Source organism: Streptomyces sp. NPDC033136 (assembly GCF_055578235.1).
The window spans coordinates 53,486-109,941 of record NZ_JBVIPD010000022.1 but is presented as its reverse complement, the minus strand read 5'-3'; the positions used below and the strand labels follow the sequence as shown (position 1 = coordinate 109,941).

Here is a 56,456-nt window from a genome sequence, read left to right as displayed (position 1 = left end):
GGCGGCGGCGACAACCTCGACCTGATCCGCCGGTTCGGCGAGCGCGTCGGTTACGTCCACATCAAGCAGATGGACCCCGAGATCCTCGCCCAGGTCGCCGCCGAGGACCTCTCCTTCGGCGAGGCGGTCAAGCGCGGGGTGTGTGTCTCGCCTCCGGCGGGGGTGCCCAAGCCGTCCGATGTGGTGGGCGAACTGGCCAAGCTCGACGCCGAGTTGTTCGTGATCGTCGAGCAGGACCTGTACCCGTGCGCGCCCGAGGTGCCGCTGCCCATCGCGGTCAGCACGCGTGAGCACCTGGCCGGCTGCGGCCTGGCCGGAACCCGACGCCCGACCGGCGACAAGTAGGAGGTGGCCATGGACGTCACGAACGAAACGCCCCAGGCCCCCACTCCGGCCACCGCCGTCGCGGACGACGCTCCCCCGGCGGTCCGCCGGCGGCTGCGGCTGATCACCCTGATCGCCACGTTCGGTGGTCTGCTCTTCGGTTACGACACCGGCGTCATCAACGGTGCCCTGCCCTACATGACCGAGGACCTGGGCCTGACCCCGGTCACCGAGGGCATGGTCACCAGCTCGCTCCTGCTGGGCGCCGCGCTCGGCGCGGTTGTCGGCGGTCGGCTGTCGGACGCCCGCGGGCGGCGGCGCACGATCCTGGTGCTGGCCGTGCTGTTCTTCGTCGGCGCGCTCGGCTGCACCCTCGCCCCCACCACCGCGGTCATGGTCGTCGCCCGCTTCGTCCTCGGCCTCGCGGTCGGTGGCGCCTCGGTGACGGTACCGGTCTACCTCGCGGAGGTCTCGCCCGCCGAGCGGCGCGGTGCGCTGGTCACCCGTAACGAACTGATGATCGTCAGCGGTCAGCTGCTGGCGTTCACCTTCAACGCGATCATCGCCCGGGTCGGCGGCGAGTCCGGCGGCGTCTGGCGCTGGATGCTGGTCATCGCGACCCTCCCCGCCGTCGTGCTGTGGTTCGGCATGCTGGTGATGCCGGAAAGCCCACGCTGGCTGGCCTCCAAGACCCGCTTCGGCGAGGCTCTGGACGTCCTCAAGCAGGTTCGCTCCCAGCAGCGGGCCGAGGCCGAGCTCGCCGAGGTGTCCGCGCTCGCGGTCAAGGAGCAGCATGAGAACCTGGGCGGCTGGCAGGACCTCAAGGCCACCCCGTGGCTGCGCAGGCTGATGCTGGTCGGCTTCGGCATCGCGATCGTGCAGCAGATCACCGGCGTCAACACGATCATGTACTACGGAACCCAGATCCTCACCGACGCGGGATTCGCCGCGGACAGCGCGCTCACGGCGAACATCGCCAACGGTGTGATCTCGGTGCTCGCCACCTTCGTCGGCATCTGGCTGCTGGGCCGTGTCCCGCGCCGTCCGATGCTGATGACCGGCCAGGTCGGCACCACCGCCGCCCTGCTGCTCATCGGCATCTTCTCCCTGGTGCTGCCCGCCGGCGACCCCCGCGCGTTCGCCGTGCTGGCGATGACGGTCACCTTCCTCGCCTTCCAGCAGGGCGCGATCTCCCCGGTGACCTGGCTGATGCTCTCGGAGATCTTCCCGATGCGGATGCGTGGCTTCGGCATGGGGATCGCGGCCGTGGTGCTGTGGCTGACCAACTTCGTGATCGGGCTGGTCTTCCCGTCCCTGGTCTCCGGGATCGGGATCTCCAACACGTTCTTCCTGTTCGTGGTGGCGGGGATCTTCTCCCTCACCTTCGTGAAGCTCTACGTCCCCGAGACCAAGGGCCGCACGCTCGAAACCCTGGAAGCCGAGCTCAAGGCGCGCTTCTCCTGACCCCCTTCCGTCCCGGGCCCACCGGCGGCCCGGGACCGCAGAAAGGAACTCCCATGACTGTGCGCGTAGGCGTCATCGGCGCCGGCTGGATCGGCCACGAGCACATCCGGCGTCTCACCGACGCCGTCACCGGTGCCCAGGTCACCGCGGTCACCGACATCGACGCCGCCCGTGCCGAGGAGGCGGCGGCGCCGGTCGGTGCCCGGGTGCTGCCCGACGGCGCCGCCGTGGTCGCGGCGGACGACGTCGACGCCGTCCTCGTGACGTCCTGGGGCCCCACCCACGCCGAGCACGTGCTGAATGCGATCGCCGCTGGAAAGCCGGTGTTCTGCGAGAAGCCCCTCGCCACCACCGCCGAGGACTGCCTGAAGATCGTCGAGGCCGAAATGACCCACGGCCGCCGCCTAGTCCAGGTCGGCTTCATGCGCCGCTACGACACCGGGTACCGGCAGATGAAGCAGGTCATCGACGCCCAGCGCATCGGTGAGCCGCTGATCGTGCACTGCGCCCACCGCAACCCCACCGTCCCGGAGTCGTACACCTCCACCATGGCCGCCCTCGACACGGCGGTGCACGAGGTGGACGTCCTGCGCTGGCTGCTCGACGACGAGATCGTCTCCGCCCAGGTGGTGACACCGCGCGCCACGAGCAAGCGGTTCGCCCACCTCAAGGACCCGCAGATCATGCTCTTCGAGACCACCAAGGGCGTCCGCATCGACCTGGAGGTCTTCGTCAACTGCCAGTACGGCTACGACATCCAGTGCGAGGTGGTCGGCGAGGAGGGGCTCGTGCGGCTGCCCGACCCGGCCACGGTCGCCGTACGCAGCGCCGCACAGCACACCACCGATGTCCTGACGGACTGGGTGGGCCGCTTCGCGGACGCCTTCGACACCGAGTTCCGCGAGTGGATCGCGGGGATCGCCGCCGGCAGCGATCCCACCGGCCCCTCGGCCTGGGACGGCTACGCCGCCACCGTCATCACCGCTGCGACCGTCGAGGCCCTGGAGTCGGGCCGCGTGGTCGCCACGGACCTCAAGCCCCGACCCGCGCTCTACGGAGGAACCGCGTGAAGATCGCCCTCGACCCCTACATGTTCCGTGCGCTGCCCATCGACGACATGGTGCGCACGGTAGCCGAACTCGGCTACGAGTACATCGAGTTGTCGCCCCGCGACGACTTCATGCCGTTCTTCCTCCACCCGCGCGCCGACGACGGGCGGATCGCTGAGCTGAAGAACTCCCTGCGCACGCACGGCGTGAAGCTGTCCTCCGTGCTGCCGCTGTACAAGTGGTCCTCGCCCGACGAGACCGAGCGGCAGGCCGCCATGCGCTACTGGAAGCGGATGATCCAGATCACCGCTGACCTCGAGTGCACGCTCATGAACTCGGAGTTCAACGGCCGCCCCGAACGCGCCGCGGAGAGCGAGGCCGCCTTCTGGCGGTCCCTGGAGGAGCTCCTGCCGGTGTTCGAGCGTGAAGGCATCGCTCTGAACCTGGAGGCGCACCCGGACGACTTCTGCGAGGAGAACACCCCCGCCGTCGACCTCGTCCGTGCCATCAACAAACCGTGGATCAACTACCTCTACTGCGCCCCGCACTCGTTCCACCTCTCGGGCGCCGACCCGACGGCGGACATCGCGGCGATGATGCGCTACGCCGGCGACAAACTCCAGCACGTGCACATCGCGGACTCCTTCAACCACAAGGGCTCCAGCGGCCTGCGCTACATCCTCAACCCACCCGGCACGACCGCCCGCATTCACCAGCACCTGGACATCGGCCAGGGCGAGGTCGACTGGGACGCCTTCTTCGGCACCCTGCGCGAGCTGAACTTCGACGGCGTCGCCACCGCCTGCGTCTTCGCCTGGGAAGAGCGCGCCCGCGAATCCTCCGCCTACATGCTCGACCGCATCACCAAGGAACTCGCTGCCTGAACAATTTCATTACGTTCCGGAAAACCCTTCCGACTCCATCGGAATGGAGCGCTCCATAAACTGCGCTGAACCGTGGTGAACTGCGGCACATAGAGCGCTCCCACAGGCCGCCATCCAGCACCCCCAAGAAACGTAGAAGCGCCACAGAGAAAGCCTTGCCGAGTGCGAGCAGCACCCGGCAGGGCCCTTTGGCCTGCCCAAATACCTCTATAAACACGAGGAAGACACGCCGATATATCCGTTGGAATTCAGCCTGCAATATGTATTGACACCTTCAGCCAAACAGGCGCTAAATTTCGCCAAAGAGGTACCCAGTAGGTCTCCACGAGACCAGGACCACTTCCCTTTCCGCGCCGTTTCATGACCCTTCAGTCAGTCCGCCTCTCAGCGGACCTGCGGCGCCCTCACAATTTCTCGAAGCAGAGGTAGGACCATGCCGCACTCCGCTCACTCGCCCCGAAGAGCCCGCCGGGTCTCCGGCTGGCGCGCACTCGCCGTCGTCCCCGCCCTGGCCCTGCTCGCCGTGGGCTGCTCGCAAGGCTCCGACGACACCGCCTCGGCGTCGGGCAAGGGCACCTCGCTGAAGTCGGGCCTCGGCAGCACGGCCAAGGACCGCAAGGTCACCTTCCTGCTCCCCCAGGACCCCGGAGACCCGTTCTGGACCACGATCGCGCAGGGCGCCAAGGATGCCGCGCAGCTGCTCAACCTCGACCTCAACATGCAGACGAGCTCGGGCGACCAGACCAAGTACAACGACCTGATCGGCAGCGCAGTCGCCGACAAGCCCGCGGCGCTGGCCGTCGTGCTCGACGACCCCAACAAGTACACCGAGAACGTCTGCGCGGCCCAGAAGGCCGGCATCCCCGTGATGAGCTACAACATCACCCAGGAGGGCAAGGTCGGCGGCTGCACGCTCGGCTTCGTCGGTCAGGACTTCGAGGAGGTCGGGTACCTGCTCGGCAAGCGCCTCCTCGCCGACAACCCCGACATCGGCAAGGGTGACACCGTCCTCACGCCGGTCGAGTTCCCGGACCAGGTGTACGCGGTCCAGCGCCACGCCGGCGTCAAGCGCGCGCTCGACGAGGTGGGTGCCAAGACGGAGATCCTCGGCACCGGCATCGAGGACTCCGCCGCCCTGGACAAGATCACGCAGTACCTGCTCGGCCACAAGAAGACCGCCGCCATCGTCCCGCTGGGCGGAACCCCGCACCGCAACGTCCCCAAGGCCCTGGAGGACTCCGGGCTGAAGGTGCCCGTCGTCGGCTTCGACCTGGCGCCGCAGATCATCACCGGCATCGAGTCCGGCGCCATCGGCGCTGCGGCCGACCAGCAGGGCTACGTCCAGGGCTTCCAGACCGTCATGCAGCTCGGCCTGAAGCTCGACTTCGGCCTCAGCCCCGCCAGCATCAACTCCGGCGGCAGCGGCCTGGTCGACAAGTCCAACGTCGGCATCGCCAAGGAACTGGCCGGCAAGGTCCGCTGACCCCACGCGGTCCGGACCGGACGGCACCACCTCATCCGCCGACGATTCGGCTCGGGGCGGCCAGGCATGACTGGCCGGCCGCCCCGCCCATCTCAACCAGGAAGGCAGTACGACCATGAGCGAGCGGAGCGGTCAGGTGACCGCAGGGAGTATCACGGCGGCAGGGGGCGCCGTCGTGGAGGGCGACGCCGCGCCGGCGAGCGCGCCCACTCAGAAGCGGACTCTCGCGGATTCCGCCCCCACCACCACCGGTGCCCGGCTTGCCGAGCGCCTGCGCCAGATCCGCGGGCGCGGGGCGCTGGAGATCGGACTGGTCTTCGTCCTGGTGCAGCTCGGCTGCATCATCTACTACCTCGTGGACCCCGTGGCCTTCCCCTACCTGGAGAAGTCCAACTTCAACGTCCTCAGCCAGAGCATCCCGGTGATGGCGATCCTGGCCATCGGTGCCGGCATCCTGATCATCGCCGGTGAGTTCGACCTGTCGCTCGGCGCCAACTTCACCTTCTGCGCCCTGGTGTTCACCCGGTGGTACGCCGACGGTGCGGGCGCCTGGGCCGCCGCCGGCATGGCCGTGCTCACCGGTGTCGCGATCGCGCTCGTCAACGGCATCCTCACCACCAAGGCCAAGATCCCGTCCTTCATCGTGACGCTCGGCATGATGCTCTTCTGGGAAGGCGCGGCCCTGTTCTACAACGGCACCACGGCCGCCCTGATCACGCCGAGCGAGACCCTGAAGCAGGTTTTCACCGCCGACCTCGGCTTCTTCCGCGGTCAGGTGCTGTGGCTGATCGCCGTCGGTGTCGTGTTCTGGCTGCTGGTGCACCGGCACCGGCTCGGCAACCACATCACCGCCGTCGGCGGCAATCCCGCCGCCGCTCGCGCCATCTCCATCAACCCCGACCGCGTCAAGATCATCGCGTTCGGCATCCTCGGACTGTGCGTGGCCCTCGCCGCCATCCTCACCGTCGTCCGCACCGGCTCCGTCCAGCCCGGCACCGGCCGCGGCATGGAACTCAAGGCGATCGCGGCCGCCGTCGTCGGCGGTGTCGCCCTGTCCGGCGGCCGCGGCAGCGTCCTCGGCATGGTCCTGGGCGCGGCCCTCATCCTCACCGTGCAGGACATCCTGCTGCTCGGTGGTGCGCCCGGCTTCTACCTGGACCTCTTCGTCGGTCTCATCATCGTCGCCGCGGCCTTCTTCAACCGCATGATCGAGGGGAAGGCGAAGTGAGCGCCGCCGAGCCCACCGCCGGAAACGGAGCAGCAACCATGTCCCCCACCGCCACCGAGGAGCGCACCGGCGAGGTGCTGCTGGAACTGTCCGGCATCACCAAGCGGTACGGCGCCAACACCGTCCTGAGCGACGTCGGTTTCCAGATCCACCAGGGCGAGGTCGTCGGCCTGCTCGGTGACAACGGCGCCGGCAAGTCGACCCTGGTGAAGACGATGTCCGGTGTCGTCACCGCCGAAGAGGGCGACTATATGTGGCGCGGCAAGAAGCTGACCACGCTCAACCGCCAGGAGACTGAGAAACGCGGCGTCGAGACGATCTTCCAGGACTCCGCCCTGGTGCCGTCGATGACGATCACCCGCAACATCTTCATGGGCCGTGAACTCACCAACTCCCTGGGGATGCTGAGGCTCAGGAAGATGGACGAGATCGCCGCGCAGATCCTGGACAGCGTGGTGACCATCGAGGGCATCAAGAGCCCCCGCCAGCTGGTGGGTTCGCTCTCCGGCGGCCAGCAGCAGGCCGTGGCGATCGCCCGTGCGGTGCACTTCAAGCGCAGCCTGCTGATCCTGGACGAGCCGACCAGCGCCCTGGCCGTTCGTGCGACCGAGGCGCTGCTCAACTACCTGCTGCAGCTGAAACAGGAGGGCATCAGCTCGGTGCTGGTCACGCACAACCTGCATCACGCCTTCCAGGTCTGCGACCGGCACATCGTGATGAACCACGGGCGCAAGATCCTCGACGTACGGCGTGAGGACACCAGCGTCGAGGAGCTCACCGCGGCCGTCGTCGAGGGTCCGGAAGGCCTGCGCCGGTACCGCGAGGGCAAGCCGCTCGCCTGAGCGAAGACCGGACACGGTCCCCACGCGCAAAGGCGTGCCCGGGCAGCCCCCCGTGCAAGTCGGGAGCGGCCCGGGCACGGCCGTACGCAGTGGCCGTGTCGCGTGATACGCGTCAGCCGTCGTGTGATCGCCGTGTTCGCGGGGAGGGCATGAACTCGTCGGTGCCCACGCAGTTGTTGCAGTCGGCGTGGACCCCGATGTCCTCGCGGGTGATCACCATGTCGGCGTTCTCGCACCACCACCGCAACCGGACCGTTCGGGTGAGGGACCCGCATGGCCCTCGCGTCACCCGCCGGGCTGCGCGTGCCCGTTCTGCCAGGCCCAGGCCACGATCCCGACGCGGTTGCGCGCGGCCGGTTTGAGCTGGACGCTGGGCAGGTGCGTCTTGACCGTGGAGAGGGAGAAGTAGTGTTCGGCGGCGATCTCGGCGTTGGCCGAGGGCGCCCAAGCGCACGACGCCGGGCCTCAACGGGGCCGCCGCTGTGGCCTACGAGTCGGTGACGTGCTTGAGCAGGCGAACCCTGATCGACGGCGAGACCAGCGAGTCGCCGGCCGCGGCGGCGCGGACAGCCTCCGCCAGGAGGGTGGGTCCGGAGTCCTTCAACAGGAACCCGCACACGCGCCCCGCAGTGCCCGTACACGTACTCGTCGAGGTCGAAGGCGGTCACCAAGACGCCCCGCACCGGGTCGGCCACGGCGGCCCCCGCGAGCAGCCGGGTCGCCTCCAGCCCGCCCAGGCTTGGGCATCCGGATGTCCAGCAGCCACACGTGGGGACGCTCCCGCCGGGCCGGCGCCACCGCTTCCGCGCCGTCTGCGGCCTCGGCGACCACGGTGATGTCGGGCCGGGCGTTGAGGAAGAAGCGGAAGCCGGTGCGGACCATTTCCTGGTCGTCGGCGATGACGACGCGGATGGGCGCCCCAGACGGAGGTGGGCCGGTCATGGCTCGATCATCAACTTCCCGGACCCCGACGGGCCCAGTCAGACCGGTGATCAGCGGGACGAAGTCGGCCCGGCCGTCGACGCGGTACCGTACCACCCGGGCCGAAGCCGACGGGACCTGGACCGCCCCGGCCGTTGTACTGTGCTTGTTGGCCTCGATCGGGGCCAGGTGACTGCCGTCGGCAGCACATCCTGGACCCGTCGGGCTTTGCGACGCTCGATCCGCGCCACAGCAGGTGGGCTCCCCGGCCCCGCAGCCTGTGCCAACGGGCCAAGCCCGGCGCCGCCGTCGAAGAGGGTCTGTCCGGTGAGGAACACCTCCGCGCCGACCATCCTGGTGATCAGCACAATCATGAACCGTTCACCGCCGAGGGACCATGCTGACCACAACGACTGACGTCACTTGGCGCAACCGGCCGGCAGCGCCTCCCGGTGCAGGCCCCACTCTGCGGACTCAGCCCGCAGGCGGCCCACTCGTCCCCCGCACCACCAGTTTCGGGTCCAACACGGCCTCCCGCGGCGCCAGTTCGGAGCCCTCCAGCCGCTCCACGGCGAACCGTACCGCGTGCTCGGCCATGAGCACCGCGTCCTGGCGCACGGTGGTCAGGCCGATCGGCATCAGATGGGAGAGATGGCTGTCGTCGTATCCGACGACAGACAGGTCGCGCGGCACCTCGACGCCGGCTTGGGTCAGGGACATCAACAGACCCATCGCGCTACGGTCGTTGCCCGCGAGGACCGCCGTCGGCAGCGGCCGCCCCTGGTCCCGTTCCGCCACCAGGAGAACGCCGGTCTCGATGCCCGACTCCTCGGTGTGCTCACCGGGGATGACCCGGATCTCGGACTCCAGTCCGTGGCGCCGCATCCCTGCCCGGTAGGCGCGCCGCCGCTCGGCCGAGCCGGGGCCGCGGCCGCCGTCGATGTGCACGATCCGGCGGTGTCCCAGCTCGACGAGGTGGTCCATCGCCTGACGTATGCCCTTGCCCTCGGCGGAGTGCACGAAGTCCACGTGGGCGTGCGCGACCCGGCGGCTGACGGAGACGGCAACCGTGCGGTGGCCCAGCCGGTCGAGGAAGGAGAGCTCCGCGAAGGAGCCGAGCAGGATCACCGCCTCGCAGCGGTGGCTGAGCAGCGCCTCGACGGCCTTCTCCTCGCTGCGACCGGGGGTGGCGCCGGACAGCAGGACCTCGTAACCGAGGCGTTCGGCCTCGGGGTAGATGCCCTCGATGAGGTTGGTGTGGAAGGTCTGCTGCACGGTGAACATCACGCCGAGCGTGCGGCTGCGGCCGCGCGCCAGCAGCCTGGCCGCACTATCGGGCCGGTAGCCGATCTCGTCGGCGACCCTCAACACCCGCTCCCGGGTCTCCTCGCTCGCTCCCGGCTGGTTGCGGAACACAATCGAGACGAGCGCCCGTGAAACGCCCGCCTTCGCGGCGACGTCCGCCATCGTGGGCCGCTGCATGCCCGATCCGTCCACCTGTGAACCCACCCCTCCGACGCCGCCCACCTTAGAGCCTGTCAGGCGGCGATCTGGAACTCCCAGCACCAGGCCGTTGACATGATGTTTGGACAGAGGTCATCGTACTACCCTAGAGCGCTCTAGTAGAGCGCGCCAGCGACTCTCCCGCTCCTCCGGTCTGCGCCGCATCCCCAACCCATGCGCTGCCACCGCCCGCATCCGCCAGCACCTGAACATCAGCCGGTGCGAGGTCGGCCGGGACGCGTTCCCAGGCACCCCGCACGAGCTGAACTTCGACGGGCATCGCCACCGCCTGTGCCTTTGCCTGGGAGGAGCAGGCCCGGGAGTCCTCCGAGACGAGTGCACGGCGTTGGGTGCCGCGTGGTGGAGCGTACGCGCTCCGTGAAGGCGTGCGCATCGCCCAGGAACGGCGTCACCACGCCATGGCCGCCACCGGCAGGGCGGCGTTGCGACACGTCGGCACGGTTCCATGCAACAAAGCGCGGATCATATCGGTGCACCCTGACAAGGACGTTGGCATCACCGATAGCAACACGAAACAATACAAATTGCAGTATGACCTTCTAGAGCGTGCTAATAATGCGCTCTAGCGAGGCACTGGGGGGCCGCACCAGGACCGCCAAGCATCGTTGCTCGTAACTGGACACGGCTCGCGCTTCCGGTCTCCGGCCCCGGAGACCGAGGACACGCCCCTTCGTCACGGTCTCCACCCACCAGCCCAGGTTTCTTCGGTCGGGACCTTCCCGCATCAGCCCGCGTCCGCTACACATTCGACCGCAGGGACTGGCCCACCCGCACTCGAAGCCGTTCCACCCCATCCAGCACAAACCATCCTGACCTGCACAGTGAGGTGCGAAGGACATGCACAGACACCACAGAGCCGCCACTCTGGCCGCTGTCGTTCTCACCGGCGCACTGCTCGCCACCGGATGCTCCAGCAGCTCCGGCGGGAAGAAGTCCGAGGAAGGCTCAGCCGCCGCCTCCGCGGGCATGGCCACCACTCCCCGCATGACCGTGGCCATGATCACCCACGCCTCCCCGGGCGACACCTTCTGGGACCTCATCCGCAAGGGCGCCCAGGCCGCTGCCGCCAAGGACAACATCAAGCTCGTCTACTCCAGCGACCCCAGCGCCGGAAACCAGGCCACCCTCGCGCAAAACGCCATCGACCAGAAGGTCGACGGCATCGCGCTCACCGCCGCCAAGCCGGACGCCATGAAGGACGTGGTGGCCAAGGCGAAGGCGGCCGGTATCCCGGTCACCGGCTTCAACTCCGGGCTGGACGACTGGAAGGAGCTCGGCATGCTCCAGTACTTCGGCCAGGACGAGAACCTCGCAGGCCAGGCCTTCGGTGAACGCCTCAACCAGCTCGGCGCCAAGCACGCCCTGTGCGTCATCCAGGAGCAGGGGCAGGTCGCCTTGGAGGCACGCTGCGCCGGACTGAAGAAAGGTTTCAGCGGCCAGACCGACGTCCTCTACGTCAACGGCACCGACATGCCGTCTGTGAAGTCGACGATCACCGCCAAGCTCAAGCAGGACTCCTCCATCGACCAGGTGGTCACCCTCGGCGCCCCCATCGCACTGACGGCGGTGCAGTCACTTTCCGACGCGGGCGCCAAGGCCAAGATCGCGACCTTCGACCTGAACGAGGAGCTGGTCGAGGCCGTCCAGGACGGCACGATCGAGTTCGCCGTCGACCAGCAGCCCTACCTCCAGGGCTACCTCGCCGTCGACTCGCTCTGGCTGTACAAGACCAACGGCAACTTCAGCGGCGGCGGCACCGCGCCCGTCCTGACCGGCCCGGCCTTCATCACCAAGGACAACGCCGACAGCGTCGCCGAGTTCGCCGCGAAGGGCACCCGGTGACGAGCATGACCCAACTGCGCCGACGTGACCCCACCGTCGGCCTCCGGCCCGAAGCAGGCCGACGGCGGACGGGCGGCGCAGCGTTCTATGGCGCTGCGGTTGCCCGCCCGCCCCAAGGTGGGGGTCTCCCTCGGCACCCTGGCGGGGTTCGCCTTCCTCCTCGTCGCGGCGCCGCCGTGCCGTCGCCCGCGCCACAGGAAGGGCAGGATTTGTGGAGAGTGGATGATCCGCTGCGTCTCGTCGTCCGCGTCCTGCATGAACGCCTGCTGAAACACCTCGAACGGGAACGTCACCGCGTTGTTGCCGGAGGCGGCTGCCACGGCGTGGAACATCTCGCCGTATGCCCGGCCGGCCGCACCAGCGCCGGGTGGTATCCGGTCACCCAGCACGGCAGGCCCGCCATCGTCGCCCAGTTCGCCTCCACCGACTGCCGGGCCTGCCCGTCAAGGACGCAGTGCACATCCTCCCGGCGGGTCAGTCGGATGCTCACCCTGCGGCCGAAAGAGCTGCACGAGATCCAGGCCGCCGCCCGCACCGAGCAGAAGACCCAGACCTGGCGGGACAAGTACAAGCTGCGCGCGGGGGTCGAGGGCACGATCAACCAGGCCCTGGACATGACCGGAATCCGCCGGGCCCGCTACCGAGGACTGGCCAAGGTCCGCCTCCAGCACGTCTTCTCCGCCACCGCCTTGAACGTCATCCGCCTCGACGCCTACTGGAGCACCACCCCGCTCGGCAGACCCCGGACCAGCAGACTCGAACGCCTTGCCTACATGCTCACAGCCTGACCGGCGACCGCTCGGAATTGGGCAACGGAGTCACCCCTCGGGCAAAGGCAAGCGTCGCAGCATGGGCGAGCGCGACTTCATCGCGCTGATCGACGGTGTCCATCAACTCGTCAAGGCACCGATCGTGCTGGTCTGGGACCGGCTGAACACCCACGTGTCCCACGCCATGCGTGAGCTGATCGCCGAGCGTGAATGGCTGTCGGTGTTCCTGCTGCCCGCCTACTCGCCTGACCTCAACCCCGTCGAGGGGGTATGGGCGCACGTCAAGCGCAGTCTGGCCAACCTCGCAGTGGTCGCCCTCGACCGGCTCGAGGCCCTCGTCCGCAACCGGCTCAAACGGCTCAAACGGCTTCAGTAGGTCGGCGCCCCCGCCGCGCTGGCGAAGCCGCAGGCACCACCGCCGAGTTGGGGCGCCGTGCGGGGACGCGGGCGGCGGGGCGCTCGGGGTGGTTGCTCGTGAGCCGATCCGTTCATTGAGGATCACGCTCGATCGAGTCGTCGGCGGTGAAGCGTTGTTCCAGGCGGCTGAGCAGGCCGGTGCACTGTTGGACCGTGTCGATGTCGTTGCCCAGGATGCCGGCGAGTTCCCGCGCCCAGGCGGCACGCAGCACACGCAGGTTGTCGGTGGCGCGGTCGGTCGGGCGTACGGCGATCCCCCGGCCGGTGGTCGCGGTGCGGGAGATCATGCCCTTGTCCTCAAGGCTGCGCAGCGCCGTGCTGACGTTCGTCCGTTGCAGCCGGGTGCGGCGGGCGATCTCGCTGGGCGCGGCCCCCGGATACAGGTCCACGACACGCATGATCTGGCGTTCGGTCTCGGTGAGCGGAACCAGTTCGCTGCCCTCTGGAGTACGCGCGCGCACCAGCCGGCCCACGTTGAGGATGAGGTCGGCCAGATCGGCGAGCGGGCCGTCGGCGGCCTCGGCGGCGTTGTCCTTGTGGTAGGGCATGGACCCATCCTAATGAATTATGGCATCATAATTATATGGACATAACTATTAGAGGTGTGGAAGATCGGCACGTGGCCGCGGCGGCTTGCGACGCAGGTGCCCCAGAACCGATGAGTCCGGGACGCCGAGCCCGGCTGGCGCTGGCGCTCGGCTCCCTGAGCGCGTTCGGGGCGCTCACGATCGACATGTACCTCCCGGCGATGCCGGGCATGGCCCACGAGCTGCAGACCAGCATGCCGCTGGTCCAGCTGACCCTGACGGTGTTCGTCATCGGACTCGCCATCGGCCAGGTGATCGTCGGTCCGTTGTCGGACATGTGGGGCCGACGTCGGCCTCTGCTGATCGGGATGGCGCTGTACGTGGCCGGGTCGTTGTGGTGCGCGATGGCGCCGGACGTCGGATGGCTGGTCGGCGGGCGCATCCTGCAATCGCTCGGCGCGGCGGCGGCCACGGTGCTGGCCCGGGCCATCGTGCGGGACCTGTTCGACGGCACCGCCATGACCCGGTTCTTCTCCACCCTCATGCTGGTCAACGGCGTGGCGCCGATCGTGGCCCCCGTCATCGGCGGCCAACTCCTGACCGTCGCGACGTGGCGGGCCATGTTCGTCGTCCTCGCCGCGCTCGGCGCCGCCCTGTTGCTGGCGGTTGTCTTCACGCTGCCCGAGTCGCTGCCCGCCGGGCGCCGGCAGCCCGCTCATCTGACCGGTACTCTGCGAACCTTCCGCGCATTGGCCACCGACTGGCACTACCTGCGCTACGTGCTCGCCGCAGCGTTGATGTTCGCCGCCGTGTTCGCCTACATCTCCGGCTCGTCGTTCGTCCTGCAGGACGGCTATCGGCTGACCCCCCAGCAGTTCAGCCTCGTTTTCGGCGCCAACGGCCTGGGCATCGTGCTGTTCGGGCAGGCCAACAGCCTGCTCGTCGGCCGTGCCGCCGACGAGCACACTCTCCTGCGCATCAGCCTGACGGTCGCCACCCTTGGCGGACTGGGCGTGCTGGCCTGCGCCGCGCTCCGCCTTCCCCTTCCCATACTGCTGGCATGCCTGTTCACAGTGGTGTCCATGCTCGGCATCGTTTTCGCCAACGCGACGTCCCTCGCGCTGACCCGCCACGGTTCCGCCGCCGGCGTGGCCTCCTCCCTGCAGGGACTGCTGCAGTTCCTCGTCGGCGGCGCCGCCGCCTCCGCCATGAGCCTGACCGGCCACGTGAACGCGGTCGTCATGGGCGCCACCATGTTCCTGTGCGCCGCGGCCGCGCTGGCCGTGCTCAGTGCCCGCCGCCGGTGAACAGCCGACGCCGGTGATCAGCTCAGGCCCGTAGTCAAGGGGCAGCGTCCGCGAGGAGGATGAGACGGCCGTTGCACGACGCCTGCGAGAAGACCGTCCAGTAGATCGCCGACCTCGTCGGGGCCTGCCCAGTTCGACGGTGTACGGGCACCTCGACAAGACCAGGACCGTCCCCCGCCAGCCCAAGAAGACCACGGTCACGAAGCCCTGACCACTCCTCTGCATGCTGGGCCGACGACGGGAGTCCGGGGGCCTTGCCCGATTCTGCGCGTATCGATCAGCTTGCGGATCTCCGTCAAGAGGTGGTTCGGGCACACCGCCGTTGAGGGCGGCCGTCTGTCAAACTGACCACGTGCGGTTCCGGCTTGTGTCCGATCTGGGCGTCGACCTCTGCGACGCGGTTTTTGAGGACGACGATCACGTCTTCGCCATCGATCGCCACGCTGATGTGTGGCGGCCGCTGCTCACCGGATCGAGTGTCTCGTCGTGTCCCTCCCTGACTGGTCGCCCGACGGCACGCACATCGCGGTCGACACTGACGGCGTCGCGATGGTCGACCTCGCCCAAGCGCGGCAGTGGCGGATCCCTTCCGCCGAGGCATGGGGATGGACGCCGGGTGCACACTTGTTGATCTACGACTGTGACGCCACCCACGGTTGGGTTCTTGCCCTTGCCGATCCCGTTGCCGGACAGCGACCACAGGTCCTCGGGCAGCCTGAGGCCGACTTCGAGGCTTGGGGGTGACCGGAGGCAATCGCCGTCGACGGCAACGGCGACACCTGCGTGATCGCGTACCGGCGCCGCCTCGTCTGGTACTGTCTGCGCTCGCTCAAGACCTTGCGCATGCGGGCCAGGACGATGACCTCGTCAAAGGCATCGCTGTGGGCGCGGACCACGCCACGGCCGTGGTCGAGTACGACCACGGCGTGCGCCTGTGGAACCTGCGCACCGCCGAGCCGCTGACTCCCTTGCTGACTTGGATCGCCCCCGCCCAGCCATCACCCTCTGGGCGCTACTACGTCTGCCGGTCTTCAAAGGCCGACGCGGACCGGGATACGGCCCGCTGGTCGATCTGGGAACCCGTCCAGCACCAAGAACATCACCCTGAACCGGAGATTGAATGGTTGCCGCTGCCCCCAGCGCTCGCCTCATACCGGTAGTTCGTTAAATCCGGAGGTAGAGATCAAGACCGTGTCCCGTGGTGACCGCGTCGATCAGGGCCTGGAGTTCGGAGGGTGGGTCTTTGTCCGTCCAGGATCGCCACCATCGGTTCAGGGTGGTGGCGGGGGTGAGCCAGGCGCGAACCGAACGTAATGCCCTGGGCCAGCAGGGCAGTTGGGGTGGGTGGGGTTCGGTTGGTCCCCCTCTCTGGCCCCTCGTCGGGGCACGGGTCCGGTGCGGTGGCGTCCAGGGGTCCGGGTGGGGCGAACCATTGAGTGGTGTGCATCGTGAAGTCGCAGGTCATGGGGCTGGTGTGCGCGGCTTCGGGGTACTCGGGCTGGTCATGAGCGCATGACTCCCGTCCAGATCGTCGGTCAGCGGGCGACTTCGCGGTTCGTGAGGACCAGTAGGGCCCTGACCAGGGCGGTCGCCCGTTTCGGGTCGGTGCGGACCTTGCCGAGCACACGCCAGTTCTTCAGGTGCGCGAAGCCGTGCTCGACCGGTGCCCGGACGGCGGCCAGTGCCTTGTTGGACAGTTTCTGGCCGCCGGTCGTTGACCCGCTCGCCCTCCCACGGCGACTCGGACAGGAAGAACTGCAGCCGCTGCACCCCCGGCATCCCCGCGCCGGTCACCGGCTCCGCGCCTGCCAGGCAGGTGATGGTCTTGTTCCGCTCCCGCGGCGCCAGCAGCCCGGTCAGGTACTCGCGGAAACCTCGCCGCTGGGCCAGGCTGAAGAAGAGGTCGTCGAACCGGGCCGCGTACTCCTCCAACGGCCCCGGCGCGGGCGGACACGGACGGCGAGCGGTCATCTTCAGCCCCCAGCAGAGCAGTTGACTTCTGCCACCGGCCTACGACCAACCCGACCTACCGTCAACCCACACCACCACCGGATTTAACGAACTACCGGTAACGTGCACCTGGCCGACGGTGCGTCATGACGAATCTCCTGGAAGTAGCGCAATGGGGGCCAGCTCGGTGGGGTAGGGGGGTGGAATCGGTGAGCGGGCATGCGGCCCGTCAGTCGTGCGGGGTGGCGATGGCGGCGAGTTCCGTGCCGGGGCGGACGGAGAGTCCGTTCATGCCGTAGATGATCGTTCCGGTGGCGGTGGCGGTGACCTTGTGTTCGGTGCCGTCGACCGGGTCGATGATGCGGCCGATGGTCTGTCCCTCGGTCACCTCGTCACCGGTGACCGCGTCCGGGTACCACAGACCGGTGACCTGGGAGGCGACCTCGCCCGTCCAGATCCAGTCGCGTGGCTGCACGGTCGTCGGCTTGACGTGCTTCGACGCCTCGATGACACCGAGGTGGTGCAGGATCCGGTACAGGGCGTCGAGCAGCCTGCGCACGGTGGCGGGGTCGCGGTCGCCGAGCTTTCCGGTCTCGACGAGGATCGCGGGGACACCCTGCCGGTTCGCCGCGGCGTGGCTGTTGCCGCCGTCCGGGCTGGTGCCGAAGATGACCCGCTCGTATCCGACCGCGTGGGCCATCGCCTTGTTCTTCGCGTCCAGTTCGTCGTCGCCGGTCAGGCGGTAACCGACGAAGTCGAGCAGATGCTGGTCGATGCCGCCGCTGTGCAGGTCCACGTAGGCATCGGCGCCGTCGATCAGGTGCTCGAACAGCCAGGCCGCCATCCGCTCGGTGGGGCAGCCGTCCTTGTCGCCGGGGAAGACGCGGTTGATGTTCACGCCGTCCAGCGGGGAGATGTTGAGCCTGCCCCCGTAAACGGCCGGGGGGTTGGCCACGGGGCAGATCACCACCTGGCCGGCGACATCGTCCGGTTCCAGCAGCCCGGCCAGGCGGGTGGCGGCGTCTACGCCGATGAACTCGCCGCCGTGGACGCCACCGGTGATCACGACCCGGGGGCCGGGCCGGGAGCCGTTGACGAGGAGCAGGGGAACTTCCGCCGTCGTGGGGCCGAGGTCGGCGGGCAGAACCCCGCGGGTCTTCTGGCCGGGCTCGGCCCGCAGCGGGCCGATGGTCAGGGTCATGTCTTTCCTCTTTCTGGCTCAGGCCGCGGTGCGGCCGTTTGTGGTGATGAAGTCGGTCGGCTGGGAGGTGCGGCCCTGAAGGGCGAGGTCCGCGGCAATGCCGCCCATGGCGGGCGAGAGCTTGAAGCCCTGGCCGGAGTGGCCGGCCAGCAGGGCACTTCTCGCGTTTCGCGGGTCACTCTCGTTCATTGCCTCAGTGGACGGTTGCCCGTCTCAGGACTGAACGGCCGAGCGCAGCTCGGGCAGGGACAGGACCTCGTCCAGCGCGTCGACGTAGAGATCCACGTGCTCGCGGCGGAAGGTCATGGGCGGTTTGATCTTCAGTACGTTGTCGTGCACGCCATTGGGGAAGACGATGACGCCTCGCTCCTTCATGAGCTCGGTGACCATGAAGGCCTGCTCCGTGGCCGGCATTCTGGTGGTGCGGTTACGGACCAGTTCGACGCCGAGGTAGAGCCCTTCTGCCCGCACGTCGCCGATGAGCGGTTGGCGCTGCTGGAGCTCGCGCAGCGACTGGGCGAAGTACCCGCCCACGCTCACGGCGTTCTCCCTCAGCCCATCCTGCTCGACGATGTCGAGCACGGCCTCGCCGATCGCGCAGGAGACCGGGTTGCCGCCGAAGGTGTTGAAGTACTTCATGCCCGTGTCGAACGCGTCGGCGATCTCCCGAGTCGTGACCAGCGCCGCGAGGGGGTGCCCGTTCCCGAGCGGCTTGCCCATCGTGACGATGTCCGGGACCACTCCCTGGAGCTCGAAACCCCACCAGGGCCCGAGTCGTCCGACACCGACCTGGACCTCGTCGGAGATGCACAGGGCGCCCGCCCGCCTGGCTGCAGTGAACACGCCATCGAGGTAGCCGTCGGGGAACACGATGTTCCCACCCGATCCCATCAGGGACTCGGCGATGAAGGCGGCCGGGGGTCGGCCGTCGGCCGTGATCCGCTCGATGACGGCCGCGGCGTCGCGCGCGTACTTGACTCCGGCGTCCGGGTCGTCGTACCCGTAGGTGCTGCGGTAGCGGTCCGGGATGACGACCTCGTGGGTGGTCGCGGGTGCACCTGCGCCGCCGGGGCCCTTGTAACGGTTCGGGCTGATCCCGGTCACGACGCCGGTGTTGCCGTGGTACGCGCCGTCGATGTTGACGATGTGCTGACGTCCTGTCACCTGGCGGGCGATCCGCAGCGCCAGGTCGTTTGCCTCACTGCCTGTGCACACGAGGAAGACGACCTCGAGCGGGTCGGGCAGCGTGGCTACCAGCTTCTGCACGTAACTGGTGATCTGCGGGTAGACGAAACGGCTGTTGGTGTTGAGTTTGCGCAGCTGTCGGGTGGCGGCGGCGGTCACCCGTGGCTCGGCATGGCCGACGTGGGTGACGTTGTTCAGCGAGTCCAGATAGGCCAGGCCGTCCTCGTCGTGGAACCACACGTCCCGCCCACGCACAAGGTTCATCGGGTTGCGGTAGTAGTTGTGCTGGGAGCGAGCGATGTGGCGACGGCGCACTGAGACGACGTCGTCGATGGTGGGGACCGCGGCGGGGGACTCGGTGAACCCGAAGAGCCGGGCGGGGTCAGGGGACAGGTGGCTCCACACCTGCCGTGCGAAGGGCGGCACGGCGCGAGGCGGCGGCCACGTGGCCATCCGTGCGGTGCGGTGGACCTGCACCTGGACGCAGGGCCCGAGCGGGTCCGTCTCATCGCTCGCGCCGGCGCGTCCCAACGGCGCCCCGGCCGGGACTGTCGCCGCAACGGGCGGCGTGTCGTCGAGTCCCCACCAGCAGGTCCAGAACTCCAGCCCCTCGACCGCATGTCGCAGCACCAACGGCATACCGGGGCCACCGCGGACCTCGACGACGCCGGACAGCGGGCTGGCGACCTCCTCGGCATCGGCCACGATCAGCGAGCCGCCGACCTGAACCGTCGCGGGCTCGTCGGCTCCTGGGCGGCGCCGGCCCCCCAGGAGCAGCGATGCGCTGAGGTGGGGCACGTAGCCCCGCCGCCGTCGTCCGTCGAGGGCGTCGTCGATGCTCGCGCGCACCGCCCTCGCTTCGTGCCAGTCGACTTCGTCGTAGAGATCACTTGCCGGTCGCAGGTCGAGCAGCTGCGGGGCCGGTGTGTGCAGGGCACCGTCTCGCGCCGCCTCTGCCAAGACCTCTTCCAGACCCCCCTGCTCCGGCGTCCGGGGGAGCCCACAGGCGACCCGGAACGTCGCCTCGGCGACGTCGGGACAGACCTCGGCCACCTGCGCGATCGTCGGCCAGGTGTGTTGTACGCGGATCCGCCCGTACGGCGTGCCGCTCTCGGCGACCCGGCGCGTCCACGTCACGGCATTCATGCACAGCCGGGCGGCCGCCAGCGGATAGACAGCCGCCAGTTCCTCAGCCGTGAGGGGAAGCACCGAGTGGAAGCCGGCCACGACTTCGGCCGCCGCGGCGAGCGGGTCGGCCTTGCGGACCATGGCGTAGCCCGCCGCGATCGCCACCTCTGCCGCGCGCACGCTGTAGAGCGAGTCGCCCAGGTCGATGATGCCCGAGATCCGCAGCACCCCGTCCTCGTCGGCGTCGGCCAGAACGTTGGCGTCGTTGAGATCCTGGTGCAGGACGCTCCGCGGCAGTCGGTTCCATGCCGGCAGGAGATCGTCGTACCAGCCCATGATAGTGCGCACCGACTCCCGCCGGTCCGCGTCCTGTACAGCGTGCAGCGACGCCTCGACGATCTCAGCGGCCCGGCGCATGTCCCAGTCGTGCGGTTCCAAGCCCACCGGTGGCTCCATGCTGGAGAGTCCGAGGCTCAGCCGCCCAGCGGCTTCTCCCAGCTGACGCAGCAGCGCCGCGGGGTGGTCGTCGAGATCCGCCAGGACCCGGCCCTCAAGCCAGCTCATCACGCGGACCACGTGCGTTCGGCCCTCGTGGACGACGTCGGCAAGGTACTTCCCCTCGCGTGTCGGGACCAGTCGTGGCACCGGAAGGTCGGGAACGGTGGAGGCCAGATGCTGGAGGAGTGAGTTCTGCCAGAGGACGTCGGCTGAGTCCGGCTCCGCGCGGGTGACCCGTACGAAGTAGCGCATGCCGTCATCGCCGGTGATCCGGACGTTCTGGTCGATCTCCCCTCCCAGTGGGTGCTGGACATATCCCTCGAGTCCGAAGGACTGCCGCAGCACGTGATCGAGAAGCGAGCCCGGCAGTTGGCCGGTGTGACCGGGGATGGTCGTTCCGTCCTGGCCGGTGGTGGTCGCTGAGGTCATCGGTGCGTTCTCTCTCTCGTCGTCAGGTCGCTCATCACTCGCCGTGGGCCTGCGTCACGACGCTCGGGTCGTGGCCGGTCCCCCGCCGCCACTTGGGTCGGACCTTTGCCCGACGCTGTCAGTCGGCTCCCGGGCGGTCCGATCGATGCGGTTCCTGGGCGGAGGCGGGCAGGGCGGCCGCGGCTGTGGTCTCGATCGCTTCACGGGCTGCAGAGATCTCGACCACGTCGGCGACCGACAGGTCCAGGCGAACTCCCCCGTTCGGTACTTCGATGCCCCACTCCCACGGCTGCAGGGGCCCGGGCCAGGACGCGCTCCAACACCTGGTCGGCGATCAGGTCCGAGGTGGGCCGTCCGACAAGGGCGGAGCGCTCATCGAGACCGGTCATCAGCTCACGCGGCGGCCGTCATGACCTCCCAGGTGACGTTCTGGTCCTCGACCCTCGCCTTGAGCTCGGCGTAGTCTCTGGGGGAGTCCGGGTGATCTCGATCCCGCTCTGCCTGGCGAACCGGTTGGCTCGGCCGCCTTGGTCATCGCGGTCCTGGTGGGCCCTGTAGCGGAAGGCTGAGACTGACCCGAGGGACGCGGCGCCTCTCAGCAGCGCCTACTCAAGTTGACGGACTGAGGATCAGGTGCTTACGGAAGCGCCATGGCTGCTCCAAGTGCGTGGTCATGTCACGAGCCATCTCCAGCCCGAGGTGATGCGTCAGTGAAACACCGCGGAGAATCCGGCAACAAGGGACGCGAGGTCGCGACATCGACCCAGTATTTTGTGCCTGTGCACAATTTCTGTCAGGGAGCCCCACCGGCACGTCAGCGGCATTTCCCGGAGACGGCCCCGTATCCGTCCGGTGACGGCTGTCGTCGTGAGAGGCGGTCCTCGTGAGCGGCCCGGGACGCCGTCAGGGTGGAACCCGCCACGACGCCGTGCAGGCGATCGCGCGCCAACTCCTCGAGGAACGACTCGACGAACTGACCTCTCGTGCTCTCGAACAGCTGGAAGCCGAGGAGGCCGCCTACGCGTCGGCGGACTGGGACCCGGTCCAGAAACGGGAGGGGATGCGACGAACCCTCGAACTCGCCCTGACCCGGCTGGCCGGCGGTCCCGTGCCCCGGACGGTCTCGCGCGCCACCGAGGACGTGGGACGCGAGCGAGCGGAACAGGCGTTTCCCCTGACCGCTCTGATGCACTCCTTCCAGCTGGACCTCAGGACCCTGTGGGAGGCCGTGCTCGCGGAGGGGCGAGCACGTGGCATCAGCGCCGATCCCGACTTCCTCGACGGGTTGATCCGCGTCTGGGAGGCGACGGACGCCAACAGCGTCGAGGTCGTCGACGCCTACCGCCGCACCGAGCGCGACCTGGCGAGCCGTCGTACGGAGGTGCGCAACCGCGCCTTCGGTCGCCTCGTCCTGGAAGGCGAGCAGGATCCCTCCACGGTCGCCGAGGCCTCGACGTTGCTGGGCTTCTCCGAGCACGTCGCCCTGACCGTGGTCGTGGTCGAATCCGTTCCCACCGGGGACCCGGCTCTGTCCCAGGTCGACGATGCGCTGCGCCGGGGCGGCCTGCTGCGTCACTTCGGATGGATGGGCGACGAGCTCCTCGGCATCATCCGTCACGGACGGTGCGATCAAGAGACCACGCTTGCCATGCTCCGGCCGTTCGCTCCGTGGCGCTGCGGCGTAGCGGAAGTCCCCGGGCTGGCGCTGACGGCACGGGGCATCCGGTTCGCACGGGCCGCGATCCGCAGCTCCGCGCAGCCTGGAGTGCGGCACGTGGAGGGCCACTGGGTCGGGGCGATCATGTCGGCGCAGGAGGAGCTCACCGGCGCGATGGCCACCGGCGTGCTGCGCCCACTCCTCGAGCTGCGCGACCGCGACAGCATCGTCGAGACCCTGCGCTGGTACCTCGACCTGGGCTCGGTCGCCGAGGTGGCCGCACGCACCTACCGTCACCGGAACACGGTGGGCAATCGCCTGCAGGCCGCGGAAGAGGCGACCGGGCTGAAGCTGTCCAGACCGAACGACGCCGCCCGGCTGGCCCTCGCCCTGGCTTGGCTGGAGACGGACGCGGGCGCCCGTTTCCGGGCGACGGTGTCCTGATCCACCGATCGCTGGACGGGTTGTGGCAACCGGCCGGGGACCGCGAGAGCCGGAGCCGCAGCGCCGCGGTCAGAGGCCACATGCCCTTCATGAGGACGGCAGTCTTGGCGGCCGACAGCCCGGTCACGCCGCCGGGCGGCACAGCGCGAAGCGGCGGCAGTTCGTGCCGGAGCCGCTCGCGGTGCCTCTCAGAGACTCAGCCGGTTCGGGCGGGAACCGCACCAGGTTCCTGACAGGAAATTGTGCACAGGCACAAAATACTGGGTCGATGTCGCGACCTCGCGTCCCTTGTTGCCGGATTCTCCGCGGTGTTTCACTGACGCATCACCTCGGGTTGGGGAAAGGCTCATCGCACTCGGAGCAGTAATGGTGCTGCCGCCGACTACCTGATCAGCATTCACCGTCCCCGGCCCTGTCCGGGGGCTCGTCCTCCAGCGGCGGCCCCTCGGGCACCCCCTCAAGTCCCCTGCCCCCTGAACAGGTCGCCGCCAACCCCGCGGCAGCCTCCTGAACCCCGATGCGGCGGACCTGGCCGCACTCGACGAGATCGTGACTCCCGATGACTCCCGGTGAACAGGGTGTCCGATACGCCCGGAAAGAGGTTGAACACCATGCGTCAGATCGTCACCTTCGATGCCTACGGCACCCTGGTCGACTTCCAGCTCGGCCCCACCACCCTGAAGCTCCTGGCCGACCGGCTGGACCTGGACGGCCTGAACGTCGACGAGTTCCTCGACGACTTCCGCGTCATGCGGTTCCAGGCCGTCCTGGAGGCCTACCGCCCCTTCCGCGAGGCACTGCCCTCCAGCCTGGAGGCAGCCATGCGTCTGCACGGCCTGGAGTACCGGAAGTCCGACGGCGAGGCCCTGGTCGCGGCCGTGCCCACCTTCGGCCCCCACCCCGAGGTCCCGGCCGCCCTGCGGGCGCTGAAGTCCCGGTACGAGATCGCCATCATCTCCAACACGGACGACGACCTCATCGCCCAGAACCTGGCCAACATCGGCGTCGAGTTCGACCATGTCATCACCGCCCAGCAGGCCGGCGCCTACAAGCCGTCCCGGCAGACCTTCGAGTACGCCTTCCAGACCATGGACATCGACCCCGCCCAGGTCATCCACGTCGCCCAGGGCTGGGAGTACGACCTCATCCCCACACGCGACCTCGGCCTCGCTCGCCGCGTGTGGATCAACCGCTACGAATTCCACAGCGGCAGCGCCGACTACCAGCCCTACGACGAGCTGCCCGACCTGTCCGGCCTGCCGGCCCTGCTCGGCTGCTGACCCCACGGCGACACGGCGACACGGCGACACGGGATAGAGAACGCAAAGGACGCACGCCATGAAGCAGATCCCCTACTGGCTCGACACCGCTCCCGCACTGCCCGACCGGTCCGGAAAGGACCTGCCGGACGAGGCCGACGTGGTGGTCATCGGCGGCGGCCTCACCGGACTGTCCACCGCTTACCACGCCGCCCGCAAGGGCGCCCGGGTCGTCCTCGTCGAGAAGGACAAGGTCGGCTCGGGAGCCTCCGGACGCAACGGCAGCCACTGCAACCCCGGCATCACCATCAGCCCGGCCGAGGCCCGCAAGCGCTACGGGATGGAGCGCGCCCGCGAGATCTACGATGCGTTCCGCGATGCGGTGGACCTCGTCGAGGAGCTCGCGGTCAGGGAGAAGATCGACTGCGACTTCCACCGTGCCGGGCGCCTCGGCGTCGCCTTCAAACCCCAGCACTTCGACGCCATGCGGGCCAAGCAGCGCGATCTGGCCGAGAACTTCGGCCACGACATGGTATTGCTGACCAAGAGTGAACTGCGCGCCGAACTCGGCTCCGACTACTACCACGGCGCGCTGCTCGACCCGCTCGGCGCGGCCCTGCATGTGGGCAAGTTCGTCCATGGCCTGGCCGAGGCCGCGGAACACGCCGGTGCGGAGATCCACGAACGGAACGCCGCCACGGGCCTGACAAGGACCCCTGGCGGCGGCTTCCTCGTCGAGACCATGCACGGCACCATCCGCGCCAAGCAGGTCATGGCGGCCACCGACGCCTACACCGACAAGGCGCTGCCCTGGTTCCGGAAGCGGTTGATCAACGTCGGCAGCTTCATCATCGTCACCGAACCGCTCGGCGAGGCGCGCGCTCGCGACATCATTCCCAACGGGCGCCTGGTGGTCGACTCCAAGAACGTCGGCCACTACATCCGCCTCACCCCCGACAACCGCCTCGCCTTCGGTGGCCGGGCCCGCTTCGCGCCTTCCAACCCGGCCTCCGACGTGAAGAGCGGGGACGTCCTGAAGCGGGAGATGACGGAGATCTTCCCGCAACTGGCGGGCGTCCGGGTCGACTACGTCTGGGGCGGCATGGTCGGCTTCTCCTGGGACCGCCTCCCGCACGCGGGTGAGGCACAGGGGGCCAAGGGCCTGTACTACTCCATGGGGTACTGCGGCCATGGAGTCCAGATGGCCACCTACATGGGCCGGGCGGTCGCCGAGATGATGGACGGCAAGCCGGAGGCCAACCCCCTGCGTGACCTTGGCTTCCCCAAGGTTCCCGTCCCCTTTTACAACGGCACCGCCTGGTTCCTGCCCTTCGGCGGGGCGTACTACAAGGCCAAGGACCGGCTGCGCTGACCAACAGCGATTCACCGGAAGGGCCAGTGGCGGGGTCCGCCCGCCACTGGCCCTCGCCATGTCGTTTGACCACACCCCATCCAGCGTCGGCGACATTAGAGCAGCTGGCGTGAGAGGGGACGGACTTTGCTCGTCATGAACACCTACGTGACGCATCATCACAGGTCAGGGCCGACCGGAACACTCGGAGAGTCGGTAAAGGCGACTTCTCACCCGAGGACTGCGACGACTATCTCGCCCGCCGGCTCTCCCGCGATGGCCAGCCGCTCATCAGCGGTGAGATCCGCCAGGCCATCACCGGCCGATCCCACGGCCTGCCCCTGTACCTCGACCTGTCGGTGCTTCGCTTCCTGGAGATCCGCCGCACCCACGAGCCGGTCCCGTCCGACTTCGACCACGACTTCGGCGCCCTGATCGCTCGCACCCTGTCCGACCTCACCCCCGACGAACGGCACGTCCTGCGGTCGGTGTCCTTGCTGGACGCCTTCGACCTCACCCTCGCCACCGCCGCGTCCGGCCTGCCGCACCAGGCACCGGTCCAGCGGCTGATCGAGCGGCCGTTCGTCCGCGAGAACGTCTTCGGGCTCTGGCCCTACCACCTGCACGGTCTGATCCGCTCCACCATCCGCAGCGCCGACGACGCCACCGACGACCGCTGGACGGATGGCGACTGGCAGCAGGCCGCCGAGCGCGCCCTGGCGGCCCTCGGCAATCAGTGGACCGGCGGCGGCACCACCGGCCAGGGCCGGATGCTGCTGATCGGCTGCCTGCGCCAGGGCCTCACCCTGGCCCGGGACTTCGGCCTCGAGCTGGGCTGGCTCGCCGACGCCGCCTGGGCCTACGTCAGCGACTCCGTGTGGGAGCCCATCGCCTCGCCCGCCCGGCCGGGCAGCGACGGCCTGGAGACGTCGGCCGACGCTCTCGTCGAACTCCTCGCCGCCCTCGCCCGCCGCCAGCACGAGCACCGCTCCGCCACCGCCTCCCGCCTCGCCGCCGTCACCGGCAGCCACCTGCTCCCCGCCGACCTGCACGAGATGGGCGTCTACTACCTCGCCAAGGCCCACCGCGACCTCGGCGACTCCGCCGCCTCCCGCCACGGGATGCAGCTCGTCGCCGAGGGCGGCGGCCGCCTCGCCCCCGCCGCCCGCCGCGGACTTGCCCACCTCTCCCGCCTCGCCGGCGACTTCCCCACCGCGTACGACACCGCCCGTACCCTCGGCTGGGCCGGCCGCCAGCACCGCGTCGAAGGGGACATCCTCTGGCCCCACGGGGACATGGACCGCGCGGCCGCCGCCTACGCCGCCGCCCGCGACCAGGCCGAGCAGCACGGCGTTGCCGGGGAACGCGCCACCAGCCAAGCCCAGCGCGCCCTGGTTCTGGCCTTCACCGACCCCGACACCGCGGACGACGAGCTCCACCTCGCCGAGCAGCTCCTCACCGGCCTGGACCTGCGCGCCACCAGCCTCACCGTGCGGATTGCCGCGCTCGTTCGCGACGCCGGCACTCTGCGCGGCCTCGAACCTGCCCGCGACCTGCGCGCCGAGACCCGCGACGCCGGCATCACCGCGGCCGAAGCCGTCCTGGAGCTGACGCTCGCCTTCCACCACGCCGTCCTCGGCGAGCAGGACAAGGTCCGTGCCGTCATCGACCGCCTGCGCGAACTCGCCCGGACCGGTGACTACGCCTACTACGCCGACATCGCCCACTACATGGGAGGCCTGCCCCTGCCCGGCCCGGCCTCCGCGCACTGGCTCGACGGGGCCGACGCCGTTCGTACCCGCTGGCATCGCCTCGTTCAGACCCGCCGGGCGCGCCTTGGCGCCGGCGGGTAGTCCGGCTTCGGAGTCAGGGTGTCAGGTCGAGGACGCGGACCGGCTCACCGATCCACCGGTCGGGGGCGGTGGTGGCGATGATCGCCCCGTCGGGGCGGTCCGGCGTCGGCTGGGCTGCGTACTGGCAGTGTGCCGCCGCCCAGGTGTCGTGCTGGGCCACGGCCAGAGCGGCCGGGAGGCCCAGGTCGAGCACGGTGATGCCCGGCAGCGCGGCCAGGTGCTCCGCCGTGCCCGGCCGGGCACGGTCGGCTTCGACGAGCGCGCACGCGGGGGCGTACAGGTACCAGCCGGCCTGGGCGTGGGCGCGGTGGATGAGGCGGGAAGCGAGAACGTTGCCCTGGCCAGCCGCGGCCATCGCGGTGTCGTCCAGGACGATGTGCATGGCGTCGCTCACCGGGCGGCCGCCTGGGCCAGGCGGCGGTCCAGCTCGCTGTCGAGGTCCTGCTCCTCAGCGCGGGTGGGCGCGTAGCCGTTCCACTCCTTCAGCGCGGCCCGGGCCTGCTCTGCCCGCGCGGCACGCTCGTCCGGGGTGAGGAGGGTTTCGGCGAGGCGGGCCAGGTAGGCGCGCAGCGACATGCCCTCCGCCGCAGCTATGGCGGCGAGCCGGTCGCGGGCTTCCTCAGGAATGCGGACATTGGCGTCAGGCATCATCGGGCTCCCTCCACATGATCAGGGTACGGGTACGTACCCGTACCCATGCTATCTGTGGGTCGAATTCAGTCACGAGCCTGTTGTGTGGCTGGAACCAGTGCAATGCTGCCACCAGCGGTGATCCCCGATCTGGGGGCCGCCGCCCTGGCTCACCCAGGTCACCTTGGCGCGGGCCGCGCCGTCCCTCCCGGCCCTCCCCACGGGAGGGCCGACGCCTGTCCACGTCCGTTGTGGCGGGACCGGCCAGGTAGGACGGCGTTGACTGCTTCACCCGATCGAAGCGTCAGCCGCTGCGCCTCCTTGCTCCTCAGCCGCGCTCCGGATGTCATCAGCGCGGGCAGCGTGAACGCCCGGCCGCGCGATGGAAGAAGCCCCCGCAGCTCCCTCGCCGAGGACCGGCCAGAAGCATCACCCGCGCACGACACCGTCAGCACCACCTCAACAAAGCGCTCACCGTCGGGGGCCGGTCCGGCGCGGAAAAGCAGCTATGCCTCCTCAGGCCGCCCTGGCCCTCACCGAAGACCGCCGCCGCTGCACCGGCGAATCCCACCAAGCCCTCAGCGCACTCCTCGAGGACGACGGTCAGCCGCTCCCCGTCCCCGCAGCCCGCCGCCCGGAGCAGGCGCTGCTGGAGACCGCGGTCTTCCTCGCCTGCTGCAAGATCGGTGGTCTCTCCGAACACCCCCTGGGCATCGTCCAAGTCCGGCCAGATGAGGACCAGCTCGCCCTCCGGCTCACCAACGAGCCATACGTGGCCTACTACTGGGCCGAGTTCCTCCTCCCCCGGCTGAACGACTACGACGAATTCTCGAGTCCCCAGGACCGGATTATCGGCGTGCCCGGCCTCCGCTACCGCAGAGAGAGGGGCGGCATTTGCCTGTACCGCCCCGGCATGCCCGCCAGCATCCTGCTCACCGGCTTCAACCCCCACTGGTGGGATCGCGTCGTCAACCGCCTCGCCCCCGACTACGACCTGCTGCAGCCCAAGCCGGACTGGACACCCGAGGAACGCGCCGCCTACGCCGCAGCCACCGCCGCGCCCTACGATCCGCCCTCGATCTACTCACCCCTGCTCCGCCGCATCCGGGCGACCGCCGGGCCAGGCCCGATCAACAGCACCGATGCCTGGCACGCCGTAGGCGGCGAAGGCGGCGCCGTACGGCTGGAGACCACCGACGGCCCGCCGTGCCCCGACCTCATCCGGCTCCTGGGCGACGGCCCCACCGGGCTCGGCTGGGAAGTCGAGCACAAACGATGCACCTGCCTGTGCGATCACACCCACGCAGACATCGGATGCAACATCGACTTCCGCGAGCCCACCACCGGACGATCCGTGTACTACTCCAACGCCAAATGGGGCCGCACCCTCGATGACCGGCGCCGCGAGAGGATCACGGAACTGAACCGCACGGCCTTCGCCTGACCCCAGCCGGAACTACCTGACGGAGCCCACGACACTCACACGTCCTCAGTTCGCAGTGCGGCGTTCGTCATCCAAGTGAGCCATGGCGTATCCGAGCTCGTCGGGATGACGGGCCAGGCGGGCCATCACCCACTGGCCTTCCTGCGGGAGGCCGGCGGACGTCCGGAGTTTCCCCACAGGCCAAGCGACGGATACGGGGCGGCCCCGGCCAAGTCAGCCGCCCTATCAACTGGTCGCCCCGATCGGTTTCGGCCTGAACAACAGGCGCTCTTAGGTCAGTTGATCCGATCTCCCCGCGCGGCTTGACCCACCCGGGGCAGCATACGCAACGAACTGGAATGACTACTCAATGCGACGAAATGGGGGATGATGGCCCGCCATCCGAATCCGGATCTCACCAACACCCTGACGATGCTCCACACCGCCGTCGTGCACACCGACAAGAACATCCGGGACGCGCTCGACAAGAGCGTCGAGAAACTGGAGACGGCCGGCCGGGCCGCGCACGAGAAGACGACCAAGGAGGTCGTCGACGAGCTCGGCAGGATGCGCTCGAACTTCCGCGACGTCTACAACAAGCTGAACTCCAACGGAGACGCGCTCAACAGCGCGGTCCACGACGTCGTCGCCCAGCTGCGCGCCGAGCTGCGGGAGGTCCGCGTCGTGCTCGCGGATCTCACCGCGCCTGCACCGCCCCCACTCACCACCCCGCCCTCGCCCGCATCGGCCGAGCAGGAGGCATCCGGCGCCGAGGGTGCCCACCCTGACCTGGCTGCCGCACCCGTCACCACCCTCACCGCGCCGGACGGCCACCCGGACGACAGTGCCCTCCAGCCCGCGATCCCCGCGCAGCGCTCCGCCGAACAGGAGCCGGACTCCTCGCCCAGCCCAGAGCTGCCGGTCGACGTCGTCCGCCAGGCCGTCCGTGAGGTCCTCGCCGAGGAACTCGCCCCGGTGCTCACCGCGCTCACCACACCGGTCAGCGCCGATGACGGCCCGGCCGGCGGCCATCAGGATGTCTCGGTCCGAGTACGCGAAGCGGTCGGAGAGATCAAAGAGGAGGTCGGTACCGCGCTGGCTGAAGCCCAGTCCGCACTCGCCTCACTGCGGCAGGAGATCGCGGACTTGCACGCCGCCGTGGAGGAGCTGCGGCCGCAGCCGGACACTGCTGCCGAACCCGTGCTCGCCGAAGTGAGTCCGGAACATAGGGACCTGCTGAAGACCGCGGCCCGCGTCTCCTCGGCGAGTCTGCTGTGTCACCGTGACATCTGGGAGTTCGTCACCGCCCACGCGGGGCGTCACCCGCACTTCCGCGTACCACCGCAGGTCGCCGGTGAGGGAGAAGAACGGATCCGCGCCGCTCTGTCCGGCCGCTCCTTGATCGCCCTGCTGATCAGCCTGCACTCCATCAAGCACACCGCCAGCGACGGCGACGGCGACCAGGAGCTCGCGGCAACGCTGTACGAGCGGATCGAGGAGAGCCTGACCGACCTCACCCCCAGCGGTCAGCCGGTCACCATCACCCTCGACGACCGCACCGCTCCCGGCGCCCCGACAGCCGAGAGCCGCGACGAGGCCGACGACGAGCCAGAGACCCCTGACACCCCGCAAGCGTCCACGGAGCAGGACACGGACCCAAGGGAGGAGGCCGGCCCCTCTACCCCGTGAGCGACCTCGGCTGGCACCCGTCGCTCCGGCCGGGCGCCAGCCGCCTCGCGCACCAGCGGGTTGTCCTTCGTCTGCAGGCGCTGTCGGCAGTGGTCGACAGACGCCACCGCCGGCAGCATCGGCCCACCAGCCGTGCTTCAGCGGCTCCGGTGTTGTCAGTGGCGGGGGATACCGTCAGTCAGTTAGGCGCCCGGCGTGTGGCCGGGGGCCGACCGGAGGCGGATCTCGTCTCCAGTACGGCTGGAGGTTGCATGGCCCTGGACAAACGCCGAGTGCAGACCGCAGTGATCGGCCACGCCGATTCCGAGCTCCCTGTGGTCCTTCCGATGGAAGCGATAGAGCTCGACGACTTCCGGGCCCGCCACGCCGGCCAGACCTACTGGTGCGGGACGTGGCTGGGCGGGTGCGGCCACCAGCTCTTCACCAAGCTGTACACCGACCGCGCCTGCCACTTCGCTCACGGGCCCGATCCCGAGCACACCTCCACCTGCGCCCGCAAGGCATCCGGGGTCTCCAGCGCGGACCACCTGTACATCAAGCACGGACTGTTGGACTGGCTGGCGGGGCAGGACATCACCGCCACCGCCACCATCGCGCGCGACGCGGACGGCTCGATCGGCCGGGACGTGCTCTTCTCCCCCGGCGGACACGACACCCTTCGGGTGCTGCTCTCCGAGTCGCCCGGCTCTTCCGTAACGGGGGAAGAGGACCCCGCTCGGCTGGTGCTCGGTCCGGAGATGACGCCGGATCCGGACGTGCTGCTGCGGCAGGGCTACGTCAACCGCATCCAGCTCGTCCCCGACGGCACGCGCCGCCGGATCCAGGTCGGCACCGAACGCCATGGCGGGACCACCGACTGGTTCGACCTGGAGGAGGTGGAGCTCACCGACTCGGGGCTCACCACCCCCGCGGTCGAAGAAATCCGCCGGCTGCGCACCACGCGGCGGCCCATCGGCGTATGGGCGCCCAAGGCGCCGCCGCCACAGAGCCGGCCGGCCGTGCGGGCCGTCAGCGACGAGGCGCACGGCATCCCGTCGCAGGACCGTGACGCCGTCATGGCGGCCCTCGAGCAGGCGGTCAGTGACGGGCGCAGCCGCACGGAGATCCGCCGCTGGCTGAACCGGGCGGAGGAGGTGACGCACGGCGGAGCCACCGCCGAAGAAAATGACCTGATCAGGGCTGCTGCCGACGCGCTGCTGAGGCTGGAGCGCGCCGTCGGCGTGCCGACGCCGCGGGAACCGACCTTCCAAGAGCGCAAGGCCCTGGAGAAGGTTGAGCGGCTGCTGCGCGTGCTCGCGCAGCACAAGGCGCACGGCATGGCGGTCACGCTCCGCCAGCGCAACCAGCTCGCGCAGGCCGCGGAGCAGGCTTCGGCCTGGCTCACCGACGAACAACGCGCCCAGGTGCAGCAGTGGCAGAACGATCCGGAGCCCGCACCCGCGCCGCGCGCCCCTCAGCCGCCGCGTGGCCGCTCGCCGCGCCTCCCGGCCTCCCGCCCGGAGCCGTTCGACGGGGCCGGCCTGGCCGACGCCGTACGCGACGTTCTGGAGCACGCAGCCCGACTGGGTAAGACCGTGCCCTTCACCGAGCTGTGTGCCCAGGTCAAGGGACTGGGCGAGCTGACGGAATCCGATCATGTGCAGGTGCTGCGCCGGGTCAGGCCCACCGCGCGCGCCCGCAGCGCGAAACCGCAGCGTCCGGCCCTGCTCACCGCCCTGATCACTGCGGAGGACGGGACCATGCACCCGGTCTACCGGCAGCTCGCGGACCACGCTGGCCACCACCTGCCCCAGCAGGCCGATAGCGCCTGGACCGAGACGGTCAAGATCCTCCACGACCGCTACCGCACCCCGTAGCGGCCCGACCCGCCGCACGGAGGCCGATGCAGCACGAAGGCCACCCGGGTAGTCCGGGTGGCCTTCGCTGTGAGGTCTGAACCCTGGGGGTATGGCCTGCCCACTTTCGAGGGCTACCAGGGACGATTCCAGGGTCTTCGCCGCCTAGTGTACCTACGATTGCCCCACCATGCACAGCACGCCGCCCACCAGCATCGAGACGCCCGACGACAAGGCGGTCATCGAGCTGATCAGCCCCGACCGGCTCAACCCCTACCTGACCGCGTGCGCCGGCGACTCTGCCGCCGCGCTCGCGCTGTACCGGTGGAACAGCGACCTCGCCGCGGCGTTCTTCGAACCGCTCGGCCACCTGGAGATCATGCTGCGCAACGCGCTCGACGCCCGGCTCGTTGCCCGCCAGCAGCGCCGGGGCCGCACCATCGAGTGGTACGACGACAGGCAGATCCCCCTCAGCGGCAAGGCCCGCGGCGATATCGCCCAGGCCCAGGAGCGCGCCGGGCGCGGCGGTGGTGTGGCCATCCCGCGGGGGAAGGTCATCGCGGAGCTGAGCTTCGGCTTCTGGCGCTTCCTGCTGGCCCGCCAGTACAAGACCAAGCTGTGGCCCGACCTGGCCGGCGCCTTCCCCCACGCCCCCAACCGTGCCCTGGCCACGGTGGAGGATCCGGTCAAGCGGCTGCACAAGTTTCGCAACCGGATCGCCCACCACGAAGGGATCTGGCACCTGCCGCTCGAAGCCCGCCGCGACGACATCCTGGCCGTTCTCGGGTTCATAGCGCCGGCCGCCGCGGCCTGGGTCGACGATGCCTCCCGTATCGACGACGTCCTCGCCCGCCGCCCATGAGCCTGGCCAGTGCGCTCTGGATGCGCTGCAGGACCATCCTGCTCACCTCGGCCGCGGTGACCTGTCACTTCCGGGGTGTCACGGTGACCCGTCTTCAGCGAAAGGGAAGGCGCTCATGCCCCGTTCAGGAGCATCGTCACGCGCGGGTGCCGGGGCACGGGCCTGTGGACCGGAAATCCGACACACCGGGCTGTGATCGCTATCAGTCTTCCGGATGGGGTACGGGCGGGCCGGGCCAGCTGGCCTTGGCGGCGTTCCACTGCATGAGGAGCCGGGGGTCCAGCTCACGGCGCCCGATGATGTGGATGGCGTTGTGGTCGATCTCGATCGCGCACATGTCGTCCGGGTCCGTGCGACGGATGAAACCGCGCGCGGCGACCCGGTCGATGGCCTCGAGGATTTCCTGGGCGGTGAGGAAGTCGATCGGCATGAGCATCAGCCCGAGGATGAAGTTGCTGAGCTTGGGCCCGTCCGGGCGGAGCATGCCGGCCTCTGCCAGTGCCAGCCACAGCAGGGCGGCGCTCTCATTGGGGTAGCCGGACAGGTCCTCCAAGACACTGGGGTGCCAGGAGACGACCGGGGTGTCCGCCGTGTGCGGATCCCATTCCATGAACACGCGGTCCGTCTCGGACGGCAGGAGGCGGTGCGGTGGAAGAGGCTCCAGAGACCGGCGGGCGACAAAGATGCGGTCGCTGTGCAGCTGATGGCGCCCGGCCCGGTCAGGCGCACACTTCTGCCCGGGCAGAGCACGGCACTTGGGGCAGGTGCGCTCTCGGGCTCGTTCACGTACGGCTGGCGGCACGGCTCGGCTCATCTTGCCCCTTTCGAACGACCAGGCGGCCCGCTACGGCAACGAAGGAATTGCTGCAGAGGACGCGGTAGCAGGCGAAGTCACACAGTCGGACCACCGATCGGCGGCCAGGACTCGGTTATGGGGTGGGGGCGCACCGCTCGCAGCGGCGGTAGTGGCGGCCGCACTTGGGGCCGGTGTTCCCTTCCATCCACGCTCGGGTCTCCTCGGCCGTCATGACCTGGAGGGTGTGCCTCATGCGGCGAGGGCGACGATCCCGGCCTCGGTGGGCTCGACCATGTCACCGCGCTCCCCGTTGGCCGGGACGACGACGCGGACAAGGCCCTGCTGCCAAAGCTGAACAGAGACGCGGTGCCACTCGATCTGGCGCAGCATCCACTCTTCGTGGCCGGGATGATGCTCGTTCATACCCGGTGCAGGCGGACTCAGCTCGTGGAAAAAGTCGGACATCACTACCGGCTCACGAGACTTGGCGATCAGCATCAGCAGTGCGCGTTCATCGGTGCTCAAGGCCATGCGCTCAGGCTAGAGCGGTCGCCGAACGTACCCAGCTCATCTGAAGTTGCGCGTGTCGTTGGCCATGCCGACCTTCACCGCTGCGATGTCCACGGCAGTGGCTGGGCTGTCCGTGTAGTGCGCGAGAACCGGCGGTGTTCCTGCGGAGTTACGCAGGACATGGCACGTAAACGCAATGATCTTGCGCAGCGGCGGGCCCGAGAGGCCGCGCGCCGGGCTGCGGCCGCCGAACGGATCGGTCCGCGGCCCAAGCACACCCCGCGTCCACGTAAGCCGGTATCGCTGTACGACCTCGAACCGCCCGGCGCTTTCTACCGTGAGTGGGCCCGGCCGACCGTTCCCCAGGGCATGAAGGGTGTCCGCCCGATCGATGTGGTCGAGGCCCATTTCGGCCCTGACTCCGGCGAGGCCGACACGATGAGGACTCTCCTGCAGTACGCAGAGATCTACGGCAAGCAGATCCCCGTGGACGCAGCGCGGCATCTGGAGACACTGGCACGCCTGTCCGGCATGGCCGCCGATGCGGCCGCTGCTCAGAACATCACCGAGGATGAAGCCGTTGAATCGCTGCACTCCCTGCATTCCCAAGGGCTTTTGCTCGTTGACGATGACGGTTCGGTGTGGCTGACGGTCCCACCCGGCACGCCGTACTCAGCGCCCGACGGCGGGTGGGCGTTCGTCGAGAAGCGCATGGAAGCACCGAAGGAGGCTGTTGCCGCCCTGAACTCCCACTGACGCCACGTCACCGCTGCGGTGCCCGGCTCGACCGGTGGGACGCGGCGCCGCAGTTGACGCCTCGCGTGGCGTCGCGGCGTAAACCGACAGCCCTCACTGAGGGCGAGTTCACCAGCCATCGCCCCTGTGCCGCATACGGTGGCCTCGCCGCACGCACACACCCGCTCGGCACGGCGGCAAGCGGCGGCAAGCATCGCAGACACGGGACGGGAGGAAGACCGGGATGACGCAGGCCGCGGTGAGCGAGCTGGATGAACGGGTGCCGGGGCGCCGATGGACGGTGCGTCTGGACGCCGCCGGCCGAGGCACTGCGGCGGTACGCATCTCGTGCAGCCGCCCCGCCTGTGCCGGACAGCGTCTTCCGTCCGCGGCCGCTGGCCGGGCGGCCGCGGTCGCCCACCTCAAGGCCCACCTGCGTGCCGCCCCCGCCCCCAAGGCCGGGGCGTACTGCGCGTGCAGGGCAGACGGCTGCCACACGCACCTGCCGGACACCGGCGGGCGCGCGCGTTCCGAACCCTGGCGGTGCGGCGGCCCGGTCGTCCTGGCCGTGATCACAGACCGGGAAGGACGGTGGTGGCAGGCCATGGAGTGCTGCTCGCGGTGCGCGGCCGCCACCCCCGGAGCCAAGACTGCGGCCACCTCCCAGGCGCCCGGGCCACACACCACCGACCCCCCGACCCCCGCAACGGTCACAGCCACGGGCGCGGGCGCGCCGCAGTTCTCCGACCACCAGGTCCCCGCCGGCCCGCTCCCGGCTCCCCGCTCGGCACCCGTACGCCGCCCACCACAGGTGAAGATCGCCCAGCGCGTCATCCCCCACGACCTGCGGCCCGTGGCCTTGCGGGACGAACTCATCGAACTCGGTGACCTCTTCCGCGCCTACCAGCAGCACACCGAGCCTGACCTGGCGTTGCTCGCCGACCTCCAGGAGCGCAAAGCACGGGCCTTCACCACCTGGGCCGATGTCAGCGGCATCGTGAGCCTGCGGCTGGAGGCTCGGCGCGCCGAGCAGGCCGCCATTGCCGCCCGCTTCCAGCACCAGCAGCGCACTGGTCTGACCCCGAGCAGCACCGAGCCTGCCGGCAACGGTCCGGCCGTGGCTCGCCTGCTGACCGTGCCGACGCAATGGGACCACGCGCGCTCCGTCCTCGCGCACGTGGCCGACCACACCCCGCTGCCCGGCCGGGACGCAGGGCTGCTGGTGCTGATGCTGACCCTGCGCACCGCGCACACCGGCACCGGCAACCTCGTCGGCCAGGACGTCACCGCGCTGGGCCTGACCGACCCGGAGGACCTGGTCGAGAAGCTGACCGGCTGCGGCTGGCTCACCCTGCCCGGCACTGCCGGCGACCTGCTCGCCTCCCGGCCGGAGAACCCCACCCCGATCACGGTCCCCTCCCTGGCACGCCACGAGGACGGGACGGGTCCGTTCACGTTCGGCAAGAAGATGCGGACCAAGCTCTCCGGCTGGGCCCAGAAGGTCGTCTCGGACAAGAAGCTCCGCAAGGCCAAGGCCGCCGCCGGCACCCGGCTGCTCGCCCTGACGCTGGCCACCCAGACCGACGCCTCGGGGACCCTCGGTCCCGGCGGTCAGGGCATCGCCTTGAACGCTCTCACAGCCTGGGCCCCTGTCGATTCCGGCGAGCTGCAGCACCTGGTCGACCAGCTGACCGCAGCGGACTGGCTCACCAATACAGCCCTCACCGATGCCCAGCTCACCGGGCAACTGACCGAACGCGTCCTCCCGCTCACCTGTCCCCTCCGGACTTGAGGTACAGCACCCGTCCGAGTGAACCGATGACGGTGTCGTCCGTTTCGATGGCCTCCATCGGCAGCATGGCTCCTCCGACTCCGCAGTACTCAGCACCGCCGTCTGGATCCGCCGCCTGTCAGCTTGCACAAATGCTTCCGTCGCGTCTCGCCGATCGTGCCAACTCATCGTGTCACCACGGGCGTTCACCAGCCAGAGGGACGGCCCCGTACGTCCGTCTCCGTTCTGCTGGTCATGCCGTTCTACCCAACGACTGAGGCCCGTTCTTATGGGGCAGCGTTCCGGCCTTTTCGGCGCGGGCCCGGCGCAGCGCGGCGGCCTCGGTCGCCGCGGCCTGGCGGCGACGCTGAAGGCGAACCTGCTCGATCAGGGCCGGCGCGTCATCCGGGACGACGTCGGGCTCGGGGAACGCGCGCCGGGACAGCTCCCGCATCGCCCTGGTCTGCCGTTCCACCGCCTCTGCGATGGCCGGGTCCACACGGGAGGGCCGGGCCGCCTCCTGGTGCGCGGCGAGCGCACGGTGGTAGCCAGGCGAGGCGGTCTCCCGGGTGCGCACCGGCCCGGCAGACACCCCGACGGGCTGCAGGTCGGTGTCGGCCGGGCCGGACACCGGGACCGTGCCGGGCGCGAGGATCCGCAGGGCGCGGACGACCGTGCGGCCCGCCGACTCGTTGGCGGCCGCGATGATCCGGGTCTGCTCCAGGCGGACCTTGGTTGCCCAGGCTGACGACTCCGGGCACACGGTGAGCCGGCCGGAGTCGGCGTCGTACCCGACCGCGGCGACGTGCCCGGCGAGCTCGGGGGCGATGGCCGCCCACCGATCCCGCAGCGTCGCGCCAGCGGCCGGGAGCTCCCAGGCCCGCTCGGTCACCAGGGCGTCGATCGCGGCCCCGAGCCCCATCGGCTCGCGCCCGTCTCGCCGGGTCACCCGGGTCGTGCGCGGCTTGGGCTGCATCGTGCGGCCGCCGCCGTTCTTCTGCGCTGCCACCTTGGCAGCGCGCAGTGCGACGCGGGCCAGGTCGACGCCACTGAGCTGCGGGTTCTCGGTCATCAGGCGACCTCCCCGGCCAGCTCCTGGACGCGGTGGATCCCGCAGACGCTGCGCGACGGCAGGGGCTTCCGCCCGCACGGCACATCTCCGTCCCGGCCCGAGCAGGTCTCCTGCCCGGCCGGGGCGGTCTGCGCGGGCACGGCGGCGGCGCCCAGCACAGCGGCCTCCTCCCGGCAGAGCTTGCACAGGCCGTCCTCGAGGGCGCGGCCGATCACGACGATCCGGGCACCGCAGTCCCCGCAGGACCCGCGCGGCGGACCCTCTACCTCGCGCTGCACCGGGACCGGGGCCGGCGTCGGGTTACGGGCCGCGTCGTCCAGCACGCAGTCGACGCAGCGGCCGCCCGGGCCGGGACGGGTGCCGTGCTCGGGACACAGGCCCTGCTCGATGCGCTGGGCACGTCGCCGGGCCGCGGCCTTGTCCTGGACGATCTCGGCACACACCTCGCAGTCCTTGCCGGTCGACCACAGCACGCCGGCCTCGCAGTCCTGGTAGCCGCAGCCCCAGCGCGGCAGGGCCACACCCAGCAGCCACCGGCCCGGGTCACGGATCTCCGAGAGCATCACCTTGGCGAACCGGGCGGTCAGCCGGTGCTGCAGGCGCTCGGCGTCGGTGCCCTCACGCAGCTGGCGGCCCACCTCACGAGCGATCTGCCGGGCGACGAAGTCGCTGGTCACCCGCTCCAGCAGCAGGTGCACCGGCTCCAGCACGGCGTAGATCTGCGGGCTCATCGCCAACTGCGGTCCGTCGTACGACGACCGCGCCGACCCGACGCCCCTGCTGCTGCGCTTTTCCGTTTCCGGCTTCGAGGGGGAGGGCTGGCTGTTTCCACCCGCGCGAAGCGCGAGACCACCGCCAGCCTCCGTACGCGCAGCAGCGTCAGTCGGGTTTTCCACAGCCCCAGCGCCCTCAACTACCGGTACCTCGCCTACGGCGGATGAGAAAAACGCGCCCTCGTCATCCGGTGAGTCAGTCCTAGGTGATTCCTCATTCGCGAGGGATCCCTCACCAACCGGCGAACCCGATCCCTCACCAACTTGGGAACTAGCCGACTCCTCAGAACCACCCGTCACAGCCGCCTCAGCAGCCCCGGCGACCGCCGCGCGGCCACCCTCCGGACGAACCTCGGGAGCGATGTCGTGCGCGATGTAGTGGTGACGCCCCTGCGCCCCCGCACGCCGCTGCACCGTCACCCAGCGCGCCGCCTCCACCTCGTCCACCACCGCCGACGCCGCCGTCACCGAGATCGGCTGACCGGCCTTCTGGCCCGAGTGGTGCCGCAGACCGGCCGCCAGCTCAGCCTCCGTCAGCGCGATCCCCCGCGCCTGCGCATACGCGATCAGCGCGAACGCACGCAGCTGCCGGGGCGTGAGGTCCTCCGAGGCCGCCACCGGCAGCCACACGAACGCCTCCGCGCGAGTCATCGCCCGCACCGTCCGCACCGCCGACGTGCCCGTGCCACCCGGCAACGTCCGACGATCCGAGAACAGCTCCACCACGCCGTCCGGACCCGGACGACGCAGCTGCGTCATCCCCCGCTCCACCGACGCCACCGACAGCCCCAGATACGACGCGATCGTCTCCGTACGCGCCTGGCAGCCCTCCGGCCGCAGCCCCAGCGCCTTCACCTTCACGTACACCGACAGCGCCACGTCCTGGTAGTGCGGCGAGGACACAAGACGCATCGGCACCCGCACCCGCTGCCGCCGAACCGGCGCGCTCTCGTCCACGGCAACGGTCGGTGCCGCCGCCGTGCTCATCGGCCCACCGCCCCGACAAGAGCCGCAACGGCCGAACATCCCAACATCGCCTGTGTCGCCATCGGGCCGGTGTACACGCCAAAGCGGACACCCCCCTCAGCAAGCAGAACTCGCGTTTCCTGATCCACTCGCCGACCCTGCACCGAACGGCCTGTGGACAGATTCCGCTCAGCCCCGATCACCCCTCGCGCTCCCGTACGGCGGGCAACAATCTTGGAACCCGTCCCGTGGGGCGGGACGCCGTCCTCGAGGACGCCGCCGCCGACGGAGTTGTCGACGGCCTCCGAGAGCGGGTGCACGAGCGGGGCGGCAGACACCGCGACCACACTCATCGAGCAGACCCCGAAAGGGCTGCTCTCGTAGCTTCCTACTGGAAGACCCTCTTCCTGTACGAAACGCGTAAAGAGGGAGGACTCGGGCGACGATCCCGTCACACGGGAAGCCCGCCATGCCTGAACCGGTGTGAAACGGACAGGGTCAAGCTGACAGGGGACACCACTCTCGGGCACTATGAGAACGACCTACCTTCCATATAGCTGGACCGACCAGAGCCCCTCGGGGCCCGGCCGAACCGGATGTGCGGATGTGTGGGTGCCGCCCCCTTCGTGAGAAGCGGGCGGACACCGACTGGGTGGGGGGAGATTTCTCCTCTCTCTTGGTTTCTGGTGAATCGCGAAGCCCCTGTGGTGGGGGCCCGCGGTGAAGCTGGCGGTGCTGATCTGCGGCTGTGGTGGCCGTGGTTGGCGGCCGGGTTGTAGTGGCCCTGATGAGGGGCCGATGGAGATATGTGCGGCTCGATGAGCCGCAGCTCAGGACCGGTGACAGCCGGGACCTGAGCGGCCGACGCGGGTGGTTAATCCGGTCGGTAGACGGGCCGCGCGAGGCCAGCGGGTGGTAAGTCCGCTCCTTGGCGCGCGCGGCCGATGGCCACTAGGTCATCCCGACCCCCCTTCGGAGGCCGGCGTCGCGCTGCCCGCATCCAGCTCAGCGGCTTCGGGGAAACGCTCCGCGAGCCGCTTGAGCAGATGGATGTAGGCATCGCGCTGCGGGCGCCGGGGGGTGCTCTTCCCCAGCTCCCAACGCACCACGGCAAGGCGCTTCACGCCCACCGCGTCCGCGACGTCCTGCTGCGTGAGGTTCGCGGCGAGACGCAGCTGCGCGCGCACGCGCGGCGGCGGGAGGACATCGTCCAGGCCGTCCAGCAGGGCATCGACCTGCTTCAAGCGGTCCGGGTCGGACATAGCGCAGCCTCTCAAGATCGATCGATCTCTGAAACATACACCATTTGATCTCCGGGAGGGGTACGCCGTCAGCGTTCGTCCCTCCGGAAGTAGTCCGGGACCACCCAATCGAAGTCGTGCCGCCCAGGATGCCTGGCGAACAGGGTGCACACCTCGGACGTGATCTCGCCTGGTCGGGTCTCCACCGGGCAGGTCGCCTGCGGGACAACGTCGCGCCGACCGGTTGGATCGTCCCACCGCACCCACCAGGAAACGGCCTCGCCGGGGGCGAGTCGGCCAGCACCCACCGGCTTCGAGAAGTCCCCGAGCGCAGCATGCGGTCCCCGGTGCCCAGCCTCCAGCTCGCAATGGAGCTCCGTCTCGATCGACGTCGAACCGTGCGGAATCTCCGAGAGAAGCCGGATCTCCCGCTCCGACAGCGAGATCGACTCCGAACACCGCTGCGGTCTGCTCACTTGACTCCTCCCCCGAGCTGACTGAGTACGAGACCGCGGAACCGCGGGCGCGCCGCAACCAGTACGGTTCCTGCCCGTGGCCCGACTCGCCCTTTTCGATCTGGACGGCACGCTCGTCGACCGGCAGACCGCTGTCCGCGACGCCCTTACCGCGTTGTGCCGCGCGCACAACTTCGATGCCGCCACCGAGCAGTGGCTGCGCGCTGAACTGGTCGACCGCGCGAACCCCGACAACTTCGTCCGGCTGCGCGACGTCTTCGGCCTGGCCGTGCCCGCTGGGCAGCTGTGGCAGGAGTACGTCGACCTGATGGCGGCCGCCGTCACCTGTCGGCCGGAGGTCCTCGAGGGCCTGGCCCACCTGCGCGCGGCCGCGTGGACGATCGGCATCGTCACGAACGGTGCCAGCGACGTGCAGCGCGCCAAGCTCGCCGCGACCGGCCTCGCCCGCCTGGTCGACGGCGTGGCCGTCTCCGGAGACCTGGAGATCCGCAAACCTGACCAGCGCCTGTACGAATTCGCCGCCTCCCGCTGCGGTCGGAGCCTCGCCGACGGCGGATGGATGACTGGCGACAACCCGGCCGGAGACATCGGCGGTGGGCATAGTGCTGGCCTGCGCACCATCTGGCTGCGGGGCCGACCCTGGCCCGACGGCCTCAAGGCCGCACACCACGCCGTCGACGACGTCACCGACGCCATCAACATCCTGCTCAATGAGACCCCGGAGTAGCACTGTGGACCAGCCCACCGTCGGCATCCTCCACCCCGGCAGCATGGGCGCCGCCATCGCCGCCTGCGCCGCGACCAACGCGGCCGCGATCGTCTGGTGCTCAGCCGGGCGCAGCGCAGCGTCCACGGCGCGCGCCGAACAGTTCGGCCTGACGCCGGTGGCCACGCTGACGGAGCTGCTGGACCGCAGCGACATCGTCATCAGCCTCTGCCCGCCGGCCGCTGCCGAAGACCTAGCCCACGACGTCGCCGGGCACCGCTTTGACGGGGTGTACCTGGAGGCGAACGCGATCAACCCCGAGCGGACGATACGGATCGCCGGGCTGCTCGGATCGGACGCGACCGTCGTGGACGGCGGCGTCGTCGGCTCCCCGCCCGTACGCGGCAAGACCCCGGTGCTGTACCTGTCCGGCCCGGCCGCCGCGACCGAGCAGATCGAGGCGCTCTTCGCGGGCACTGCGGTGCAGACGAAGGCGCTGGGCACGGAGGTTGGGAAGGCGTCCGCGTTGAAGTTGGCGTACGCCAGCTTCCAGAAGACGTCGCGCGTGCTGGTGGCGCTCGCGGTGGGCATGGCACGCGAGCACGGCGTCGACCAGGAGCTCATCGAGGTCGCTTCCCGGCGCACCGACTCGTACCTGTCCGAGCCGCAGTACGTGGCCAAGACGGCGGCGCGCGCCTGGCGCTGGGGCCCGGAGCTGGAGGAGGCCGCCGACGCGCTCGCGGCCGCCGGCCTCCCGCCGGAGATGCTGCGCGCGGCCGCGACCACGCTGGCACGGTGGCACGACGTCAAGGACGACCGCGAGCTCACGCTCACCGACGCCCTGGACCGGCTCGCCCAGCCGTAGCCCGCGCTCATGCCGTCGCCGCTCCCGCCCGCCGCATCAGCAGCTGGTCGATGAGCCGCGCCGCGTCCTGCGGTGCCGCCGTCGTGGTGTCCACGGTCAGGTCCCAGGCCAGGTCCGGGTGCGCGTCCAGATCCTCGCGGGTCGCGTCCCATGCCGCCAGGCGTGCCATGGTGTCGGCGTCACCGCGCCCCGCAGATCGCTGCGCAGAGACCTCACGCGGGCACCACAGAAGCACCAGCGTCCAGTTGGCCGGGTAGCCGTCGACCAGGGCGCGGATGCCGTCGATCTGTCCGAGGTGCACCACCGGCACCCCGGCCGCGAACGCCGCGTCGACGCCGGGCCGGTCGATCACGTACGTGTTGCCGTACCGCGCGTTCGCATAGACGACATCGCCCGCGGCCTCCAGCTCGTCCAGCTGCTCCGCTGTGCCCATCCGGTAGCCGGCGGACTTGCCCGTCCCCACCTTGAGCCGCGCGAACTGCGCATACCTCGAGTTCAGCTCGGTGAGCGCGGTGGTGACGGTGTCCTTGCCCGACGCCGGCGGGCCGTACAGGATCACGCCCTGTTTCAGGTTCACGCGTACATCGCCCTCATCGCCTGCCGGGCTTGGTCCGCGAGCGTCACCGCAGTCCCCAGCCGGTTGTCGACGACCAAGTGCGGCACCGCCGGGCGCAGCTCCAGGTCAATCGTGGCCATGTACTCGTCCCACCGCTGGAGCTTCCATGCGTCCCGGGCCGCGGAGCGGAATCCGATGTACTCGCGCATCGACTCTTCGTCACAGCGAACCCACACCGGGAAGACGTCGACACCCATCGAGCCCGCGCGGTTGGTTAGACGCTGCATCCAGGCCGGGTCTGTCATCTCCGCGATGAACGGCGCGGTCAACACCGTGGAGATGCCGCACTTGATGTTGGCCATGGCCGACTGCATCAGGCAGTCGTACTCCACCGGCCGGACCTTCTCTCGGTAGAGATCGGTGTGCCGGTCGTTCGCGTCGCCACCCAACGCGACCAGGAGGCGCTCCACGAGCGGACGGGTGAGCGGGTCCTTGTCGAGCAGCGGCCAGCCGGTGAGCTGAACGAAGAAGCGGGCGAGCTCGGTCTTCCCACTGCCGGCGAACCCGCCGACCAGAATGAGCACCGGGCGATGCGGGTCGCCGCCCGTGTGCCTGCGCTTCCACGCGTCGATGATGCGCTGCTGCAAGTCGAAGTGGTCGGCTTCGCCCGAGCCCGGCGCAATGCGGTGAATCGCCCGCTCAACGGCCAGCACGTGCGCACCGTTGAGGCGGTCGTCCATCGGCGTGATTTTGAAGGACGTCTCCTCACCGGGAAGGGCGGTGCGGAAACCGAGGTCAGGCTCAGTGGCCCGGTAGAGGAGGCAGTAGGCGCGCCGGTAGTGAGGCCCAGGGAAGACCTCGCCCTGCTCGTGCTGCCACAAGGTCTGAGGATTCGCAGCAGGAATGCCCTTGAGCTTGGCCCGCTCAGCAACCTCCCGGAGACGCTCACCGGCCTTCTCCAGAGTCAGGCCATGGGCCTCCCGCTGCTCACGCAGCCGGTCCGGCCTCCACCCTGCACGTTGCTTCCCCACCCTTTGCCCCTCCGTCATCGTCATGGGCGCGAGCCTAGGGCTCGGGCCCCAAATCCCATGTGTACGCGGATGTTGAAAACCCGTGAATGAAAGTGCGTACGGGCTTCGACAAGCCTCTGTGATGTTCCATCCCTGCCGCCGCCGGTGTGATTGCCCCCACACAACGACGAGGTTGGCAGGGGGTGCAGACCAGTGGTTATCGACCACCACGGCGACAGCCGGGATAGATCCGAATTAGTCCAGCAGGGCATCAGCTCTTTCGGCGAGTTCCAGCAGCTCGCGCGATGCGTTCGGCCCCGCCACCAGGACGAGTTCGCGGATTGCTGCGCGGGCGGCCTGATGGGTCTGGATGATCTCGGGGGCGATGGCCTCAGCGTCCAACAGGCAGCGGAGAGCCTCGCCGCCATGGCGCCTCTGCGCGTGGGCGCGTCCCAGGTCCATCAGGAGCCGGCCCTGCCTCTCGGGCGAGAGTGCGGAGGCGTCGATGGTGAGGCCGATGTCCAGCGCCTCGCCAGCGTCTCCCAGGTCCACAGCAGTGCTGACCGCCTGAATCTCGACGTTGACCGGGCCGAACTCCAGATTGAAGTCGTTGCGGTTCTCTCCGAGTCGCGCGGCGATGGCGCGAGCCTTGGCGATCTCCTCCTTGGCCTCCGTTCGCGCACTGGCACGGGCTCGGACGAGAGCCAGGGCCAGATGCAGGGAGCCGAGGACGGACAGGGACTCCGGCGACTGGTTGGCCTGTTCGCCCAGCGCGCTGATCGCGGTCTGTGCAGCGTGTTCGGCCTGTCCGAGACTGCGAAGTCGTACGAACGCCTGCACCATGCGGAACACGCTGGCGCAGACGTGCAGAGGGTCATCGGATCGCTCGGCTGCGAAGACCGCGCGGTCGGCGGCTACCCAGGCGGCATCCGCCTCATCCTGGCGTACGAACGCGGCGGACAGGGCCTGGTAGGCCCGGGACAACAGCAGGTACAGCTCCGCCTGGTGCTCGCTGGGAGCTGTCCGAACCGTCCGCTCCAGTTCGGGGAGCAGCTGTACCGCGAGGGTGCTGACCTGTGCGAGCTGACCTGCATGTGTCAGCTCCCAGAGGTCATCGACGTCGCTCCGCAGGGATTCGACGGTGCGCGTCGCTCCGGAGTCGTCACGGCCAGCGGTCAGCAGAGTCTGAAGCGCCGGATGGCCGGACAGCAGTCGGCGGGTCTCGTCCAGATCGTTGGAGAGCGACTGAGCGGTGGGTGCCTGTGATGGCCCGTCTGCCGCAACGCTGGGACGCAGCTGCTGGACGGACACGCCCAGCTCGTCCGCGATCTGCTGGAGCAGGTCCATGCGCTGGACGGGCTGCACACCTCGTTCGACCTGGGAGAGCCAGCTGCTGGTCTTCCCGAGCGCTGCCGCGAACTCGGCTTGCGTGCGCCCTCGTTCCTTCCGGAATCTCTGGACACGCTGCCCGAAGGCACGATCCTGCGGATCGACGTCCTTGCCGGTCGGCTTCACGACTGCTCCGCTTCGGGGCGCTTGCTCAGGTCCTTCAGCTCGTTGAGGAACGTCACTTCGACGTTGCTCAGGAGCGACTCGCGGGCCGCGAGGAAGCGCTGAGTGTGGGCCTGGTCCTCGTGCGCCTGGAACGCGTCGCGGTCGGCGTACAGCTCGTAGAAGACCCGGACCAGGGGCTCGTCCACCGGGGTGTGCACGGTGTAGACGAGCGTGCCGGCCTCGGTGCGAATGCCCTCGATGGTCTGGGCGACCAGGTCGTCGAACTGCAGGGCTGCCGAGGTGTCTCGCAGGGTGAAGCGCACCACCAGTGCGTATCCGCTGGCCACGAAGTCTTCCTCTCCACGTCGCGTAAGCATGCACACATTCTCACACCTAAAGCTGTAGTGCTAGTTAGCAGTCAAAGTGTTGACTCGCACTTGCAGTGCTACTACTGTCCAAGGTGTTCCACCCCGCAAGGGATGGACCGCCAGAAGGCGCTTATTTGGCCTGCCCGGATGCACCTGACCCGCCTCTGCGCGGGCTCCTACCGAAGGGAGCACCACCCCATGAACGTCACCAGCCGCCCCGTCGCCAGCTTCGCCACCGAGGACTTCGACGGCGAGACCATCGCGCTCCTGGACGAGCTGGAGGTGGAGCTCCCGGAGTTCAGCGACATCGACCTGGACGTGGCGTTCGGTACGCCGCTGGAGCTGCACGAGCCCTATGCGACGTCCCGTGAGAAGGGTCTGACCGACCAGGAGCTGCTGAAGCAGTTCTTCGCGAGGCGGCACGCGGCCCGCGACATCCTCGCGGACGACCCGACCGTCACCGCCCTGGTCCGTGAGCGCCTGGTCGACGTCCTCCTCCCGTACGCCTCCCAGCTCAACCCCGCGAACACGGAGGTGTCCGCCTTCCACGGCACCGTGGCCGCCGCCCCGCTCGCCGCCTGAACCCCGCCGATCCACCGATCGCACCGAGAGGACCTGATTGCGATGCAGACCCCGGACTCCTTCCGCGCCGTGCACGGCGACGTCACCACCTGGTCCACCGCCGAGATCGAGGGCTACGAGCACACGGTGGAAGCCGCGAGCCCGGCCTTCGCCGAGGCCATCGCCACCAACCGGTTCGTCCTCGGCCGTCACGCCGAGGGCGGTCAGGTCGTCGTCGACCTCGCCACCGCCGAGGACCTGGCCCAGCGCCGCGAGGCCGGCACCCTTCGCCTGCTCATCGGCGGCACCACGGGCAGCGGCAAGACCAGCCAGGCCGCGCTCCTCCAGACGCAGATGGAGCGCTTCGCCAGCTGACCCCGGAGGCCTTCTATCAGGACCGCGCCCCTGCTCGGTCCTGGTGGTGGGAAGCCGGAGACGGCCCCCAAGCACCACCCACAACCGCATAAGCGCAGCACGCGAGAAGTTATGCGCGCCAAGTGACACGGCCGAAAGGCCCCACGATGACCTTGGCCGACTCTCGCGGGGCTTCCAACAGCAGTTGCGCTGCCTGTCCCTCACGGCCGGACCAGCCGTATTTGTCGCTGGTCAGTCCCTGAGGGGTGGAGAACGCAACAGTCTCACCGACCGCCTCCACTCCAGGGAGTTCCTGTGCGTCCCAGCACTCTTCCCCCCTACCGTGCCAGCAAGATCCGACCCCACCACCTCAACCTCCGCGACAACGAAACCCGCATGATCCTCTGCCCGGAGTGCGGGACCTGGCGCCGCCTGAAGCGCAGCCTGATCCTGCCCCACTACCCCGAGCGCGACGACCGCAGCGAAGGTGCTGCGGTGCGCTGCCCCGGCAGTGCACGCCGCTTGATCATGGACATCACCGTTGAGGAGTGGGGCGAGCGTCTCGCAACGGGAGAGCAGGAGGCCGCCTCGCTCCGCGCCAGCCAGCAGTTCTACAAGCCGCTGCCCGAGGCACCGGTGCCGGTGGCCCGTATGGCTCGTGCGCCGAAGTCGCAGCCCGTCCGGTTCTTCCAGTCCGAGCTGAACGCCGCGTACGAGCAGGCCTGCGAGGCCGTGGCGCTGCACCGAGCCAAGTGCGCAACCTGCCGCGCCGGGGGGTTCTGCGGCATCGGGCACCAGCTGGCGGAACGCCGAAGCCGGACGGAGGCGACCCGCGAGGAACAGCGCAAGAAGCAGGCCCGCGAGCAGAAGGCGGACCAGACGTGGGAGCGGCGTCGCGGCGAGGAGCAGGCCCGCCGGCGCGCAAACCAGTGGCGCCAGGCGGACCCGCTGACCGCCAAGTACGTGGAGGCACGCAACGCGTTCACCGAGCACAAGAAGCAGTGCGGCAAGTGCAAGTCCAAGCGGAACTGTGAGGAAGCCCAGGTGCTCCTGGCGGAGCTCGCGCCGCTGAAGGACGCCTACAACAACCGTCGGCACCTCGCGCACTGAACTCGCACTCCGACGAACGACCACGGCCCTGCGCCCACTGACCTCGGTTGGTGGGCGCAGGGCCGTGGCTGCTCGTACGACAGCCGACCGAAAAGGCGACAGCCCCCGGGGGCCACCGGGGGCTGTTCGAACGGACCTATCTGGAGGCCCTGTTGCACACCCTCAGCATGACACACCCGCTCCCCCGGCCCGCGGCCGCGAGCGGAGACCCGGCAACCCTCGAAGCCCTGCGCCGGGTCATCGACGAGCAGGTCGGCCCCCGCGACAAGGGCGCCATCTACCGGAACACCGACGGCGCCTTCGAGGTGCTCGACCTGGTCCGCGACCCCGAGCGCGCCCGCCAGCTGCTCAACCGCCGCTGCGCGCAGTGGGCGCTGATCGTCCGCGACGTGCTGCGCCCGGACGGCGAGCCGTTCGCGATCGGCAGCGTGTGGACGACGTCGGACCACCTGGTCTGCGAGGCCGGCACGGTCGGAGGCGCGAAGTAATGGACTGGCGATTCGGCGCCCAGTGCGCCAACGAGGACCCGGACCTGTTCTTCCCCATCGGCAACACCGGCCCGGCCCTGATCCAAATCGAAGAGGCCAAATCGGTCTGCCGTCGATGCCCCGTCATGGAGACCTGTCTCCAGTGGGCGCTGGAGACCGGCCAGGACTCCGGCGTGTGGGGCGGCCTGTCCGAGGACGAGCGCCGCTCGATGAAGCGGCGCGCCGCCCGCAGGCGGACGCAGAAGGCGAAGGAGGCGACGGCATGAGCGAGGCCGAACGCCAGCGCCTGGAGGACGCGCTCCGCCGCACCAACCAGCAGCACGACTTCGGCCGCCGCGCGCATGGCTGACGACCTGTACCAGCGCTACATGGCCGCCGACCGGACGCACCGCGAACACACCGATACCTGCACGGCCTGCACCCCCGAGTCCCGCTGCGCGGCCGGGAGCCGGCTGTTCGAGTCGCTCAGCCGACTGCAGGACGCCTACCTCAACCGCAACAAGGACTGAACCTCCCCGAGTTGCCTGTCGCCCCCGCCCGCCGGCGGGGACGGCAGGGAGCGCCCGGGGCCTCCCCCGATCCGCTCCGCTGGCTCCCGCCGACCGGGAGCGGCACCCAACTTCGCGCCCGCCGCCCGGGCCTTCGGACAGCAGCCCGCCCGCACTGCGGGCCGACGCCTTGTCCTCGCCCGCCGGGTCGGGCAGACCCCCGGGGCTGAGCGTCCCCACCCGCCATCCCCCGCCGCCCCCGGCACGACCGATCAAGGAGCACAAGATGACGATCTCTGCGGACCTGGTCCGCTCCGACGCCGAACAGGCGACCGACCACTCCCTCGTTCCCGACACCCCGCCCGCCACGCGGGACGACACCCACCGCGATCCCGGCGCGCAGGCCGTGACCGATGACGTCCAGGCCGAGGAGGAAGACCGCGGCTACGCGACGTGGGAGCTGTGGCTCGCCGTCTTCGGCGTGCTGCTCGGCACCGGCGTCGCCGTCCTCGGTCTCTACAGCAGCTTCGGTGCCCTGTACGACAAGGCAGCACTGCCGGCCTCTGAGGGCGGCTGGGGCTGGGACGACCCGTGGCTGCTGCCGGTCGGCATCGACCTGTCGATCCTCGCCTTCGGCATCGTCAACCTGCTGCTGATCCGCGCCCGCCGCCCCCTGTGGTGGATCAAGTGGGTGCCGCGCGGCGGCACGGTCCTGACGATCTACCTCAACTGGGAGGCTGCGAACTCGCTGCCTGCCCAGGTCGGGCACGCCGGTCTCGCCGCCCTGTGGGTGATCTTCTCCGAGATCGCCGCGCACCTGTACGCCGCGCACATCGGTGAGGTGCACGGTGCGCGCCGCATGGGCAAGATCCGCCTCTCGCGGTGGCTGTGCCAGCCGCTGACGACGTTCCGGATCTGGAAGCTGATGCGGCAGGACGAGATCACCGACTACGAGGTCGCGCTCGCCCACCACAAGGAGTGGATGGTCTACCGGCAGCGTCTCGCCTCCAAGTACGAGACCCGCCGCTGGCGCCGGAAGGCCACTCAGGAGGAGCTGGCCCCCTTTCAACTGGCCAAGGTCGGGCTTTCAGTCGATGAGGCCCTGGCCGTCCCGCTGATGGAGGAAGTACGCGAGACCCAGCGTCTCGCCAAGGCGGCCTTTCAGCGAGCCGAGGCCGAGATTCAACGAGTCGAGGCCGATGTTCAACTCGGGACCGCGCGCATTCAAGCCGAGGTCGACAAGATCCGCGCCGAGGGCCGCCTGAAGATCGCCAAAGCCGAAGCGGAACGCGAGGCTCAGGCGGAGATTCAGCAAGCCGAGGCGGACTTTCAACTCCGTGAGGCCAAGCGGCAGCACGCGCTCAAGCTGGCCGAGGACGAGGCCGCCGCGCAGGCCCAGGAGCTCGCCGACGAGACCGAGAAGCGCCGCACCCTCGCCCGCATCGAGCGGGAGAAGGCGCAGGCCAGTTGGGGTCTGGAGCAGCAGCAGATGGCGTCTCAGGCCACCGAGGCCGAGCGCCGGATCCAGGCCGACGCCGCCGCTCGCGCCCAACAGGACGAGCTCGCCCGCCAGGCCGGGATCGCCCAGGAGCAGCAGCGCCTGGCCGAGGCCGAAGCGGCCCGGGCCAAGGCCCTGGAAGAGGCCGCTGAACACGAGCGGCGGGAGGCTGAACACCGCGCCGCGACGGTGAACGCGGCCAAGCAGGAGCAGCTCGACAGCGAGGAGATCGCCGCTTCCGTCGCCCGCGCGGAGGCCGCGAAGGAGGAGGCCGCTGAACGCCGCGCCCGCGCTGCTGAACATGAGGCGCGTGCGGTTGAAGCCGCGGCCCGGGCCCGCATGAGCCAGGTCGACTGGGACACGCACCGGGTCGCCGCGATGATCCAGGCCCGAGGCGAGAGCGCGGTCACCGTCCGCGTCATCTCCGAGGAGCTGGGCATCTCCACCGGCTCCGCCCAGGACCGCAAGCAGCGCGCGCTCCAGCTGCTGGACGAGCAGGACGGCGGTCAGACCGCCCAGGCGGCCTGAAAGGGCCCCCGACCTGCGAAAACGAGCTCATTCGACGGCTCCACCGGCCCCCGAAGTGATGTTGGCACCTCGGGGACGCGGTGAAGGCGCCGAAGCGCCGGCACCAACCCTGCCACGAACACGCCCTGGAAGGAGGCAAAACCGCAGGTGAGCGACACCAACGAAACCGCCCCGTGGAACAACCCCCCGGAGCGCAAGAAGAAGCTGCGGCGCAAGCGGGCCGAGAAGCAGGCCCGGCGCGCGGAGCACTGGGGCCGGCGCCTGGAGGAGGCCCGCCAGGAGGGCCCGGACATGGTCGCCGCGGTCACCTTCGACCGCCTCCGGGGCACCCTCGACAAGCTCCCCGCGGCCGACCGCGAGCGCGCCTACGAGGCACTCACGCAGGCCCTCGAGCACATCCGCGAGACGCACGCACAGTGACAGCCCGGCTGTGACGGCAGCTGTGACAAGGCCTGTGACATCGGGCTGTTACAGCCGCAACAGACCCCACCCGTACGGCCGCGCGCACCCACGCGCGCAGGCGCGCCCGTGCGCGCGCGAGGATACGACGCTCTGTAACGACTCGTCAAACCGCAACCCATGTCCCGGAAGGACGGAAAATCCATGATCGACGCCGCTGTCAGCGCCGCCGCCGGCGGGGCCTGCGCCGGGTCCGCCGCGCTCCTGTACTACGCGGAGAAGCTGCCCGGACTGAACAAGGTCACCAACAAGCTCCACACCGACCGCGCCCAGGCGGTCCTCATCGCGACCGCGTCGGCCGCGATGGTCGCCACCCCGGCGGGCTCCTGGTGGAACGAGACGGTCAACTCCATCAACGACTGGGCGGTCAGCTCGGTCGGCGAGTGGACCGGCCTGATCATCACCGGCATCCCCGCCCTGGGCGTGACCCTGGTCTTCGTCAACGACCTGGTCACGCGGAAGGTGGAGATGCGCACCCGGATCCTGGGCGCGATCCTGCCGGTGCTGGCCTCCACCATCCCCGGCCCCATCGGCGATGGCATCCAGACCGGGCTGGCCTGGGTCGTCACGACCGTCGGCCGCCTGGTCGCCGGCGCCTTCGGCATGGCGTGAGCGGGGGCTGAGCCGTGTTCGAACTCATCCTGCTCATCGCCATCGCCTACGCCGGAGCCCGCGGCGTGGAGAAGGTGACCGGCACCGACGACCGCCGCTACGACACCGCGGAGTCCCGCAAGGCCGTCGAGAAGGTCGCCGCCAGCGGCCCCAAGGACGGCACCACCACGGTGGTGAAGCGGCCCGGGCCGACCGAGCCGGGCGGCACCTTCAGCGCCGCCGCCCCACGCAGCGCGAAGATCGGCGGGAAGGCCGCCGTGCCGCTCGCGGTCATCACCGAGACCGGCTCCACCATGTGGAAGGCCGTCGGCGAGGGCTACCGCGAGCGGTGGCCGGAGATCCGTGAAGAGCACCGCCGCAAGATGGCCGAGAAGGCCGAGGCGAGGCGGAAGAAGAAGGAAGAGGCCGAGGCGAAGAAGAAGGCGGAGGAAGCAGCGGCCAAGGCCGGGCCCCCGCCGCCCTACCCGCCCAAGCCCACCGAACCGCCGAAGACCGATCCCCCGGACGCGAAAGCCGACGACGAGGACGCGAAGGAGAAGCCGGAGGAGCCGAAGGCATCCCCGGCGGCTGCCGAGACGGGTGACGGCAAGCCGGACTCGCCCGGCGGACCCCACCTCGACCTCAACGCCATCCTCGAGCAGGCGATCAAGGAGCGGGCCGAGGCAGAGGCGAAGGCCGAACAGGCCCGCAAGGAAGCCGAAGAGACGCGTGACCGGGCGGCGACCGACAAGGTCCTCGCCGCGCAGAAGGAAGCCCGCGAAGCGAAGGAGCGGGCCGAGGCGGCCGAGGAACGGGCCCGGACCGCCGAACCGAAGCCCGCCGACCCCGACCCCGATCCCGAATCCCCCGCCGGGCGCCGCCACCTGAGCGTGGTGCCCGACCCTGCACAGAACGGAGACCCGATGTCCTCTCCCAACATGGTCATCCCCGAAATCCGCACCCTGGACGGGCTGATGAACGCCCTGACCCTGACGAAGGCGATGTGCGAGATGCGCTCGGAAGAGGCCATCGCGATCGCCGCCGACGACAAGTCCCTCTCCGACCGCCTCGACCAGATCGAGGCGGAGATGGCCGAGATGGAGGTCGACGCCAAGACCCGCCAGGAGATCGACACGCTGCGCGAGGACATCCACACCCAGTCGGCGGCCGCCGCCCAGTACGGCGCCGCAGCCAAGGACGCTGGCGACTTCGCCGTGGCGGCCGCGGCCTCCGCCTACAAGGCCCACGGCGGCATCGCCGAAGCCGTCCAGTCCTCCCCGATCGAGCGGGCCGCCCAGGCCGGCTACTACGACCGGTGACAGAGCCCCGGCGGGTCGAACCGTACGTGTGGACGTGGGAGGAAGACGGCATCTCCCGGCAGGTCAACGTCCACTACACGCGGATCGGCACCACCGTCATCTACGCCCCCCGCCACTCCGGCGACTGGCTGCCGTGGTTCGACGCGGACTACGAGTTCGAAAGCGACCGCGGCCGCTGGGAGGAGGGCGACATCGTCACCCTCGGCTCCCCCGATGACCCCGGCTACGGGCTGATCGACCCGGACGACGACATCGACGCCCCCGAGGACTTCAGCGGCGTCATCGAGGACGTCGTCTCCGACTCCAGCCCCGAAAAGGAAGGAACCCACCCCATGCCGATCACGAAGATCCCTGACGTCGTCAACCACCGAGCCCTGCTCACCGCGCTCAACACCATCCGCGCGGAAGTCGAGACCCGCCAGGAGGACGTCGACAACCTCGCGGCCTGGTCCGGCGAGATGGCCGAACGGATGCGCGGCATCGGCGAGGAGCTGAAGGCCCTCAACGTCGACAACTACACCGTCGGCAACATGCACATGCTCGGTGACCTGATCGACGGGTCGAAGAAGGCCGCCGACGCCTACAAGAACGCCACCGACAAGTCCGTCACCCAGGCCGAGACCGCCGCGCGCACCGCGCACCGCAACCACGGCCGCATCCAGGACGCCGTCGACGACTCCGACGTCCCGATGGCGAAGAACACCTTCTACGACGCCGAATAGGCGCCCACTGCACCACCCGTCAGGCCACCGGGCCCGCCAACTGGCGGGCCCGACCCCTGTGTTGCCCAGACGCCCCCGGCCCGCGCACCAGGCGCGGTTCGGAGGCGGTGGGGAGCACCGGGCCCCCGGACCCGTCCTCCACAGCCCCGAGCATGAAGGGAACCCGCCGTGCGCGCCCCGAAGAACCCCACCCCCCAGTACGTCGACCTCGCCGCCTTCGTCGCCGCGCAGACCAACCAGGCAACAGCCCAGGCGGCAACCGGCAAGAAGAACTCCCGCACCTTCAAAGAGTGGGCGCTCGCCAACCGCGGCCGCCTCACCCTCGCCGTCACCGCCGCCAGCATGGGTCCGGCCGGCGAGCTGCTGTCCGCCACGCCCGACGGCTGGAAGACCGCCCTCACCCTCGGATTCACCGGGGCCGCGGCCGCCGGCGCCTGGGGCTGGGTCCCCGGCCTGGTCAAGTGGAACGGCGTGTGGCGGCCCGCCCGCACCCTGCCCGCCGAACACGACCGCTACATCGGCCTGTCCATGCCGGTCACCGGCTCCGGCCTGCTCACCACCATGGCGAGCGTCGGCGGACCCGAATGGGGCGAGAACCCCTGGTGGGGCTTCTCCCTGGCCTGGTCGCTCGGCTACGGCGCCTGGGCGTGGCAGCGCTGGGGACGGCGCCCGCAGGCGAAGGCCCCGGAGCTGACCCAGCAGATGCTGGACTGGATGGAGTACGCCGCCGTCCCCGACGGGCCGTACCCCAAGAGCAAGCTGGTCTCCCCGATCGCCAACCCCAAGGGCGGCTGGTCGGCGGAGATCCACGTGCCGCGCGGCAAGTCCTTCAAGATCGTGGCACTGGACGACGTGCTGTCCTCGCTCGGCATCGACGACCCCGACCTGGTGGCGCTGGAGAAGCTCTCCCCGCGCAAGGGCCGGGTCACGGTGTTCACCGAGAACCCGCTGAAGAAGGGCACCCTCTTCGGCCCCCAGCACGTCCTGGACCCGGAGACCGGACTCGCCCCGTTCGGCGTCTAC

General features: G+C 69.6%; 53 protein-coding genes and 4 pseudogenes (2 of these 57 running past the window's edge). 38 read left to right on the top strand and 19 right to left on the bottom strand.

What is annotated here, in order from left to right; genetic code table 11:
• From ACZ5TL_RS31355 to ACZ5TL_RS31325, 7 genes are all read left to right on the top strand, one after another.
• Nucleotides 1–345, top strand: partial view of a TIM barrel protein gene (locus ACZ5TL_RS31355; protein WP_468594053.1) — the 3' end only. The gene continues 606 nt to the left of window position 1, outside the view; 345 of the gene's 951 nt are visible here — the last part of the coding sequence; its start codon lies off the left edge, out of view; its stop codon occupies nt 343–345.
• A gap of 9 nt (nt 346–354) precedes the next feature.
• Complete coding sequence (locus tag ACZ5TL_RS31350; protein ID WP_468594052.1) at nt 355–1,788, top strand: sugar porter family MFS transporter; 1,434 nt, start codon at nt 355–357, stop codon at nt 1,786–1,788.
• Nucleotides 1,789–1,841: 53 nt separating this feature from the next.
• On the top strand, nt 1,842–2,858 hold the full coding sequence (locus tag ACZ5TL_RS31345) for a Gfo/Idh/MocA family oxidoreductase (RefSeq protein ID WP_468594050.1): 1,017 nt from the start codon (nt 1,842–1,844) through the stop codon (nt 2,856–2,858).
• Complete coding sequence (locus tag ACZ5TL_RS31340; RefSeq protein WP_468594049.1) at nt 2,855–3,721, top strand: sugar phosphate isomerase/epimerase family protein; 867 nt, start codon at nt 2,855–2,857, stop codon at nt 3,719–3,721. The genes ACZ5TL_RS31345 and ACZ5TL_RS31340 overlap by 4 nt, the downstream gene beginning before the upstream one ends.
• A 433-nt stretch (nt 3,722–4,154) precedes the next feature.
• Nucleotides 4,155–5,204 (top strand): sugar ABC transporter substrate-binding protein, encoded by a 1,050-nt coding sequence (locus ACZ5TL_RS31335; RefSeq protein WP_468594047.1) that lies wholly within the window; start codon nt 4,155–4,157, stop codon nt 5,202–5,204.
• A 136-nt stretch (nt 5,205–5,340) separates the two neighbouring features.
• A complete protein-coding gene (locus ACZ5TL_RS31330; RefSeq protein WP_468594046.1) occupies nt 5,341–6,432 on the top strand; it encodes an ABC transporter permease in 1,092 nt (363 codons plus the stop codon).
• 38 nt (nt 6,433–6,470) lie between these two features.
• Nucleotides 6,471–7,274 carry an ATP-binding cassette domain-containing protein gene (locus tag ACZ5TL_RS31325; RefSeq protein WP_468594044.1) on the top strand — a complete coding sequence of 268 codons (804 nt, stop codon included), beginning with the start codon at nt 6,471–6,473 and terminating at the stop codon, nt 7,272–7,274.
• Between the two features lie 285 nt (nt 7,275–7,559).
• Here ACZ5TL_RS31325 and ACZ5TL_RS31320 read toward each other — a convergent pair.
• Nucleotides 7,560–8,216: pseudogene (locus ACZ5TL_RS31320) on the bottom strand (response regulator).
• Between the two features lie 453 nt (nt 8,217–8,669).
• Nucleotides 8,670–9,662, bottom strand: a complete 993-nt coding sequence (locus tag ACZ5TL_RS31315; protein WP_468594095.1) for a LacI family DNA-binding transcriptional regulator — start codon at nt 9,660–9,662, stop codon at nt 8,670–8,672.
• Between the two features lie 422 nt (nt 9,663–10,084).
• On the opposite strand from ACZ5TL_RS31315, the gene ACZ5TL_RS31310 reads away from it, so the two are divergent.
• The 4 genes and pseudogenes from ACZ5TL_RS31310 to ACZ5TL_RS31295 form a co-directional block, all read left to right on the top strand.
• Nucleotides 10,085–10,285, top strand: coding sequence for a hypothetical protein (locus ACZ5TL_RS31310; RefSeq protein ID WP_468594043.1), 201 nt, complete (start codon nt 10,085–10,087; stop codon nt 10,283–10,285).
• A 271-nt stretch (nt 10,286–10,556) separates the two neighbouring features.
• Complete coding sequence (locus ACZ5TL_RS31305; protein ID WP_468594042.1) at nt 10,557–11,561, top strand: sugar ABC transporter substrate-binding protein; 1,005 nt, start codon at nt 10,557–10,559, stop codon at nt 11,559–11,561.
• A 218-nt stretch (nt 11,562–11,779) separates the two neighbouring features.
• Nucleotides 11,780–12,349: a transposase gene (locus tag ACZ5TL_RS31300; protein WP_468594041.1), complete on the top strand. Its 570-nt coding sequence runs from the start codon at nt 11,780–11,782 to the stop codon at nt 12,347–12,349.
• Between the two features lie 25 nt (nt 12,350–12,374).
• Nucleotides 12,375–12,695 (top strand): annotated as a pseudogene (locus ACZ5TL_RS31295) (transposase); the annotation flags it as partial.
• A gap of 124 nt (nt 12,696–12,819) precedes the next feature.
• Here the strand turns inward: ACZ5TL_RS31295 and ACZ5TL_RS31290 are convergent.
• Entirely contained in the window at nt 12,820–13,296 is a 477-nt protein-coding gene (locus ACZ5TL_RS31290) for a MarR family winged helix-turn-helix transcriptional regulator (protein WP_468594040.1), read from the bottom strand.
• 110 nt (nt 13,297–13,406) lie between these two features.
• Between ACZ5TL_RS31290 and ACZ5TL_RS31285 the strand changes: the two genes are divergently transcribed.
• Nucleotides 13,407–14,582, top strand: a complete 1,176-nt coding sequence (locus ACZ5TL_RS31285; protein WP_468594039.1) for a multidrug effflux MFS transporter — start codon at nt 13,407–13,409, stop codon at nt 14,580–14,582.
• Nucleotides 14,583–15,068: 486 nt separating this feature from the next.
• Nucleotides 15,069–15,326, top strand: a complete 258-nt coding sequence (locus tag ACZ5TL_RS31280) for a hypothetical protein (RefSeq protein WP_468594037.1) — start codon at nt 15,069–15,071, stop codon at nt 15,324–15,326.
• 791 nt (nt 15,327–16,117) lie between these two features.
• Here the strand turns inward: ACZ5TL_RS31280 and ACZ5TL_RS31275 are convergent.
• From ACZ5TL_RS31275 to ACZ5TL_RS31260, 4 genes and pseudogenes are all read right to left on the bottom strand, one after another.
• Nucleotides 16,118–16,294, bottom strand: a pseudogene (locus tag ACZ5TL_RS31275) (transposase family protein); the annotation flags it as partial.
• Between the two features lie 467 nt (nt 16,295–16,761).
• Nucleotides 16,762–17,733: a succinylglutamate desuccinylase/aspartoacylase family protein gene (locus ACZ5TL_RS31270; protein WP_468594036.1), complete on the bottom strand. Its 972-nt coding sequence runs from the start codon at nt 17,731–17,733 to the stop codon at nt 16,762–16,764.
• A gap of 18 nt (nt 17,734–17,751) precedes the next feature.
• Entirely contained in the window at nt 17,752–17,922 is a 171-nt protein-coding gene (locus tag ACZ5TL_RS31265) for a hypothetical protein (RefSeq protein WP_468594034.1), read from the bottom strand.
• Between the two features lie 24 nt (nt 17,923–17,946).
• Nucleotides 17,947–20,973, bottom strand: coding sequence for an aminotransferase class III-fold pyridoxal phosphate-dependent enzyme (locus ACZ5TL_RS31260; protein WP_468594033.1), 3,027 nt, complete (start codon nt 20,971–20,973; stop codon nt 17,947–17,949).
• Nucleotides 20,974–21,856: 883 nt separating this feature from the next.
• On the opposite strand from ACZ5TL_RS31260, the gene ACZ5TL_RS31255 reads away from it, so the two are divergent.
• The 4 genes from ACZ5TL_RS31255 (at nt 21,857) to ACZ5TL_RS31240 (ending at nt 27,537) form a co-directional block, all read left to right on the top strand.
• Nucleotides 21,857–23,074 (top strand): RsbRD N-terminal domain-containing protein, encoded by a 1,218-nt coding sequence (locus ACZ5TL_RS31255; protein ID WP_468594032.1) that lies wholly within the window; start codon nt 21,857–21,859, stop codon nt 23,072–23,074.
• 611 nt (nt 23,075–23,685) lie between these two features.
• Nucleotides 23,686–24,354, top strand: a complete 669-nt coding sequence (locus tag ACZ5TL_RS31250) for a haloacid dehalogenase type II (protein ID WP_468594031.1) — start codon at nt 23,686–23,688, stop codon at nt 24,352–24,354.
• A 58-nt stretch (nt 24,355–24,412) separates the two neighbouring features.
• Nucleotides 24,413–25,705 (top strand): NAD(P)/FAD-dependent oxidoreductase, encoded by a 1,293-nt coding sequence (locus ACZ5TL_RS31245; RefSeq protein ID WP_468594029.1) that lies wholly within the window; start codon nt 24,413–24,415, stop codon nt 25,703–25,705.
• A gap of 338 nt (nt 25,706–26,043) precedes the next feature.
• Complete coding sequence (locus ACZ5TL_RS31240; RefSeq protein WP_468594027.1) at nt 26,044–27,537, top strand: hypothetical protein; 1,494 nt, start codon at nt 26,044–26,046, stop codon at nt 27,535–27,537.
• A gap of 13 nt (nt 27,538–27,550) precedes the next feature.
• Here the strand turns inward: ACZ5TL_RS31240 and ACZ5TL_RS31235 are convergent, their stop codons facing one another.
• Both ACZ5TL_RS31235 and ACZ5TL_RS31230 read right to left on the bottom strand, forming a co-directional pair.
• Nucleotides 27,551–27,919, bottom strand: coding sequence for a PIN domain-containing protein (locus ACZ5TL_RS31235; protein ID WP_468594094.1), 369 nt, complete (start codon nt 27,917–27,919; stop codon nt 27,551–27,553).
• Between the two features lie 8 nt (nt 27,920–27,927).
• Nucleotides 27,928–28,185, bottom strand: a complete 258-nt coding sequence (locus ACZ5TL_RS31230) for a hypothetical protein (protein ID WP_381424306.1) — start codon at nt 28,183–28,185, stop codon at nt 27,928–27,930.
• Nucleotides 28,186–28,675: 490 nt separating this feature from the next.
• On the opposite strand from ACZ5TL_RS31230, the gene ACZ5TL_RS31225 reads away from it, so the two are divergent.
• The 4 genes from ACZ5TL_RS31225 (at nt 28,676) to ACZ5TL_RS31210 (ending at nt 33,976) form a co-directional block, all read left to right on the top strand.
• Nucleotides 28,676–29,611 (top strand): hypothetical protein, encoded by a 936-nt coding sequence (locus ACZ5TL_RS31225; RefSeq protein ID WP_468594025.1) that lies wholly within the window; start codon nt 28,676–28,678, stop codon nt 29,609–29,611.
• A gap of 369 nt (nt 29,612–29,980) precedes the next feature.
• The gene (locus ACZ5TL_RS31220) at nt 29,981–31,279 is read left to right on the top strand and encodes a hypothetical protein (RefSeq protein WP_468594024.1); all 1,299 of its coding nucleotides are present in this window, start codon (nt 29,981–29,983) and stop codon (nt 31,277–31,279) included.
• Nucleotides 31,280–31,605: 326 nt separating this feature from the next.
• A complete protein-coding gene (locus ACZ5TL_RS31215; RefSeq protein WP_468594023.1) occupies nt 31,606–33,135 on the top strand; it encodes a hypothetical protein in 1,530 nt (509 codons plus the stop codon).
• Nucleotides 33,136–33,304: 169 nt separating this feature from the next.
• Entirely contained in the window at nt 33,305–33,976 is a 672-nt protein-coding gene (locus ACZ5TL_RS31210; protein WP_468594022.1) for a hypothetical protein, read from the top strand.
• 202 nt (nt 33,977–34,178) lie between these two features.
• On the opposite strand, the gene ACZ5TL_RS31205 is transcribed toward ACZ5TL_RS31210, so the two are convergent.
• The 3 genes and pseudogenes from ACZ5TL_RS31205 to ACZ5TL_RS31195 form a co-directional block, all read right to left on the bottom strand.
• A complete protein-coding gene (locus ACZ5TL_RS31205) occupies nt 34,179–34,586 on the bottom strand; it encodes a hypothetical protein (RefSeq protein WP_468594098.1) in 408 nt (135 codons plus the stop codon).
• Between the two features lie 72 nt (nt 34,587–34,658).
• Nucleotides 34,659–34,790 (bottom strand): annotated as a pseudogene (locus ACZ5TL_RS31200) (zinc finger domain-containing protein); the annotation flags it as partial.
• A 231-nt stretch (nt 34,791–35,021) separates the two neighbouring features.
• Entirely contained in the window at nt 35,022–35,303 is a 282-nt protein-coding gene (locus ACZ5TL_RS31195; RefSeq protein WP_468594021.1) for a hypothetical protein, read from the bottom strand.
• A 159-nt stretch (nt 35,304–35,462) separates the two neighbouring features.
• On the opposite strand from ACZ5TL_RS31195, the gene ACZ5TL_RS31190 reads away from it, so the two are divergent.
• On the top strand, nt 35,463–36,038 hold the full coding sequence (locus tag ACZ5TL_RS31190; protein ID WP_468594020.1) for a hypothetical protein: 576 nt from the start codon (nt 35,463–35,465) through the stop codon (nt 36,036–36,038).
• A gap of 223 nt (nt 36,039–36,261) precedes the next feature.
• Nucleotides 36,262–37,809, top strand: a complete 1,548-nt coding sequence (locus ACZ5TL_RS31185; protein WP_468594019.1) for a hypothetical protein — start codon at nt 36,262–36,264, stop codon at nt 37,807–37,809.
• A 232-nt stretch (nt 37,810–38,041) separates the two neighbouring features.
• Here the strand turns inward: ACZ5TL_RS31185 and ACZ5TL_RS31180 are convergent, their stop codons facing one another.
• A complete protein-coding gene (locus ACZ5TL_RS31180; protein WP_468594018.1) occupies nt 38,042–38,860 on the bottom strand; it encodes a DciA family protein in 819 nt (272 codons plus the stop codon).
• Entirely contained in the window at nt 38,860–39,591 is a 732-nt protein-coding gene (locus ACZ5TL_RS31175; protein ID WP_468594017.1) for a hypothetical protein, read from the bottom strand. The genes ACZ5TL_RS31180 and ACZ5TL_RS31175 overlap by 1 nt, the downstream gene beginning before the upstream one ends.
• 637 nt (nt 39,592–40,228) lie before the next feature.
• On the opposite strand from ACZ5TL_RS31175, the gene ACZ5TL_RS31170 reads away from it, so the two are divergent.
• Nucleotides 40,229–40,522, top strand: coding sequence for a hypothetical protein (locus ACZ5TL_RS31170; protein ID WP_468594015.1), 294 nt, complete (start codon nt 40,229–40,231; stop codon nt 40,520–40,522).
• A gap of 1,033 nt (nt 40,523–41,555) precedes the next feature.
• Here ACZ5TL_RS31170 and ACZ5TL_RS31165 read toward each other — a convergent pair.
• Complete coding sequence (locus ACZ5TL_RS31165; RefSeq protein ID WP_468594013.1) at nt 41,556–41,861, bottom strand: helix-turn-helix transcriptional regulator; 306 nt, start codon at nt 41,859–41,861, stop codon at nt 41,556–41,558.
• A gap of 531 nt (nt 41,862–42,392) precedes the next feature.
• Here ACZ5TL_RS31165 and ACZ5TL_RS31160 point away from each other — a divergent pair.
• Together ACZ5TL_RS31160 and ACZ5TL_RS31155 are read left to right on the top strand one after the other, a co-directional pair.
• Nucleotides 42,393–43,043, top strand: a complete 651-nt coding sequence (locus ACZ5TL_RS31160) for an HAD family hydrolase (protein ID WP_468594012.1) — start codon at nt 42,393–42,395, stop codon at nt 43,041–43,043.
• A gap of 4 nt (nt 43,044–43,047) precedes the next feature.
• Nucleotides 43,048–43,887 (top strand): DUF1932 domain-containing protein, encoded by an 840-nt coding sequence (locus tag ACZ5TL_RS31155; protein WP_468594011.1) that lies wholly within the window; start codon nt 43,048–43,050, stop codon nt 43,885–43,887.
• 7 nt (nt 43,888–43,894) lie between these two features.
• Here the strand turns inward: ACZ5TL_RS31155 and ACZ5TL_RS31150 are convergent, their stop codons facing one another.
• The 4 genes from ACZ5TL_RS31150 to ACZ5TL_RS31135 all read right to left on the bottom strand — a co-directional run bounded on the left by ACZ5TL_RS31150 (nt 43,895) and on the right by ACZ5TL_RS31135 (nt 47,294).
• Entirely contained in the window at nt 43,895–44,464 is a 570-nt protein-coding gene (locus ACZ5TL_RS31150; RefSeq protein WP_468594010.1) for a phosphotransferase-like protein, read from the bottom strand.
• Complete coding sequence (locus ACZ5TL_RS31145; RefSeq protein ID WP_468594009.1) at nt 44,461–45,498, bottom strand: AAA family ATPase; 1,038 nt, start codon at nt 45,496–45,498, stop codon at nt 44,461–44,463. Before ACZ5TL_RS31145 ends, ACZ5TL_RS31150 begins: the two co-directional genes overlap by 4 nt.
• 210 nt (nt 45,499–45,708) lie before the next feature.
• Entirely contained in the window at nt 45,709–46,968 is a 1,260-nt protein-coding gene (locus tag ACZ5TL_RS31140; RefSeq protein ID WP_468594007.1) for a helix-turn-helix domain-containing protein, read from the bottom strand.
• Nucleotides 46,965–47,294 carry a putative quinol monooxygenase gene (locus ACZ5TL_RS31135; RefSeq protein WP_468594006.1) on the bottom strand — a complete coding sequence of 110 codons (330 nt, stop codon included), beginning with the start codon at nt 47,292–47,294 and terminating at the stop codon, nt 46,965–46,967. Before ACZ5TL_RS31135 ends, ACZ5TL_RS31140 begins: the two co-directional genes overlap by 4 nt.
• A gap of 219 nt (nt 47,295–47,513) precedes the next feature.
• On the opposite strand from ACZ5TL_RS31135, the gene ACZ5TL_RS31130 reads away from it, so the two are divergent.
• The 12 genes from ACZ5TL_RS31130 to ACZ5TL_RS31075 all read left to right on the top strand — a co-directional run.
• Entirely contained in the window at nt 47,514–47,897 is a 384-nt protein-coding gene (locus ACZ5TL_RS31130; protein WP_468594005.1) for a hypothetical protein, read from the top strand.
• 42 nt (nt 47,898–47,939) lie between these two features.
• Entirely contained in the window at nt 47,940–48,251 is a 312-nt protein-coding gene (locus ACZ5TL_RS31125) for a hypothetical protein (protein WP_468594003.1), read from the top strand.
• Between the two features lie 375 nt (nt 48,252–48,626).
• A complete protein-coding gene (locus ACZ5TL_RS31120) occupies nt 48,627–49,340 on the top strand; it encodes a hypothetical protein (protein WP_468594001.1) in 714 nt (237 codons plus the stop codon).
• A 167-nt stretch (nt 49,341–49,507) separates the two neighbouring features.
• Nucleotides 49,508–49,828 carry a hypothetical protein gene (locus ACZ5TL_RS31115; RefSeq protein ID WP_468594000.1) on the top strand — a complete coding sequence of 107 codons (321 nt, stop codon included), beginning with the start codon at nt 49,508–49,510 and terminating at the stop codon, nt 49,826–49,828.
• On the top strand, nt 49,828–50,094 hold the full coding sequence (locus tag ACZ5TL_RS31110; protein WP_468593998.1) for a WhiB family transcriptional regulator: 267 nt from the start codon (nt 49,828–49,830) through the stop codon (nt 50,092–50,094). The genes ACZ5TL_RS31115 and ACZ5TL_RS31110 overlap by 1 nt, the downstream gene beginning before the upstream one ends.
• Nucleotides 50,095–50,169: 75 nt before the next feature.
• On the top strand, nt 50,170–50,337 hold the full coding sequence (locus ACZ5TL_RS31105) for a hypothetical protein (RefSeq protein ID WP_468593997.1): 168 nt from the start codon (nt 50,170–50,172) through the stop codon (nt 50,335–50,337).
• A 265-nt stretch (nt 50,338–50,602) separates the two neighbouring features.
• Complete coding sequence (locus tag ACZ5TL_RS31100) at nt 50,603–52,342, top strand: DUF2637 domain-containing protein (protein ID WP_468593995.1); 1,740 nt, start codon at nt 50,603–50,605, stop codon at nt 52,340–52,342.
• Nucleotides 52,343–52,489: 147 nt separating this feature from the next.
• Entirely contained in the window at nt 52,490–52,762 is a 273-nt protein-coding gene (locus ACZ5TL_RS31095; protein WP_468593993.1) for a nucleotidyl transferase family protein, read from the top strand.
• Nucleotides 52,763–52,945: 183 nt separating this feature from the next.
• Entirely contained in the window at nt 52,946–53,413 is a 468-nt protein-coding gene (locus tag ACZ5TL_RS31090) for a hypothetical protein (RefSeq protein WP_468593992.1), read from the top strand.
• A 14-nt stretch (nt 53,414–53,427) separates the two neighbouring features.
• Nucleotides 53,428–54,711: a hypothetical protein gene (locus ACZ5TL_RS31085; protein WP_468593991.1), complete on the top strand. Its 1,284-nt coding sequence runs from the start codon at nt 53,428–53,430 to the stop codon at nt 54,709–54,711.
• Entirely contained in the window at nt 54,708–55,433 is a 726-nt protein-coding gene (locus tag ACZ5TL_RS31080; RefSeq protein WP_468593990.1) for a hypothetical protein, read from the top strand. The genes ACZ5TL_RS31085 and ACZ5TL_RS31080 overlap by 4 nt, the downstream gene beginning before the upstream one ends.
• Nucleotides 55,434–55,601: 168 nt before the next feature.
• Nucleotides 55,602–56,456 carry the 5' end (the start) of a hypothetical protein gene (locus tag ACZ5TL_RS31075; protein WP_468593988.1) on the top strand. Its footprint extends 1,215 nt past the window's final position, so only the first 855 of its 2,070 coding nucleotides appear in the window; the start codon lies at nt 55,602–55,604; its stop codon lies off the right edge, out of view.

What these genes read in the sequence shown, in the direction of transcription:
- ACZ5TL_RS31350 (WP_468594052.1), top strand. Translation starts at nt 355, where the DNA reads ATGGACGTCACGAACGAAACGCCCCAGGCCCCCACTCCGGCCACCGCC.
- ACZ5TL_RS31345 (WP_468594050.1), top strand. Translation starts at nt 1,842, where the DNA reads ATGACTGTGCGCGTAGGCGTCATCGGCGCCGGCTGGATCGGCCACGAG.
- ACZ5TL_RS31335 (WP_468594047.1), top strand. Translation starts at nt 4,155, where the DNA reads ATGCCGCACTCCGCTCACTCGCCCCGAAGAGCCCGCCGGGTCTCCGGC.
- ACZ5TL_RS31325 (WP_468594044.1), top strand. Translation starts at nt 6,471, where the DNA reads ATGTCCCCCACCGCCACCGAGGAGCGCACCGGCGAGGTGCTGCTGGAA.
- ACZ5TL_RS31315 (WP_468594095.1), bottom strand. Translation starts at nt 9,662, where the DNA reads ATGGCGGACGTCGCCGCGAAGGCGGGCGTTTCACGGGCGCTCGTCTCG.
- ACZ5TL_RS31305 (WP_468594042.1), top strand. Translation starts at nt 10,557, where the DNA reads ATGCACAGACACCACAGAGCCGCCACTCTGGCCGCTGTCGTTCTCACC.
- ACZ5TL_RS31290 (WP_468594040.1), bottom strand. Translation starts at nt 13,296, where the DNA reads ATGCCCTACCACAAGGACAACGCCGCCGAGGCCGCCGACGGCCCGCTC.
- ACZ5TL_RS31285 (WP_468594039.1), top strand. Translation starts at nt 13,407, where the DNA reads ATGAGTCCGGGACGCCGAGCCCGGCTGGCGCTGGCGCTCGGCTCCCTG.
- ACZ5TL_RS31270 (WP_468594036.1), bottom strand. Translation starts at nt 17,733, where the DNA reads ATGACCCTGACCATCGGCCCGCTGCGGGCCGAGCCCGGCCAGAAGACC.
- ACZ5TL_RS31265 (WP_468594034.1), bottom strand. Translation starts at nt 17,922, where the DNA reads ATGAACGAGAGTGACCCGCGAAACGCGAGAAGTGCCCTGCTGGCCGGC.
- ACZ5TL_RS31260 (WP_468594033.1), bottom strand. Translation starts at nt 20,973, where the DNA reads ATGACCTCAGCGACCACCACCGGCCAGGACGGAACGACCATCCCCGGT.
- ACZ5TL_RS31250 (WP_468594031.1), top strand. Translation starts at nt 23,686, where the DNA reads ATGCGTCAGATCGTCACCTTCGATGCCTACGGCACCCTGGTCGACTTC.
- ACZ5TL_RS31245 (WP_468594029.1), top strand. Translation starts at nt 24,413, where the DNA reads ATGAAGCAGATCCCCTACTGGCTCGACACCGCTCCCGCACTGCCCGAC.
- ACZ5TL_RS31235 (WP_468594094.1), bottom strand. Translation starts at nt 27,919, where the DNA reads ATGCACATCGTCCTGGACGACACCGCGATGGCCGCGGCTGGCCAGGGC.
- ACZ5TL_RS31230 (WP_381424306.1), bottom strand. Translation starts at nt 28,185, where the DNA reads ATGCCTGACGCCAATGTCCGCATTCCTGAGGAAGCCCGCGACCGGCTC.
- ACZ5TL_RS31225 (WP_468594025.1), top strand. Translation starts at nt 28,676, where the DNA reads ATGCCTCCTCAGGCCGCCCTGGCCCTCACCGAAGACCGCCGCCGCTGC.
- ACZ5TL_RS31220 (WP_468594024.1), top strand. Translation starts at nt 29,981, where the DNA reads ATGGCCCGCCATCCGAATCCGGATCTCACCAACACCCTGACGATGCTC.
- ACZ5TL_RS31215 (WP_468594023.1), top strand. Translation starts at nt 31,606, where the DNA reads ATGGAAGCGATAGAGCTCGACGACTTCCGGGCCCGCCACGCCGGCCAG.
- ACZ5TL_RS31210 (WP_468594022.1), top strand. Translation starts at nt 33,305, where the DNA reads ATGCACAGCACGCCGCCCACCAGCATCGAGACGCCCGACGACAAGGCG.
- ACZ5TL_RS31205 (WP_468594098.1), bottom strand. Translation starts at nt 34,586, where the DNA reads ATGGAATGGGATCCGCACACGGCGGACACCCCGGTCGTCTCCTGGCAC.
- ACZ5TL_RS31195 (WP_468594021.1), bottom strand. Translation starts at nt 35,303, where the DNA reads ATGGCCTTGAGCACCGATGAACGCGCACTGCTGATGCTGATCGCCAAG.
- ACZ5TL_RS31190 (WP_468594020.1), top strand. Translation starts at nt 35,463, where the DNA reads ATGGCACGTAAACGCAATGATCTTGCGCAGCGGCGGGCCCGAGAGGCC.
- ACZ5TL_RS31185 (WP_468594019.1), top strand. Translation starts at nt 36,262, where the DNA reads ATGACGCAGGCCGCGGTGAGCGAGCTGGATGAACGGGTGCCGGGGCGC.
- ACZ5TL_RS31180 (WP_468594018.1), bottom strand. Translation starts at nt 38,860, where the DNA reads ATGACCGAGAACCCGCAGCTCAGTGGCGTCGACCTGGCCCGCGTCGCA.
- ACZ5TL_RS31175 (WP_468594017.1), bottom strand. Translation starts at nt 39,591, where the DNA reads ATGAGCCCGCAGATCTACGCCGTGCTGGAGCCGGTGCACCTGCTGCTG.
- ACZ5TL_RS31165 (WP_468594013.1), bottom strand. Translation starts at nt 41,861, where the DNA reads ATGTCCGACCCGGACCGCTTGAAGCAGGTCGATGCCCTGCTGGACGGC.
- ACZ5TL_RS31145 (WP_468594009.1), bottom strand. Translation starts at nt 45,498, where the DNA reads ATGACGATGACGGAGGGGCAAAGGGTGGGGAAGCAACGTGCAGGGTGG.
- ACZ5TL_RS31130 (WP_468594005.1), top strand. Translation starts at nt 47,514, where the DNA reads ATGAACGTCACCAGCCGCCCCGTCGCCAGCTTCGCCACCGAGGACTTC.
- ACZ5TL_RS31125 (WP_468594003.1), top strand. Translation starts at nt 47,940, where the DNA reads ATGCAGACCCCGGACTCCTTCCGCGCCGTGCACGGCGACGTCACCACC.
- ACZ5TL_RS31120 (WP_468594001.1), top strand. Translation starts at nt 48,627, where the DNA reads ATGATCCTCTGCCCGGAGTGCGGGACCTGGCGCCGCCTGAAGCGCAGC.
- ACZ5TL_RS31115 (WP_468594000.1), top strand. Translation starts at nt 49,508, where the DNA reads ATGACACACCCGCTCCCCCGGCCCGCGGCCGCGAGCGGAGACCCGGCA.
- ACZ5TL_RS31110 (WP_468593998.1), top strand. Translation starts at nt 49,828, where the DNA reads ATGGACTGGCGATTCGGCGCCCAGTGCGCCAACGAGGACCCGGACCTG.
- ACZ5TL_RS31105 (WP_468593997.1), top strand. Translation starts at nt 50,170, where the DNA reads ATGGCTGACGACCTGTACCAGCGCTACATGGCCGCCGACCGGACGCAC.
- ACZ5TL_RS31100 (WP_468593995.1), top strand. Translation starts at nt 50,603, where the DNA reads ATGACGATCTCTGCGGACCTGGTCCGCTCCGACGCCGAACAGGCGACC.
- ACZ5TL_RS31090 (WP_468593992.1), top strand. Translation starts at nt 52,946, where the DNA reads ATGATCGACGCCGCTGTCAGCGCCGCCGCCGGCGGGGCCTGCGCCGGG.